Source organism: Ruegeria sp. SCP11, from assembly GCF_040329455.1.
In the GTDB taxonomy this organism is placed as follows: domain Bacteria; phylum Pseudomonadota; class Alphaproteobacteria; order Rhodobacterales; family Rhodobacteraceae; genus Ruegeria; species Ruegeria atlantica_E.
In genome coordinates this window covers 54,478-110,245 of the sequence record NZ_JBDZYG010000014.1, presented here as the reverse complement: position 1 = coordinate 110,245, position 55,768 = coordinate 54,478, and the positions used below count along the sequence as shown (strand labels likewise).

Here is a 55,768-nt window from a genome sequence, read left to right as displayed (position 1 = left end):
CAAGGTGATCGTCATGCGAAACGGCGATGTCATCGAGATGGGCGCGGCTGAGGAGCTGTTCGAGAACGCTCAGACCGATTATACCCGCGAACTGATTGCGGCCGCAGGATAGGGCGGGTCGAAACCCGCCCGGTTTGGGTCAAAGACCCAAACTCTTTGCAATTTTGTTAAACTTGCTTTTCGCAGCATCACCCTTCACCTGTTTCTCGGGCTTGTGCCGATACCATTCGGTTTTGTCAGGCATATATCGTTCCCAGATTGTCCCATCCGGGGCTGTAACGAACTCCCAGCATTCCTCGTAAGGTTCCGATTTGGTTTGCCTGTCTTCCGGCCAGTACCAAATCGTTTCATTGCACAGGCGACCTTTAGTCGTGACGAACCACTTTCCGATACCAACAGCGGTCCCCTTTTTGTTTATTCCTTTGTACTCACCGCCCGGTCCCCAATAGGCATGCCCACCACTGTTCCAGTTTGAGGTTTTGCCCGAATATAGCTGCGCAATTGTCTGAGGATCGGTTTTCTTCGCTCCCTTTGGTTTTTTATCTGCCAGCGCACTGCTTGTACTGGATATCAAGAGACCAAGAACTGCAACTGTGCACAGGAGTGTTTTTGAAAACGTCATAACAAAGGCTCCTTTCTAATCTTCATTAAAAAAGTGGGGCATGCCCCGGGATTACTTCTGGCCGACGGAACGGCCAGAAGATTTATTGAAGTGTCAGTGAGCGTTGGCTGTCTCGCGTGATGCGCTTTTCGGCACTGGCCCGCGGAGTTCTTCGTAGTGATCAAAGCTCAGCTTAACCCAGCCAGTGCCGCGTGTGGCGCTGGCCAGGGTTCGGTGCAACTCGTCTTCAGCAACTGCCGGCAGTTGGGCATTGAAAATCTCCCAGCCGGAAGCGTTGGGGTTGCCTTCAAAGCCCAGTACCTGCCCTTGCAGCGAACTGATGGTCGGAACCAGATCTCCCACGAAATCCGAGGGCAAGTGGATCTCGGCATTCAGGATCGGTTGCAGGACCACCGGCTTCGCCTGCGGCAGGGCTTCGCGCACGGCGTTCTTGCCCGCGGTGCGGAAGGCGTAGTCCGAGCTGTCCACATTGTGGTGTTTCCCATCACTCAACGTGACTTTGACGTCGACCACCGGGAACCCCTCGGGACCCTGCGCAAGCGCGTCTTTGGCGCCGTGCTCGACCGAAGGGATATAGTTCTTGGGCACCGCGCCGCCCTTGACGATCTCCTCGAACTGGAACCCCGCTCCGCGCGGCATTGGCGCGATCGAAATCACCACGTCGGCAAACTGACCTGCGCCGCCGGATTGCTTGCGGTGACGGTGGCGGTGTTCGACGGGTGTGCGGATGGTTTCGCGATAGGCGGTCTCGACCACGTCAGTGGCGATTTCAATCCCGAAATCCTCATCCAGCTTAGCGGTTACACGCCGCATATGCTGTGGACCTTGCGAGCCGAGAACGGCGTGACCACTCAGTTCGTCCTGCATCAGGTGCAGACCGGGGTCGATCTCGACCAGACGGTGCAACGCGTTGGACAGGCGTACGTCGTCGCGTTCGTGCGCGGGCGAAACGATCTGCCGATGCGCTGCCGGGTGCGAAGCCGCCCACTCGGGCAGCGGTGTCGCCGAGGCACTGTCATAGAGGTTGCCGGGGTTCAGATGGTCGGATTTCACCGCCAGCCCGATTTGCCCGGCGGGTAGATCTGAAATTTGCGTCTTGGCATCCAGCGTTGTCAGGTTGCCGACGGTTTCCCCACCTAGATTCTCATGCGCTTTTACGCCATCGCCCAGCCCTCGCAGCACGACGATCTTGCCAATGTGTTTCTTCACATCCGCAAATCCGGCGATGGCCCGGGCGTTCTCCGCCGCCTCATCGCGCCCGGCAGCGATATCGAATTCCGGAGCCTCATGTCGCAGGGCCTTCATCAGGCGGGTCAGGCCATTGCTATGGCTGGCAGCGCCCAGACAGGCGGGAATCAATTGATGGTTCTGCAACACCTGCGCGGCCAGGTCATAGACTTCGGCACTGGGGGGCTGCTTATCTTCAATCAACTGCTCCAACAGGTGGTCGTCGAAATCCGACAGGGTTTCCAACAGCTCGGTGCGGGCTTCTTGTTCGCGGTCCTCGACAGACTGAGGCAGTTCGATCAGGGCCGAGGGCTGCCCTTCCTGGTATTTCCATGCTCGTTCCGAGATCAGATCGACCGCGCCGATGATCGTATCACCTTCACGGATCGGAACTTGCCGCAGGGCGATGTGGTGGGTGCAGTAAGTTTGCAGCGCTGCGATGATGTCGCGGATGCGGCCGTTTGGATTGTCCATGCGATTGATGAACAGGAAACAGGGGATGCCGGCCTCTTCGACCAATCGCAGGTAGGGCGCGCACAGAACGGCGGCGTTCGGGTCGGGTGGCACGACCACCACGGCAGCGTCCGAGATTGCCATGGCAGGACCGACATAAGCCAGATTGTCACCGCCGCCATCCACGTCGATGGCGCACCATGGCTCGTCCAAGTAAGAAAAACCGTGCAAATGCACGGTTCCGGATACGTCGAATGTTGTAGGCCGCCCGTCGAGGCGGCTGATGGCCTCGACCAGAGTGGTTTTGCCCGATTGGCTGGGGCCGAGGACGGTGAAAACGCGCATGAGTGCTGTCCCTCTTTCAAATTGCAGTTCACCTGCACGAAAAGGGTAGCCTTACGCGGACGCGTCGGCACAATTGTCTGGTAATTGGCCTGCCTCAAGAGCGGGCGAAGCGTCGCCCGCACTACAAGTTTGTGAAAAACCGACCCGTCGCGTCAAGTCCTGACCTCTCGAGGGGTCAGATTGCTGAGCTGTGGCCGGCTTTGCTTAGATCATAGGCATCGAAACTGCGGGCGATCATTCGGGTCAGCGGACGTGCCTCGGGCGGGATGAACAGGCCATCCTCGGTGATCCGCAGTAGGCCGTCGAAGGCCGCGTTTGCATCCTGATACATCCCTTGCAGCTCAGTCGCTTTAACCTCGTAATCGCGCAGGATTTCGGCTGAATTGATCTGGAAATCGCACATTAGCGCCTCGATCAGGCGTGCGCGCAAGATATCCTGGCCCTTGAACAAATGCCCGCGCGAGGTCGAGAAGCGCCCCTCGCGTATCGCCTTGGTGTGGGCCGACGTCGCAGGCGCGTTCTGGGCATAGCCCTGTGGAAAGCGCGAGATCGAGCTCGCACCGACGCCAATTAGAACTTCGGCCTGATCGTCAGTATAGCCTTGGAAGTTCCGCTTTAGCCGCCCGGCTTTCAGTGCGTGCGTCAGACCATCGTCTTGCGTGGCAAAGTGGTCGATTCCAATTTCCGCGTAATTGTCCCACATGAACAGGCGGCGGGCTGTGTCGAACAGGTCAAGCCGCTCTTCTGGGGTAGGCAGGGCGTCCGATGGGATCAGTTGTTGCCGCTTGGCCATCCAAGGTACGTGCGCATAGCCATATAGCGCCACCCGGTCCGGGCTGAGCGACAGCAGTTTCTGTACGCTTTCCGTCATCCGTGTCTTGTTCTGGTGTGGCAGACCATAGAGGATATCGGCGTTCAGGCTGGTGATCCCGCGAGCGCGGATCATGTCCACAGCTTTGCGGGTTGTGTCATAGCTTTGGATGCGCCCGATGGTCTGCTGAATTTCATCGTCAAAATCCTGCACCCCGATAGAGGCGCGGTTCATACCGGATTCGGCAAGCGCGTCCAGTCGGCCCTCGTCAATCTCGTTCGGGTCGATCTCAACCGAGAATTCGGCATTCGACCCCAGCGGCACCACGTCCAGAATTCGCGCCGACAGATCGCGCATAAGGTCCGGGTTCAGCAGCGTGGGCGTGCCGCCACCCCAATGCAGGCGCGAAAGGGTGATGCCCTCTGGAAGGCGTGCCGCCAGCAAGTCCAGTTCGGCCTTCAGCACATCTACATAGGCAATCACAGGGTTGTCCGTTTGCGTACCTTGAGTGCGGCAGGCGCAGAACCAACACAGTCTGCGGCAGAAGGGGACATGGATGTACAGCGACACTTCGCTGCCCGGCTTGAGTCCAGAAATCCAGTCGCCATAAAGACTTGACCCCACGTCATTGTTGAAGTGGGGAGCGGTGGGGTAGCTTGTATAACGCGGTACTTTCGCGTCAAAAAGTCCAAGCTTTGCCAATTGTGGTTTCACTATCATGGCGATACGTTTAAGGGACGGCCCGGCCATATACTTTGACCGAGATCAAGTGGAAACGCGCATGACACCGATATTCAAGATCGACCATACGAACTGTGGAGACTGCCCCATCCGGCATCGCGCAGTGTGTGCCCACTGTGACGCGAACGAACTGGAAGAGCTGGAAAATATTAAGTATTATCGCAGTTTCGAAGCCGGGCAGACGATCATCTGGTCAGGGGATCAGATGAATTTTGTCGGCTCCGTCGTGTCCGGGATCGCTTCCTTAACCCAGACGATGGAGGACGGGCGTACGCAAATGGTCGGCCTTTTGCTGCCCAGCGATTTTGTCGGCCGGCCGGGGCGTGATTCTGCGCCCTATGACGTGCAGGCAACCACCGATCTGGTCATGTGTTGTTTTCGCAAGAAGCCCTTCGAAGAGCTGATGAACACCACGCCGCATATCGCGCACCGCCTATTGCAGATGACGCTGGACGAGTTGGACGCGGCGCGCGAATGGATGCTGGTGCTGGGGCGCAAGACGGCGCGAGAGAAGATTGCCAGCCTTCTGTCCATCATCGCCCGACGCGATGCGTCGATCAATCAAAAGGGCAATACCGGCCCGATCGTGTTCGATCTGCCCCTGACCCGCGAGGCGATGGCTGATTACCTCGGTCTGACGCTGGAAACAGTCAGCCGTCAGATCTCGGCCTTGAAAAAGGACCAGGTCATCCTGCTGGAGGGCAAGCGTCACGTTACGATCCCCGATATGGGACGTCTGATGGAAGAGGCCGGTGACGACACGGATGGTGGGTTTCTGGTCTGACGAATCTGCTGCGTGACTGCAGCTCGCCCTCGTGCTTTACTGAGCCTGAGTAGAGATAACCTCAGGAGTAACTCATGGTATTCAGTAGCATTTTGGCGATGCTGTTCATTGGCGCCATCGCCGGATGGCTGTCGGGTAAAATCATGGAAGGCAGTGGCTTCGGCCTGATCGGAAACATCATTGTCGGCATTGTCGGCGCGTTTCTCGCCGGTTTGATTTTCCCCGCGCTGGGCTTTTCTGTTGGAGGAGGCCTCTTCTCATCCATCCTGTTCGCTACGATCGGCGCGGTGATCCTGTTGTTCCTGATCGGCCTCGTGAAAAAGTAAAACCGCCCCTCGGGGCGGTTTCTTTGACTGTATTCCTTAGTGGGCCAGAAACACCGGGACCGAGGCCTGTTCCAACATGTTTCGGGTTGCACCGCCCAGAATAGCTTCGCGGAAGCGCGAGTGGCCATAAGCCCCCATCACGATCATGTCGGCCTCGGTGTCTGCTGCGTGCCGGTTCAGGATATCAGATACGCGAGTCATGGTTTTGCTGAGTACGTCAATCTCGCATTTCACACCGTGGCGCGCCAGCATCTGTGACAGCATTCCACCAGGGTCCGACCGGTCGGGACCATGTCGCGGCGGGTCGATCACGACGATGCGCGCCAGATCGGCCTCGATCAGGAAGGGTAGGGCGCGGCGTATGGCCCGCATGGCCTCGACGCTTTCGTTCCATCCGATCAAGATCGTGCCGGGGCGCGCAAAGGGGGTTGCATCCTCCGGAGTGACCAGAACGGGCGCATGGCCTTCGAACATGGCGGCCTCAATGATGGGTTCGGCCTCGGCACCGCGATCTTTTCCATAAGGCTGTGGCAGGACGACCAGGTCAGAGAACCTGGCTCTGTGCGCTACGTGACGTCCGATGTCCGCGATTTGCGCGACACCGTTTTCTGCTGACCAACGGGTTCCTGTCTTGCCAAGGTAGTTCTTGGCGTAGCTGAGGATTTCGTCCGCTTCGGCATTTGCACGGGTCAGCGTTTCTTGCAGGATCAGTGCATTTGCCCCGGCATAATAATATCCGGTCTGGCTGCGGTCGACGCCGAGACAGAGAGCCTCGACATGTGCGTCCTGCGATGTTGCCAAGGCGGCGATCTGCGCCAGAGCCGAGTCAACCTGGTGTGTGTCCGTCATGACGGTGAGAAGAGATTTGTAAGCCATTTGGACCTCTTGCCTTGAGAGCTCATCCACCTGCGGCTCTATGGCCCAGCTGTCAATTTACGATTGTCACAGAATTCAGGCTATTGTCTTGACACAGATCAAAGCAATTCTGGCCTCTGTCCGACAAAACAGCGGCCAGTCAATAAGGTCCTGCGACACAAAAGAATCACGCGGGGCATGGCAAAGGGACGCAATATGTCAAATTACATCAAGCTGATCGTGCTTGGTCTGGTCGTGGTGTTTGCCGCGATCGGGTCCAACTATGCACGCGATTTGGCGTATCAGGTGCATGCAATTCTGGTGATGCTGATCGCCGGTGGTTTGTTCATCTGGACGCTGAGAAATACTGAAGAGCCAGATATTCTTGTCGATCGCTCGGCCGAGTACATGGATGACGTGATCCGCTATGGCGTTATCGCGACCGCCTTTTGGGGCGTGATCGGGTTCATCGCGGGCACATTCATCGCCTTTCAGTTGGCCTTTCCGGCGCTGAACTTTGAATGGGCGCAGGGATATTTGAATTTTGGCCGTTTGCGTCCGCTGCACACCTCGGCGGTGATTTTTGCCTTCGGCGGCAACGCCCTGATCGCAACCTCGTTCTACGTGGTGCAGCGCACCAGCGCGGCGCGCCTGTGGGGTGGCAATCTGGCGTGGTTTGTGTTCTGGGGCTATCAGCTGTTCATCGTGCTGGCCGCGACCGGCTATGTTCTGGGCGGTACGCAGTCCAAGGAATATGCCGAGCCTGAATGGTATGTTGACCTGTGGTTGACTGTCGTATGGGTTGCTTACCTGGCCGTTTTCCTCGGCACCGTGGTCAAGCGGAAAGAACCCCACATCTATGTGGCCAACTGGTTCTATCTGGCCTTCATCGTCACCGTTGCCATGCTGCACGTCGTCAACAACATGACCATCCCGGTCAGCATCTGGGGTTCGAAATCGGTCATCGTTTGGTCGGGCGTACAAGACGCCATGATCCAGTGGTGGTACGGCCACAACGCTGTGGGCTTCTTCCTGACCGCGGGCTTCCTGGGCATGATGTACTACTTCATCCCGAAACAGGCCGAGCGTCCGGTGTTCTCTTACAAGCTGTCGATCATCCACTTCTGGGCGCTGATCTTCCTGTATATCTGGGCCGGTCCGCACCACCTGCACTATACCGCGCTGCCTGACTGGGCTTCGACGCTGGGCATGGTGTTCTCGGTGATCCTGTGGATGCCGTCCTGGGGTGGTATGATCAACGGTCTGATGACCCTGTCGGGCGCCTGGGACAAGCTGCGCACCGACCCTGTGATCCGGATGATGGTGATCTCGGTCGGCTTCTACGGCATGTCCACCTTTGAAGGCCCGATGATGTCGATCCGCGCTGTGAACAGCCTCAGCCACTACACCGACTGGACCATTGGTCACGTGCATTCGGGCGCGCTGGGCTGGAACGGCATGATCACCTTTGGTGCGCTGTACTTCCTGGTGCCTGTCCTGTGGAAGCGTGAGCGTCTGTACTCGCTGCAGATGGTCAGCTGGCACTTCTGGCTCGCCACCATCGGCATCGTGCTCTACGCCGCGTCGATGTGGGTGACCGGTATCATGGAAGGCCTGATGTGGCGTGAAGTGGATGCCAACGGCTTCCTGGTGAACTCGTTCGCCGACACCGTGGCGGCCAAGTTCCCGATGTATGTGGTGCGTGCTCTGGGTGGCGTGATGTTCGTCGCCGGTGCTCTGATCATGTGCTACAACCTGTGGATGACTGTGCGGAAAGCGCCGGCCAAAGAGGCCAGCCTGACCGTCGCGGTCCCGGCTGAATAAGGAGGGCCGGAGCAATGGCAATTCTCGACAAACACAAGATCCTCGAGACCAACGCGACCCTCCTGCTGGTGTTCAGCTTTCTGGTCGTTACCATCGGTGGCATCGTTCAGATCACCCCGCTGTTCTATCTTGAGAACACCATCGAGAAGGTGGAGGGCATGCGCCCTTACACCCCCTTGGAAATGGCGGGCCGTGAAATCTATCTGCGCGAAGGCTGCTATGTCTGCCACAGCCAGATGATCCGCCCAATGCGGGATGAGGTCGAACGCTACGGCCATTATTCGCTGGCGGCTGAATCGATGTATGACCACCCGTTCCAGTGGGGTTCCAAGCGGACCGGGCCTGACTTGGCCCGTGTTGGCGGCCGCTATTCGGACCAGTGGCATATCGACCACCTGCGTGATCCGCAGTCGGTGGTGCCGGAATCGGTGATGCCGAAATACGGCTTCCTCGAACATCGCAAGATCGACGGCAAGTATATCGCCGACGTCATGAAGGCGAACGCGCTTCTGGGTACGCCTTATACCGAGGAGATGCTGGCGAACGCTCAGGCCGACTTCCGCGCGCAGGCCGACCCGGACAGCGACTATGACGGGCTGCTGGAACGCTATGGCGACAAAGTCAGCGTGCGCAACTTCGATGGTCAACCCGAACTGACCGAGGCCGATGCGATGGTCGCCTATCTGCAGATGCTGGGCACGCTGGTCGATTTCTCGACCTTCACCCCGGACGCAAGCCGATAAGGAGGGTGTGATGGAAGAATATACTCTCTTACGGCAGTTCGCGGATAGCTGGATGCTGCTTGTGCTGTTCGTCTTCTTTGTTGGCATCATCGTCTGGGTGTTCCGCCCCGGTGCCAGCAAGGAATACAAGGACACCGCCAACATCCCCTTCCGGCATCAAGACAAACCCGCCACATCCAAGGAGGCGCGGCAATGAGCAAGACACCTGAAAAACTGCCGGGCGATCCTAAGACAACTGGCCACAGCTGGGACGGTCTGGAAGAGTTCGACAACCCGATGCCCCGCTGGTGGCTGTGGACCTTTTACGTCACCATCATCTGGGGTGTGATCTATACCATCATGTACCCTGCATGGCCCTTGGTGCAGTCGGCCACGGCTGGTGTGACAGGCTGGTCCTCGCGCGGTGAAGTGCAGGAAGAGATGGTTTCGTTCGAAGAGGCCAACGCCCCGTGGAACGCACGTCTGGTGGACACACCGCTGGAAGACATCTCGAAAGATGCCGAACTGCAGCAATATGCAGTGAACTCGGGCGGCGCTGTGTTCCGTACCTGGTGCGCGCAGTGCCACGGTTCGGGTGCGCAGGGTGCAACCGGATTCCCGAACCTGCTGGACGACGCATGGCTGTGGGGCGGTACGCTTGAAGATATCGAGTTCACAATCGCCCACGGTATCCGGAATGAGGAAAGCGACGATGCGCGTTATTCCGAGATGCCGGCCTTTGGTGAGATCCTCGAAAAGGAAGAAATCACTCAAGTCGTTCAGTATGTGATGTCTCTGACCAATGCGCAGTCCGACGATGCGGCAGCGCAGGCGGGCAAGGTTGTCTTCGAAGACAACTGCGCCGCTTGCCACGGTGAGGACGGCACTGGCGATGTGTTCCAGGGCGCACCGAACCTGACCGATGCCATCTGGCTTTATGGCGGGAGCGAAGAGGCTCTGACCGAGACGGTCACTTACAGCCGCTTCGGTGTGATGCCTGCATGGGAAAACCGTCTGACCGACGCGCAGATCCGCGCTGTCACGGCTTACGTCCACCAGTTGGGTGGCGGTCAGTAACGGCAAAAGAATACCTTCGGACGGTTTGCCGCCCGAAGGTTGAGGCACCGGCTGTTCCATCTGTTCGCGCGTTTCCTGAACAGCCGGTGCTATTACCTTAGACTAGTAGCCTGTTTCGATCCGGTCCAAAAGACCTGTCATTTCGAATAGGAACGTGAAACGCGTTTGGTTTTCTTCCACCACTGATCCTCGTCCCGCGATTGACGGTCCTGATACTTGTCGCGACCATCCATATGGGTGGCGACCATGAAACTACGTGCGAATATCGACAGCATTTGATCCCTCCTCAGATTGTGTGGGTTTGATGTCAGGATTGATCTTTTAGATTGAACATGCGACTCAATTAGCATTCCTTAATGTAACTAAGGCTTACATATGGATTGGATGAAAATGCCGCCCCTAGCGTCGCTGAAGGCTTTTCACGCCTTTGCGGAAACGGGGAATGTGGTGCAGGCCGGGGCACTGCTCAATGTCAGTCACGCTGCCATTAGCCAGCAACTGCGCGCGCTTGAGAGGCATCTGGGCGCGGCCTTGCTGGACCGGAGTGGGAAGTCGATGGTCCTGACCGCCGAAGGTGAAAAGCTGGCCCGCGCCCTGCATCTTGGTTTTGGGGCAATTGGGGATGCCGTAGCCGATTTGATGCACTTCACCGAGGATCGACCGGTTCACGTGTCTCTGACCCCTTCGTTTGCAGCCTCGTGGCTGATGCCGCGCCTGCCTGCGTTTCAGGCCGACCATCCCGACATTCCTCTGATGTTGGACCCCTCACCCAAGCAGGTCGATCTGCGACCGGGCGGGGTGGAAGTGGCGATCCGCTATGGTAATGGCAACTGGCCCGGTTTGAACGCGGAATTGTTACTACAAAGCCCAATCGTGATCGTCGCGGCACCCTCATTGCTCAAGGGCAGGGGGGCGATGACGCCAGACGAGCTGAGCCAGTTGCCCTGGCTTGAGGAGCTTGGAACCACGGAAGCGTCCTCATGGCTGGCCCGGCAGGGCGTTAAGCATGGCCCGCGCGCTGGTCGGATCGCGTTGCCGGGCAATCTCGTGCTTGAAGGGCTGCGTTCCGGTCAGGGGGTGAGTGTCACGGTGCGCCATTTCGTCGAGCCCGACATACAAGCGGGTCGCATTGTCGAACTGTTTTGCGAACCGGGCGAAGGCGGCTATTATATTGTCACCGGCGATGTTCCTCTGCGGCCCGCGGTCAAGGTTTTTGTTGGGTGGCTAAGGCGGCAAACTGGTCGCATGTGACAAAAGGTGTCTGTGCGATGCGCTTTTGACCCATGTCAAAGTGGCTATCTTTATGATCTGGGACAAGGCGCCTAATTACCAGCCACATCTGGAGCCAGCTCGTGAGCGATTCCGACCCCGCCCCCAGCCTTTATGCTGCTAGGGAGCCGATTTTTCCCCGACGCGTGTCCGGGCCGTTTCGAAACCTGAAGTGGATCATCCTAGCTGTCACGCTGGGAATTTACTATGTGACGCCGTGGTTTAGATGGGATCGCGGCCCCAGTCTGCCGGATCAGGCGGTATTGCTGGATTTGGCAAACCGTCGTTTTTACTTCTTCTGGATCGAAATCTGGCCGCATGAATTTTACTTCGTGGCGGGCCTGCTGATCATGGCCGGTCTGGGGCTGTTCCTGTTCACCTCGGCGCTGGGGCGCGTATGGTGTGGTTATGCCTGTCCTCAAACTGTCTGGACCGACCTCTACATTTTGGTCGAACGCTGGATCGAGGGCGATCGCAACGCCCGACTGCGATTGCATCGTCAGGAAAAGCTGGATTTCCGAAAGGCCCGGCTGCGTGTCACGAAATGGACGGTGTGGCTGTTGATCGGTTTGGCAACCGGTGGGGCCTGGGTGTTCTATTTCGCCGATGCACCAACACTGGCCCGTGATCTGGTCACCGGCAATGCCCACCCGGTTGCCTATACAACCGTTCTGATCTTGACCGGTACGACCTTTCTGTTCGGCGGATTTGCTCGTGAACAGATTTGTATCTATGCCTGTCCGTGGCCGCGCATTCAGGCCGCGATGATGGACGAGGACACGCTGGTCGTCGGCTATCGCGAATGGCGGGGTGAGCCGCGCGGTAAGGGCAAGCGCACCGCCGATTCCGAGTTGGGAGACTGCATCGATTGTATGGCCTGCGTGAATGTCTGCCCCGTGGGCATCGACATTCGGGACGGTCAGCAGTTGGAATGCATCACCTGCGCGCTGTGTATCGACGCCTGTGACGACATGATGGCCAAGATCGGCAAGCCGCGTGGTTTGATCGACTATATGGCGCTGAGCGATGAGACTCGCGGACGATCGGGGCAGCCGCCCAAGAACGTCTGGAAGCATATCCTGCGGCCTCGGACGATCATGTATACGGCCATGTGGTCTCTGGTGGGTTTTGCTCTGTTGTTTGCCCTGTTTATCCGCGCGGATATTGACCTGACCGTGGCGCCGGTGCGTAACCCGACCTTCGTTACCTTGTCGGATGGCACGATCCGCAATACCTATGACGTCCGCTTGCGCAACAAGCATGGCGAGGATCGTCCTTTCAAACTGTCTCTGGCAGGAGACCCCGCGCTGCAGGTCCAGATCGAGGGTATCGAAGGTGCCACTGTCAATGTCACCGCAGATACGGCACAATTGACCCGTGTTTACATCGTGACTGCTGGTGATACCGGCCCGGCAGCACAGGATGTGACACCAGTGCGGATCTGGGTCGAAGACCTGGAAAGTGGCGAGCGCGCTTATAAAGACACCACGTTTAACGGACGGGGGAACTGAACATGGCTGAACGTCAATTCACCGGCAAGCACGCATTGGCAGTGTTCGTTGCCGCCTTTGGCGTGATCATCGCCGTGAACCTCGTCCTGGCCTACAGCGCGGTCAAGACCTTTCCGGGGCTTGAGGTCAAGAATTCATACGTCGCCAGTCAGGAGTTTAATGAGCGTCTGCAGGAACAGCAGTCGCTGGGTTGGGAGATTCGCGCTGAGGTGTCCGGTGGGCTGCTGATCCTGCATATCACCGACAAGACTGGAGCCCCGGTTGAAGTGGCCGAATTGCAGGCCGTTGTTGGCCGCGCAACCCATGTGAAAGAGGACTTCTCGCCCGATTTCACCTTTGACGGTCAGGCCTATGCGACGCCTGCCGCTCTGGGCAAGGGCAACTGGAACATCCGTCTGGTCGCCAAGGACCATGAGGGCGCAGAATTTGCGCAGCGGGTGCCGCTGTACGTGAAGGGGTAACTGAATGACGGCGCAGCTGACCTCTGGCACCGCAGCCTGTCCGGGATGCATTGCTAGCCCGGCGGAACCAGCGCGGCCGGTGCCCGAGGATGTGCAGATCGCACTGTCGCTGCCGGGCATTCATTGCTCGGCCTGTATCGCGACGGTCGAGCGCGAGTTGAATGCCCATCCCGGGGTCGAGGACGCGCGGGTCAACCTGACCCTCAAACGTGCGATGGTAAAAGCCGCGCCCGATCTGCGCGCCGTCGATTTGATCCCGGTGCTGGAACGCGCGGGGTTCGAAGCACATGAGTTGGACCCCGGTGCGTTGTCGGCCACGCAGGCGGACAAGGCCGGGCGTGATCTGCTGATGCGGCTAGCGGTGGCCGGGTTTGCCACAATGAATGTGATGTTGCTGTCGGTATCGGTCTGGTCAGGAGCCTCAGACGCGACGCGAGACATGTTCCACTGGATCTCGGCGGCGATTGCGCTGCCGGCGATTGCCTTTTCTGCGCAGCCCTTCTTTGCGAACGCCTGGTCGGCTTTGCGTGTTCGACGCCTGAACATGGACGTGCCGATTGTGCTGGCCATTCTGCTGGCGCTGATCACGTCGCTTTGGGAAACCGCGCTGAGCGGTGAGCATGCCTATTTCGATGCGGCTTTGACCCTGACATTCTTCCTTTTGGCTGGTCGCTATCTGGACTATCGCACCCGCGCCGCCGCGCGATCTGCGGCTGAGGAACTCACGGCGCTCGAAGTGCCCAGGGCTATCAAGGTGGTAGACGGGGTTGAGGAAGAGGTGGCTGTAGCCTCGCTGGCTGTTGGCGATTTGGTCCTCGTCCGGCCCGGCGGTCGAATGCCCGTGGACGGCGAAATTGTCTCCGGCCAGTCCGAACTCGACCGGTCCTTGCTGACCGGGGAAACCCTGCCTGTCTTCGCCGAAGCGGGCCTGACCGTCAGCGCGGGTGAGGTTAACCTAACTGGCCCCCTGACGATCCGTGCGACGGCGGTGGGTGAAGACACTTCGCTGCACCGTATGGCCGATCTGGTCGCCATCGCGGAATCCGGCCGGTCTCGGTACACTTCTTTGGCGGACAAGGCAGCCAAACTCTACGCGCCGGGTGTGCATATTCTGTCAGCACTCAGCTTCCTGGGCTGGTATATCTATTCCGGCGATATCCGCACCGCGCTGAACATCGCAGCCGCTGTGCTCATCATCACTTGTCCCTGCGCATTGGGGCTGGCGGTGCCAGCAGTAACAACCGCTGCTTCAGGGCGCTTGTTCCATAAAGGGATGCTGATCAAACACGCCACCGCTTTGGAGCGTTTGGCCGAGGTCGATACTGTGGTGTTCGACAAGACCGGCACGCTGACTTCAGGCGCGCCAGAACTGACCAATCTGGGCGATCACTCGCGCGCCGATCTCGAGGTGGCACTGGCGCTGGCCGAGGCATCGTCTCATCCATTGTCCGTTGCTCTGGCCAAATCCGCGCGGGACGCAGGGATAAAACCGGCCCGTCTGCAAGAGATTACGGAAGTGCCGGGATATGGCACCGAGGGCATTCATCACGGTCAACGTGTACGTCTGGGCCGCGCGGCTTGGACCGGCGCGGAAGAAGGCGACCAGACAGCGGCATGGTTGTCGGTCGCGGGGCAGGTGCCTGTGGCGTTCTTGTTCTCGGACAGCCTGCGCCCTGGTGCAGCCGAGGCGGTTCTGGCGTTCCGGGATGCGGGCAAAGAGGTTATCCTGATCTCTGGCGACACTCAGGGCGCGGTTCAGGCGCTGGCGGCGAAACTGGGTATTGAAAACTGGGTCGCGCAAGCCCTGCCGCAGGATAAGGCCGCTCGCGTGCAGAATCTCAGCAACGAGGGCCGCCACGTGCTGATGGTCGGTGACGGTCTGAACGACACTGCAGCACTTGCGGCGGCACATGTGTCGATCTCGCCAGCCTCGGCGCTGGATGCGGCGCGGGTGGCCTCGGATATCGTGCTGCTAGGCAATGATCTGGCCCCGATTGCCGATGCCTGCGAAACGGCCGTCAAAGCGACCAAGCGGATTCGCGAGAACTTTCGCATCGCCACCGTTTATAATATCATCGCGGTGCCGCTGGCCGTCGCTGGCCTGGCCACACCGTTGATCGCGGCTTTGGCGATGTCGACCTCGTCGATTACCGTGTCACTGAACGCCCTGCGTCTAAGGTAAACCGATGGAAGTTCTGGCCTATCTGATACCTATTTCCCTGTTTCTGGGCGGGGTTGGCCTTGTGGCCTTCGTGTACACGGTCCGCTCGAACCAGTATGACGATCCCGAAGGCGACGCGCGGCGTATCCTCAGCGATGAATGGGACGACAAGCCCAAGCCCTGACACGTTGCGCTGAGCGCCCTTGAAATTGCCTTAATGCCCGGTTATGTCCGGCCTATCCGCTAGCAGAGAGAACCAAGCCAAATGGCAACTATGAATCCGATCCAGTTCATTCAGCAAGTCCGTGCCGAAGTTGCAAAGGTCGTCTGGCCGACCCGGCGCGAGGTGCTGCTAACCACGGTCATGGTGTTCATTATGGCGGCGCTGGCAGCCGTATTCTTTGCGCTGGTCGATCTGGGCATTCGCGGTGGTCTGCAACTGATCCTCGGCATGTTTGGCTAAGTCGGTTAGGGCAGGGCGGAAACGCCACTGCCCCCTTGCACAGCGCGCAATGTCAGAGTAGTTGACGCGGTACTATTCGGAATGGGCGTGCGGCGATTCGGGCTGTGCGCCGCTTTTTATTCCGGGTGATGCGATAGGATTTCAATGACGGCATGTCCGGCACTCAGGGCTGCCTAAGGCAAACAAGGACGACAGGTTCATGGCGAAACGGTGGTACTCGGTCAGCGTTCTTTCGAATTTCGAAAAGAAGATCGCAGAGCAGATCCGCACGTCCGTGGCCGAGCAGGGCCTTGAGGACGACATCGACGAGGTTCTGGTGCCCACCGAAGAGGTGATCGAAGTGCGCCGGGGCAAGAAGGTTACGACCGAACGTCGTTTCATGCCCGGTTACGTGCTGGTGCATATGGAAATGTCCGATCAGGGCTATCACCTTGTGAACTCGATCAACCGCGTCACCGGCTTCTTGGGCCCGCAGGGTCGCCCGATGCCGATGCGCGACGCCGAGGTGAACCAGATCCTCAACCGCGTGCAGGAAGGTGAAGAAGCGCCCAAGCTGATGATCACCTTCGAGGTCGGTGAGAAGGTCAAGGTCAACGACGGCCCGTTCGAGGATTTCGACGGCATGGTCGAAGGCGTGGACGACGAGAACCAGAAGCTGAAAGTCTCGGTTTCGATCTTTGGCCGGGAGACCCCCGTCGAGCTGGACTTCACGCAGGTTACGAAGCAGAGCTAATAGCCACTTCAGCAAGCTTTTCAGCGCCGCGATGCCACGAGCACCGCGGCGTTTTTATTGGAGAGCTTCTATTGCGACCGGTCGCCGAGGGACGATCGCCACGACAGTTTACTTTGTTATGGCCGACCGGGGATCAGTTCCTGTTGCTGAAGAACAGTAAGAATGTCGAGGATTGTCGAAGGGCTAACATCTACAGAACCGTCTAGAAAAACACCAAGACCCCCCTCTCCGATCTCGCGCGGGCCGCCTTTCTCGTACTTCGGATCGAGTGACGCGAGTTCTGAAGGCAATTCAGGACACAATGGGGTTTCGTTGAGTACAAGATCCACAGCGGCCAACATCAACTCTTTTACGGACTCGAGTGTATCGTCTTCCAGAACCTGTTCACGCTGCGCTTCTGGTGCGGTAAGCGTGAGATCGATTAGTTTGAAGTAGGCACAATTGTCGCGCAATTCGACGGTGGCTTCGGTGGACATATTGGCCAGGATGGCATTCTTTTCCTGGCCTCGCTGAAAGTCGCGTTCGCTGGTTCGGCTGCATTCGAAGATCGTGACAGTTACTTCACCGTCTAGATCGATAGCATCATCCTTGGCCCTAAAGCTTATGTCATCAAGTCTGACTTGCAGACCGCAATTGTCGATTATCGCGTTGTCAGCCAGTTTTTCCGGAACAATTTTCTGCATTTCCCGCAGGTCGAGCAGGGCTCCAACTCCTATCCGTGTGGGGGCAACGGCAGTCAGGTTCAGATTTAGCTGATAGGGCAACTCCGTCTCGCGAACCGGCAATGTCGCGTCAATAACAAAGTTCACCTGTTGTGCGTATGGGGCTCGGGCGCCCAGAACGGCTGCCATTAAGACCGGGATGATTAACCAAAGCCTCATTGAGCAAACTCCAATACGCCAAGCTCCTTAAGCCCCCCGAGGACTTTGACTATCGTCTCCGCGCTGACGTCAGCCGATCCGACGACAGCAGCTCCCATCCCGCCGGGAGCGATCTCACGTGTGCCACCGGACTCATAAATCGGGTCGAGCACACTGAATTCTTCGGGCAGTGGTGGGCAAACCGGATGCTTGGCCAAAAACTCTCCACCCTTTTCCAGTACGGCCTCGTTAATACGATTGGTCAGGCCGAAGAGATTGCTGACGGCTCCGATGAAACCGCGCGGGCTAAGGTCAACGCTTTCGATGCTGAATGTCAGGCATTGGCCTTTAACTTCCGCTCTAGCGACAGCAACGGCATCCACTGTGGTCCCAAAATAGCGAATTCCAGGTTCTTCGCGCCGGTTACACCGCGTAAACTGTGCGCGGGCTGACCCCTCGACCTTTACGGTTTCGTCTATAGCGGTGACATCTCGGACCTCGAGATATATTTGACGTTTGCAGCTTTCTTCTAGGGGGCCTGTCAGTATCTGGGGCGCTTTTTCCTGTAATCCGCGCAAATCAATGAAGGCCCTCAATCGCAAACGGGTCGAGCTGGATTCTTCCAGACCACCGTAGACGGTGAAGGGAACGGGAATATCGCGCAGCGGGGCTTCCTTGGTCAGTTTGATCTGAAACCGACCGGCATAGGTGGCTGGATCAATTCCTGTTGCGGCAACTGAAGAGGACTTACCGGCGCTGTCGGTTTGTGTGGATGTTTCAGACTCCGAGCTCTGATCTTGCGCCTTGCTGCCGCAGCCTGGCAACATCGCGAGAAGAACGCAGATCAGTAGCCCTTTGTTTAGTCGAGATGATGCCATCCCAGACCGCCCCTCTTTGAGATACGTTGTCCCAAGATACCCGCCTCTGTTTCTTAAGCAACTTAACCCTTTAAAGATTTTTGTATCGTGTGCCGACGCCGGTTATCGGAGCTGATTTTGGTGCAAAGAGGTTTACGTGGAATATGGAGGCAGCCACTTGCCAACCACTCCGTTCCAATATAAACGCCGCCTCTATCGTCTTCGGGCGAGATTCTCTCGTGGGAGGTTGCTGGGATCGCGATCCCGGATCGGACCACGCAACAAAATCTGGGTGGGACGCGTCCTACCTAAGTTGAAAGGAAAACCAAATGGCCAAGAAGCTTGCTGGTACAATGAAACTGCAGGTTCCTGCAGGTCAGGCGAACCCGTCGCCGCCAGTTGGTCCGGCGCTGGGTCAGCGCGGCATCAACATCATGGAATTCTGCAAGGCGTTCAACGCCAAGACCGCAGACATGGAGCCCGGCGCTCCGTGCCCGACCGTGATCACCTATTATCAGGACAAGTCCTTTACCATGGACATCAAGACGCCGCCCGCGTCTTACTACCTGAAAAAAGCAGCTGGTCTGAAGCCGGTTGGCAAGCGTAACCGTCCTCGTGGCGCGGAGAACCCCGGTCGTGAGACCGTGGCAACCGTGACTTCGAAGCAGGTTCGCGAAATCGCCGAAGCCAAAATGAAAGATCTGAACGCCAACGACGTCGAAGGCGCAATGCAGATCATCCTGGGCTCGGCCCGCTCCATGGGCATCGAGGTGAAGTAAGATGGCAAAACTCGGTAAACGTACCCGCGCTGCGCGCGAAGCTGTCGCCGGCAAGGAAAACCTGTCGGTCGAAGAAGCAGTTGCCCTGGTCAAAGCCAACGCAACCTCGAAATTCGACGAGACCATCGAAATCGCACTGAACCTGGGCGTTGACACCCGCCACGCAGACCAGATGGTTCGCGGCGTTGTCGGCCTGCCGAACGGCACCGGTAAAGCGATGCGCGTTGCTGTTTTTGCTCGTGGCCCCAAGGCTGACGAAGCAAAAGAAGCAGGCGCAGATATCGTTGGCGCAGAAGACCTGATGGAAACCATCCAGGGCGGCACCATCGAATTCGATCGCTGCATTGCAACCCCGGACATGATGCCGATCGTCGGTCGTCTGGGTAAGGTTCTGGGACCCCGCAACCTGATGCCGAACCCCAAAGTTGGCACCGTGACCATGGACGTGAAAGCGGCCGTGGAAGCAGCCAAGGGCGGCGAAGTTCAGTTTAAGGCGGAAAAAGGCGGCGTCGTGCACGCCGGTGTTGGCAAAGCGTCGTTCGACGAAGCCAAGCTGGCTGAAAACGTCCGTGCATTCGTCTCGGCTGTGGCCAAGGCTAAGCCGTCGGGCGCCAAAGGCACCTACATGAAGAAAATCGCGCTGAGCTCGACTATGGGCCCGGGCGTGACTCTGGACGTGGCGGCTGCTGCGGGCGAATAAGCCTTAGGCACACGCTTACAATAGAAGCCCGGGTTGCTGACGCAGCCCGGGTTTTTCACTTTCAGGCCTGTCATTTGTCAGAGGTAGGCGCGCAACACGCTGGCTTCACGCGCACTGACTGTTGGGACTGCGGTGTGCCGGAAGGCATCCGTGATGTCCTCAATTGAAGGGAAAAGCGCCCTGATTTCGGCCCTCTGAGGGGAGGACAGCGCGTATTTGGCGCTGTTTCCGTAATAGAAGCTTTCCGAAAGCGCACCGTTCGACCGTACGATTTGGTGTCGATCAAACATGAAATGCACATAGGTGATACGGTCCGTTTCGCGGATCGAAATCCCGGAATGCCCGCAAAGATGCTTGGCGGCCACAAACACCTCGGGTGATCCGAACAGCATGTCAGTCGCGGGCGCCTTGATCAGCACCCGGTGTTCTTGCGACACCATAAGGTCACGCGTGTTCCCGAGCGTTCCGGCCTCGATTACCACCGGAGCAAAGGCGCCAAAGCCAGGAACCTCGGTCGTCCCGATCCAGCGCACCGGTTGCAATCCACCATCCCGGGTCCAGACGAGTTGCCCGCGTTCAAGGGTTTGCACATCAACCGCTCCGTCTGCGGTTTCTATCAACGTACCTGCAGCAAAACAGGTGATATAGTCCGAATAGCTGGAACTGCCGGCGTTTGAGCCGCCGATTTTGACGTAGGAAGTTCCGGTTTCCAGCGGGGCCGAGGTGCCATATCCCCAGACATCTTGAGTGTCTCCGTTTTGAGAGAACACATAGATATCGATCTCGGGGCCGGTCTGATTCCCATTCGCGTCCAGAGCGCGCACCGTGATGATGGACTCGGATTCGACCTGAGCGTTGTCGGCAACTATGCCGCCACCGTCTGTGATGACATGGCCGGATTCCTGATCATCGTTGAATACATCCGCGCTGCCACTTGTGTCATTCAGTGTGACGGTCGTCCCGGTGCCGCTGGAATAGGTGAATATCGTGCCGTTTGGCGTGTCCGAGTTGTTGATGATCGAACCGCCAACTTCGATGTCGTTAGAGTCGGCTGAACCGGGAACAAACGTGGCGACGAGGCTGGAGCTGTCCTGAGCAAAAAAACTGCGGAGAACCATCTTTGAGACTAACTTTCCTGATACCTGTTATGGCGGGCCCAAACACTGCAAACTCGGGCTTCCCTCTGCGATTAAGAGAATGGGTTAGGCTGCCTTAGTCAATGTTGTTGTTTACAGGGAATTTCACACAATTGCGTTAACTTGGCCCAGTTGCGCAAACTAAATCGTTTCGGAACGCGATCCGCAGTCGGTCGCCCAGGCGCTGCCGCCTGCTTTCCTCGTAGGTGCTGCAGACGTGCGTGGTCTGCCAAAGGGACAGCCAGTCTTTCAAAAGACGCCCACGAACGCAGAAATCCAAAATTTCCATATGAATCGGATGTCGGTAGAGCCGAAAGAACATGTCCTTGTTGTGTTTCACGATACCGCTGCGGTCGATGTCCGAGGGGTCCGCATCTCGGAAAATGTCCGACTTAAAGAAGTCGACGATGTCATAGACTGCCAGCTTTTCTCGGGCCTCGGTGAAATCCAGACCAATCATCTCACCTTGACCGACAAGCAGGTTTTGGCCGTGGAAATCCCCGTGCGAAAACACCTGTGTTTCTGGAATGCCTTTTAACAGCAGAACATCCCTTTCCAGCCGTTCGGCCATTGGCTGACCTTCCATCCGAATAAGGGGCGGCACTTCGGTTAGCAAAGCGTTGATGCCGTCGGTCATCCAGCGTGGACGAAAGCCATAATCCTTGGAGGGCTGGACGCTGTGAAGATCATGCAGCCACGCCCCGGCACGACGGTAAATCTGTGCGACCTGATCGTCGTCTTGGCTGTTGTGGATCACATCAACGCAGGTTGGGCGGTCAATGAGCTCTGTCACAAAGAACATGAAACCTGGAGACATATAGCAAGGGCGTATCACCCGCGATGCCTTGTGCTTTTCCAATGCTTGCGTCAGGCGTGTCAGGAGGTCGAACTCTTTCTGTAACCGCCCTGATGTCGGTGACGCAGTGTCGATTTTCAGGGCAAAATGCTGTCTTGGCCCCTTGATCCGCAGCACCATGCGCGTGTCGGGAAAGTCATGTGACCGATAGATGCATTCGAACGGCAATATCCCATCTACCGCAGAATGGCGTGAGAATTCCTCGACAAAGCCAGTGGCGCGTTTGTGTTCATCTTTGGTGAGGGTCAGCATGCTGGGGTAGGTGGGCAGAACAGGATCGCAAAGTGGTTTGTTTTTGACAGGACCCCAGCCCGCAGGACATGTCAATCGCTGACAAATGCGGTCTCTTGCCAAAGGTTCGATCAGGGCAATTTACCCCTTGGAAACTCCCGGCATCTGCCCTAAAGAGAACTGCGGAGTAAAGCGTGCGATTCGTCGTGCGCTTTATTTCGTTTCGTCCAAGACGGTGGGTGGGTCCATCCGGCCCCTTAATTCCCTGCCTGAGACGGGTAAGACCAAAGAATTCTGAGGGTCACGATCCTCGGGCGCATTTTGGCCAATCCCGTAATAACGGACCTGAACGCCGGGGTTTGCCCCTCGGCAAATATGAGCCGGGGTGAGGTATCGCCCCTAACTTGGAGAGAACTGTGGATAGAGCCCAGAAAGAGAAAGTGGTCGAGGAACTCGGCCAAATCTTCGAAAGCTCTGGCGTCGTAGTGGTTGCTCATTACGCCGGTCTGACAGTTGCCGAGATGCAGGACCTTCGCGCACGTGCTCGTGACGCGGGTGGCTCCGTGCGTGTTGCCAAGAACAGGCTCGCCAAAATCGCCCTTGAGGGTAAGCCGTGTGCAAGCATGGCCGACCTGCTGACAGGGATGACCGTTCTGACCTATTCCGAGGACCCCGTGGCAGCAGCCAAGGTGGCCGAGGACTTCGCCAAGGATAACAAGAATTTTGAAATTCTTGGTGGTGCAATGGGTGAGAACGCTCTGGACCGCAAAGGCGTCGAAACAGTTTCGAAAATGCCGTCTCGCGAGGAGCTTATTGCTTCGATCGTGGGCTGCATTGGCGCACCTGCTTCGAACATCGCCGGCGCGATTGGCGCACCTGCAAGCAACATCGCAAGCATCCTTTCCACCATCGAAGAGAAGGCGGAAGCTGCGTAAGCGGTTGGCACTGAATGATCTGCGTAGGGTGAATACCCTGACGTTGGAACACACACTGTAAACGGAAAGAGCTGATAAAATGGCTGATCTGAAAGCACTCGCAGAAAGCATCGTGGGTCTGACCCTGCTGGAAGCACAAGAACTGAAAACCATCCTCAAAGACGAGTACGGCATCGAGCCCGCAGCAGGCGGCGCAGTTGTCATGGCTGCTGGTGGCGACGCCGGCGGTGCAGCTGAGGAAGAAAAAACCGAATTCGACGTCGTTCTGAAGAACGCCGGCGCTTCGAAAATCAACGTCATCAAAGAAGTTCGCGGCATCACCGGCCTGGGCCTGAAAGAAGCCAAGGAACTGGTCGAAGCTGGCGGCAAGATCAAAGAAGGCGTGGACAAAGCAGAAGCAGAAGACGTCAAAGCGAAGCTGGAAGCAGCTGGCGCCGAAGTCGAGCTGGCCTAAGCTTAGTCTCTGGTGCATCGCTGATGCGCCGAAAAATTTGGCTGGGTCCGGAGAAATCCGGGTCCAGCCGAACCTGTCTTAGAAAGGGCCTCATGGGTTGGGGCGTTTTCTAAGACGCGGTTCGCGGATCGGGAGGCTGCCTTCGGGACGGTGGCCATGAATTGATCCGGACGTGTCGTCTCGAATGTGCAAGATGCCGGGGCCCGACGGTGTCTTTGCCCGCTGAGAACATCGAAAGGTGACATCTGACATGGCTCAAACGTTCCTTGGCCAGAAACGTCTTCGTAAATATTACGGCAAAATCCGCGAAGTGCTGGAGATGCCGAACCTCATTGAGGTCCAGAAATCTTCTTATGATCTTTTCCTGCGCTCCGGCGATGCTGACCAGCCCACTGACGGCGAAGGCATCAAAGGTGTGTTCCAGTCGGTTTTCCCGATCAAGGATTTCAACGAAACTTCCGTTTTGGAGTTCGTGAAATACGATCTGGAAAAACCCAAATATGACGTCGAAGAGTGCATGCAGCGCGACATGACCTACAGCGCGCCGCTGAAGGTGACCCTGCGTCTGATCGTGTTTGATGTCGATGAGGACACCGGTGCGAAATCGGTCAAAGACATCAAAGAACAGGACGTGTTCATGGGCGACATGCCCCTGATGACACCGAACGGTACGTTCATCGTGAACGGCACCGAGCGTGTGATCGTGTCCCAGATGCACCGTTCGCCCGGTGTGTTCTTTGACCATGACAAGGGCAAGACCCACTCCTCGGGCAAGCTGCTGTTCGCCTGCCGTATCATCCCGTATCGCGGCAGCTGGCTGGACTTTGAGTTCGACGCCAAAGACATCGTTTTCGCCCGTATCGACCGTCGCCGTAAGCTGCCTGTGACAACCCTGCTCTATGCGCTGGGTCTGGATCAGGAAGCAATCATGGACGCGTATTACGACACCGTGTCGTACTCGCTGGACAAGAAGAAGGGTTGGGTCACACCGTTCTTCCCCGAGCGTGTCCGCGGCACCCGTCCCACCTATGATCTGATCGACGCGAAATCCGGGGAAGTGATTGCTGAAGCCGGCAAGAAAGTCACGCCTCGCGCGGTCAAGAAGCTGATCGAAGAAGGCGTCGTCACCGACCTGCTGGTCCCGTTCGATAACATCGTCGGCAAATTTGTCGCCAAGGACATCATCAACGAAGAAACCGGTGCGATCTATGTCGAAGCCGGTGATGAACTGACCCTGGAATATGACAAGGATGGCGACCTGATCGGCGGCACTGTCAAGGAACTGATCGATGCCGGTATCACCGACATCCCGGTTCTGGACATCGACAACGTCAATGTCGGCCCCTACATGCGCAACACCATGGCTCAGGACAAGAACCTGAACCGTGAAAGCGCGCTGATGGACATCTACCGCGTTATGCGTCCGGGTGAGCCGCCCACCGTCGAGGCTGCGTCGGCTCTGTTCGACACCCTGTTCTTCGACAGCGAGCGTTATGACCTGTCCGCCGTTGGCCGCGTGAAGATGAACATGCGTCTGGCTCTGGATGCGCCGGACACCCTGCGCACCCTGCGCCGCGAAGACATCGTGGCCTGCATCAAGGCGCTGGTGGAACTGCGTGACGGTAAAGGCGACGTGGACGATATCGACCACCTCGGCAACCGTCGTGTGCGTTCGGTCGGCGAACTAATGGAGAACCAGTACCGCGTTGGCCTGCTGCGCATGGAGCGCGCGATCAAAGAGCGTATGTCGTCGGTCGAGATCGACACTGTCATGCCGCAAGACCTGATCAATGCGAAGCCTGCCGCGGCTGCTGTTCGCGAATTCTTCGGCTCGTCGCAGCTGTCGCAGTTCATGGACCAGACCAACCCGCTGTCGGAAGTGACCCACAAACGCCGTCTCTCGGCGCTTGGCCCCGGTGGTCTGACACGTGAGCGTGCGGGCTTTGAGGTGCGCGACGTTCACCCGACCCACTATGGCCGGATGTGCCCGATTGAAACGCCGGAAGGTCCGAACATCGGTCTGATCAACTCGCTGGCCACCTTTGCCCGTGTGAACAAGTATGGCTTCATCGAAACACCGTACCGCGTCGTTAAAGATGCCGAGGTGACCGATGAGGTTCACTACATGTCCGCGACCGAGGAAATGCGTCACACCGTGGCGCAGGCGAACGCGACTCTGGACGCCGATGGCAAGTTCATCAACGATCTGGTTTCGACCCGTCAGGCCGGTGACTACACCCTCGCCCCGCGTGAGAATGTGGACCTGATCGACGTGTCGCCGAAACAGCTGGTCTCGGTCGCTGCATCGCTGATCCCGTTCCTTGAAAATGACGACGCCAACCGTGCTCTGATGGGCTCGAACATGCAACGTCAGGCGGTTCCGCTGCTGCGCGCCGAAGCGCCTCTGGTCGGTACCGGGATCGAGGAAAAGGTCGCCATCGACTCGGGTGCTGCGATCCAGGCGAAACGCGCCGGTATCATCGACCAGGTCGATGCCCAGCGTATCGTTATCCGCGCCACCGAAGATCTGGAACTGGGCGACGCTGGCGTTGACATCTATCGTCTGCGCAAATTCCAGCGGTCTAACCAGAACACCTGCATCAACCAGCGTCCGCTGATCAAGGTGGGTGACACCGTCCAGAAGGGCGAAGTCATTGCCGACGGTCCGTCGACCGATATGGGTGAACTGGCTCTGGGTAAGAACGTGGTCGTCGCATTCATGCCGTGGAACGGTTACAACTACGAAGACTCGATCCTGATCTCGGAACGTATCGCGCGTGACGACGTCTTTACCTCGGTCCATATCGAGGAATTCGAAGTCGCCGCCCGTGACACGAAGCTGGGCCCGGAAGAGATCACCCGCGATATCCCGAACGTCGGTGAAGAAGCGCTGCGCAACCTCGACGAGGCGGGCATCGTTTACATCGGCGCGGATGTTGAGCCGGGCGATATTCTGGTCGGCAAGATCACTCCGAAGGGCGAAAGCCCGATGACCCCGGAAGAAAAGCTGCTGCGCGCCATCTTTGGCGAAAAAGCATCTGACGTGCGCGACACTTCGCTGCGTGTGAAGCCGGGTGATTACGGGACTGTCGTTGAGGTCCGCGTCTTCAACCGTCACGGCGTCGAAAAAGACGAGCGTGCGCTGCAGATCGAGCGTGAGGAAGTCGAACGTCTGGCCCGTGACCGGGACGACGAGCTGGCGATCCTGGACCGCAACATCTATGCGCGTCTGCAAGGCCTGATCCTGGGTAAAACCGCTGTCAAAGGCCCGAAAGGCGTCAAGGCAGGGTCGGTGATCACCGAGGACCTGCTGGAAACCCTGACCCGTGGTCAGTGGTGGCAGCTGGCGCTGGAAGACGAGCAGGACGCACAGATCGTCGAAGCTCTGAACGAGCAGTACGAAGTGCAAAAGCGTGCTCTGGACGCCCGTTTCGAGGACAAGGTCGAGAAAGTCCGTCGCGGCGATGACCTGCCGCCGGGTGTGATGAAAATGGTCAAAGTTTTCATCGCCGTGAAGCGCAAACTGCAGCCGGGCGACAAGATGGCCGGTCGTCACGGGAACAAAGGTGTGATCTCCAAGGTTGTTCCGATGGAAGACATGCCATTCCTGGCCGATGGTACGCCGGTTGATTTCTGTCTGAACCCGCTGGGTGTGCCGTCGCGTATGAACGTCGGTCAGATCCTTGAAACCCACATGGGTTGGGCCGCGCGTGGTCTGGGCCTGAACATCGACGACGCTCTGGGTGAATACCGCCGTTCCGGCGACCTGACCCCGGTTCGCGAAGCGATGAAGCTGGCCTATGGCGAAGATGTCTACGAAGAAGGCATCACCGGTCTGGACGAGGATGGCCTGATCGAGGCTGCGGGCAACGTGACCCGCGGTGTTCCGATCGCTACCCCGGTCTTTGACGGCGCCAAAGAGGCTGACGTCAACGACGCGCTGGTGCGCGCTGGCTTCTCGGAAAGCGGTCAGTCGGTTCTGTTCGACGGTCGTACTGGTGAGCAATTTGCACGTCCGGTGACCGTGGGCATCAAGTACCTGCTGAAACTGCACCACCTGGTGGATGACAAGATCCACGCGCGTTCGACCGGTCCGTACAGCCTGGTTACCCAGCAGCCGCTGGGTGGTAAGGCGCAGTTCGGTGGTCAGCGCTTTGGAGAGATGGAGGTCTGGGCTCTGGAAGCTTACGGCGCCGCCTACACCCTGCAGGAGATGCTCACCGTGAAATCGGATGACGTCGCCGGCCGGACCAAGGTCTATGAGTCGATCGTCAAGGGCGAGGATAACTTTGAAGCGGGCGTACCGGAATCGTTCAACGTTCTGGTTAAAGAAGTCCGTGGCCTCGGCCTGAATATGGAACTCCTGGATGCGGAGGTTGAGGAGTAAGGGCCTCGGCCCTTCCTCCCGTCCCCCCTTCCGCAAAATTTGAGGTATCAAAATGAACCAGGAAATCACCAACAACCCGTTCAACCCGCTGACACCGCCGAAAGTCTTTGACGAGATCAAGGTTTCGCTGGCCAGCCCTGAACGGATCCTGTCTTGGTCCTATGGTGAGATCAAGAAACCCGAAACCATCAACTACCGGACGTTCAAGCCCGAGCGTGACGGTCTGTTCTGCGCGCGCATCTTTGGCCCGATCAAAGACTACGAATGTCTGTGCGGCAAATATAAGCGGATGAAGTATCGCGGCGTTGTCTGCGAGAAATGCGGTGTGGAAGTCACCCTGCAGAAAGTCCGCCGCGAGCGTATGGGCCATATCGAACTGGCCGCGCCCGTTGCCCACATCTGGTTCCTGAAATCGCTGCCGTCCCGCATCGGTCTGATGCTGGACATGACGCTGCGCGATCTGGAACGCGTTCTGTACTTTGAAAACTATGTCGTTATCGAGCCCGGTCTGACCGACCTGACCTACGGCCAGATGCTGACCGAAGAAGAGTACATGGATGCGCAGGATGCCTATGGCATGGACGCGTTCACCGCCAATATCGGTGCCGAAGCCATCCGTGAGATGCTGGCCCAGATCGATCTGGAAGCCGAAGCCGAGCAGCTGCGCGCTGATCTGGCCGAAGCAACCGGCGAGCTGAAGCCCAAGAAGATCATCAAGCGTCTGAAGGTTGTTGAATCCTTCCTCGAGTCGGGCAACCGGCCTGAGTGGATGGTGATGACCGTGATCCCGGTCATTCCGCCGGAACTGCGTCCGCTGGTTCCGCTGGATGGTGGCCGTTTTGCGACGTCTGATCTGAACGATCTGTATCGCCGCGTTATCAACCGGAACAACCGTCTGAAGCGTCTGATCGAGCTGCGCGCGCCTGACATCATCGTCCGCAACGAAAAGCGGATGCTGCAGGAATCCGTGGATGCTCTGTTCGACAACGGCCGTCGTGGCCGCGTGATCACCGGTGCCAACAAGCGTCCGCTGAAATCGCTGTCCGACATGCTGAAAGGTAAACAGGGTCGCTTCCGTCAGAACCTTCTGGGTAAACGCGTCGACTTCTCGGGCCGTTCGGTCATTGTGACCGGTCCGGAACTCAAGCTGCACCAGTGTGGTCTGCCCAAGAAGATGGCGCTGGAACTGTTCAAGCCGTTCATCTACTCGCGCCTTGAAGCCAAGGGTCTGTCTTCGACCGTGAAACAGGCGAAGAAACTGGTCGAGAAAGAGCGCCCCGAAGTGTGGGATATCCTCGACGAGGTGATCCGCGAGCACCCTGTCATGCTGAACCGTGCGCCAACGCTGCACCGTCTTGGCATCCAGGCGTTCGAACCGGTTCTGATCGAAGGTAAAGCCATCCAGCTGCACCCGCTGGTCTGTTCGGCCTTTAACGCCGACTTCGACGGTGACCAGATGGCGGTTCACGTCCCGCTGAGCCTTGAGGCCCAGCTGGAAGCCCGTGTTCTGATGATGTCGACGAACAACGTTTTGTCGCCTGCAAACGGCGCACCGATCATCGTTCCGTCGCAGGATATGATCCTGGGTCTCTACTATGTGACCCTGGAACGCGAAGGCATGCCGGGCGAAGGCAAGGTCTTTGGGTCGATCGAAGAAGTTCAGCACGCGCTGGACGCGGGTGAGGTGCATCTGCACTCGAAAATCACCGCGCGGATCACGCAGATCGACGACGAAGGCAACGAAGTTCAGAAGCGGTATGAAACCACGCCGGGCCGTCTGCGTCTGGGTGCTCTGCTGCCGATGAACAACAAAGCGCCGTTCGAGCTGGTCAACCGCCTGCTGCGGAAGAAAGAAGTGCAGCAGGTGATCGACACCGTCTACCGTTACTGCGGTCAGAAAGAGTCGGTGATCTTCTGTGACCAGATCATGTCGATGGGCTTCAAAGAAGCGTTCAAGGCAGGCATCTCGTTCGGCAAGGACGATATGGTCATCCCCAATGACAAGTGGGGCATCGTCGATGACACCCGCGGTCAAGTGAAGGACTTTGAACAGCAGTATATGGACGGCCTGATCACTCAGGGCGAAAAGTACAACAAAGTTGTCGATGCCTGGTCGAAGTGTAACGACCGCGTCACCGAGGCCATGATGTCGACGATTTCGTCGTCGGATCGGGCAGAGGATGGTTCCGAGCAGGAACCGAACTCGGTCTACATGATGGCCCACTCCGGTGCGCGTGGCTCGGTCACTCAGATGAAACAGCTTGGCGGTATGCGCGGCCTGATGGCCAAGCCGAACGGTGACATCATCGAGACGCCGATCATCTCGAACTTTAAAGAAGGTCTGACCGTTCTCGAGTATTTCAACTCGACCCACGGTGCCCGTAAGGGTCTGTCGGATACCGCTCTGAAGACGGCGAACTCGGGTTACCTGACCCGTCGTCTGGTGGACGTGGCGCAAGACTGTATCGTTCGTGAGATCGATTGTGGGACCGAGCGTGCGATCACTGCCGAAGCCGCTGTAAACGATGGTGAGGTTGTTGCCTCGCTGGCCGAGCGCGTACTGGGCCGTGTGGCAGCTGACGATGTTCTGCGTCCGGGCACCGATGAGGTGATCGTCGCTGCTGGTCAGCTGATCGACGAACGTATGGCTGACACCATCGACGAAGCAGGTGTTCAGTCGATGCGCATTCGCTCGCCTCTGACCTGTGAGTCCGAGGAAGGCGTCTGTGCCACCTGCTACGGTCGTGACCTTGCACGCGGTACCATGGTGAACACGGGTGAGGCTGTCGGCATCATCGCCGCGCAGTCCATCGGTGAACCCGGTACACAGCTGACCATGCGTACATTCCACATCGGTGGTGTTGCGCAAGGTGGTCAGCAGTCGTTCCAGGAAGCCAGCCAGGAAGGTGTCGTTTCCTTCGAGAACCCGCAGATTCTGATCAATGCCGCAGGCGAAAGCCTGGTCATGGGCCGGAACATGAAGCTGGTGATCAAGGACGAGCATGGCGAAGAGCGTGCCAGCCACAAGCTGGGCTACGGCTCCAAGCTGTTCGTCAAGGACGGCACCAAAGTGGCCCGTGGCGACAAGCTGTTCGAGTGGGATCCGTACACCCTGCCGATCATCGCCGAGAAAGCCGGTACCGCGAAATACGTCGACCTTGTTTCGGGCCTTGCTGTCCGTGACGAGACCGACGAAGCAACCGGTATGACCCAGAAGATCGTGATCGACTGGCGCGCTGCCCCCAAAGGCAGCGACCTGAAGCCCGAGATCATTCTGGTTGGCGAAGATGGCGAGCCGGTCCGCAACGACGCGGGCAACCCGGTTCACTATCCAATGTCGGTGGATGCGATTCTGTCGGTCGAAGACGGTCAGCAAGTCGAAGCTGGTGACGTTGTTGCGCGTATCCCGCGTGAAGGCGCCAAAACCAAGGACATCACCGGTGGTCTGCCGCGTGTGGCCGAACTGTTCGAAGCGCGTCGTCCGAAAGATCACGCGATTATCGCAGAAGCCGATGGTTACGTGCGCTTTGGCCGCGACTATAAGAACAAGCGCCGCATCAGCATCGAACCGGCTGACGAGTCCATGGAGACCATCGAGTACATGGTGCCCAAGGGCAAGCACATCCCGGTCGCCGAAGGGGACTTCATCCAGAAGGGTGAATACCTGATGGACGGTAACCCGGCTCCGCATGACATCCTGTCCATCATGGGTGTCGAAGCGTTGGCGGATTACATGATCGACGAAGTGCAGGACGTCTATCGTCTGCAGGGCGTGAAGATCAACGACAAGCACATCGAGGTCATCGTGCGCCAGATGCTGCAGAAGTGGGAGGTCCTGGACTCAGGCGATACCACCCTGCTGAAGGGCGAGCATGTCGACAAGCAGGAGTTCGACGCAGCCAACGAGAAGACCATCGCCCGCGGTGGTCGTCCGGCACAGGGCGAGCCGATCCTCTTGGGGATCACCAAAGCCTCGCTGCAGACGCGTTCGTTCATCTCGGCGGCGTCGTTCCAGGAAACCACCCGCGTGCTGACCGAAGCTTCGGTTCAGGGCAAGAAGGACAAACTGGTTGGCCTGAAAGAGAACGTAATCGTCGGCCGCCTGATCCCTGCCGGTACCGGTGGTGCGACCCAGGCCGTGCGTCAGGTTGCCCAGTCGCGCGACAACGTCGTGATCGAAGCCCGCCGGGAAGAGGCCGAAGCCGCCGCTGCCCTGGCTGCTCCAATGGTCGAAGACGACATGGTTGGCGACGAGTTGGACGTTCTGGTGGACACACCGGAAAGCCGCGAGTAAGCGCTTCAAAATAATCAGAGAAAGGCCCTGCGAAAATGCAGGGCCTTTTTTGTGGTTGGAACGAAATTGGTGTCAGATCTGATGTCTGATTTAAGTTCCTTCATCAACACCTAGAACGGTGTGGGCTCCAAGCGGATCAGTCCATTGCCTTCCCGCACTTCTATGCACCCGGATGAGAAGCCCAGATTCTGATTTGTCTTGCAGGCGGCTGCCTGTGCGACCGCCGTTTGGAATGGCTTCCGTCCCTCGTTCATTAAACTCGCATAGAAATGCAGAGATATCCTTTGGCGCTGGGCCTTCATATTTGCGCTGCAAATAATCTCTCGCCTTTTCTCCAAATTTAAAGAACTTCTCCGTCCACTACCAAAGATGATTATTTCGCTGCCGACACCTGACAAAGGATGAAATCACTTCGAAGGCTGTGCGCCCGTCTCGGACTGCTTTCCTGGTCTGTCGGAATGAGTTGACAATGACAGTGTCAAAAGGGCCAATGCCCCGACTGATTTGTGACGGACCCGCTTGCCATGACCCCAAACCTCAAAGGCGCTTTGCTGATGATGGGCAGCATGGCCGCGTATACGGTGAACGATACTCTAGTCAAAATTGTTGGCCAGCAGATGCCGCTGTTTCAACTGATCGCGCTGCGCGGCGTGTTGGCCAGTTTTCTGATTTACCTGCTGGCCCGCCATCTAGGCGCGTTGCACCTGAAGTTTCCGCGTCACGATAAATGGCTGATCGCGCTGCGCAGCCTTTGTGAATTGGCCGTTACCTTCTTTTTCCTGACCGCACTGATGCATATGCCGCTGGCCAATGTGACGGCAGTTCTGCAGGCGTTGCCCCTGACGGTTACTTTGGGAGCGGCGGTGTTTTTCTCGGAAGCCATCGGATGGCGCAGGATGGTGGCGATTGCACTGGGTTTTGCGGGGATGCTGCTGATCGTCCGGCCCGGCCCTGACGGTTTTAGCATCTATTCGCTTTACGCTCTCGCATCTGTTGTGTCGATCACGGCACGCGATCTAATTACCCGGCGTATTTCGGTCAGAGCGCCTTCTATGGTGGTGACGCTGGCGACGTCATTGTCGATAACTGTGGTGGCTCTGATAGTGTCGGTATTCGAAGGCTGGTCCCCGGTGTCGACACAGGCCGGTATTCTGGTTGCCTGCTCGGCGTTTTTCATTTTGATAGGGTATATGCTCAGCGTTGTGGTCATGCGCGATGGCGAGATCGGGTTCATTGCTCCGTTCCGGTATTCTGGATTGATCTGGGCGCTTTTGCTGGGCTGGATCGTTTTCGGAGACTGGCCGGACAGCATCACAATGCTCGGGGCGGCTCTTGTAGTGGGGTCCGGGATGTTTACGCTATTCCGGGCAAGGTCGCGTCAACCTGCCGAGTGAACCCGCCGCACTGCATCTTGGTCGATGGCAAAACGCGCGATGAATTCGCCTTCTTGTTCGGGGGGCAGAGGCAGCAGTTCGACCTTGTTGTTTCGGGCATGAATAGAGTCGTTGAACTGGTTCAGGGTGCGCACCCACATCGGGGCATCGGGGTAGCTGATCACGGGCATGAAGTTCCCGATCCGGTGATGGCCGAAATTCATGATCGTCTGGTCGCATCCTTCGCGCACATACATACCCAGCGCTACGCCTAGCAGCGGCTGGAATTTCTGCTTGGCAAGAATTCCGTCAGGACCAAAGCGTGCCAGAAAGCCGCTGTTATAGTCGATGGCGACGGTTCTGCTTTTCTCAATCAGTCCCCGGCCATCTTCCAAAGCTCCGCGCAGGCGTTCGATGAAATCCACCGACACGGCGTCGTCGTCATCGTGTCGGAATTGCAGGCAGGGCGTATCGGGAGTGCCGCGCTCGGCGTTTATGACCTCTTTCATGACCCTGCGCTGGCGCATCGGCTCACGAGCGACGATCTTCACCTGCTTCATGCCAGCGGTCAGGTCATGCAGGCGGTCAAACGCGGGTTTGGGAAGGCACTCACCGATCACGATGAGGAGCCGAAAATCCTCATCGGTCTGTTCCTTGAAACAGGGCAGGGTGGTGGTCTCGAACAGGCGAAAGCGCTCTTCCAGACGGGCGGGATTGTAGAGATACTGCCTGCGTTCCTCGATCGTGTCATGCTCGATCTGGAAGCCGCCATAAGCAGGATAGGAAAAGCGGCACAGGCCGATAACTTGCATGATTCATCCATGGTGCAGCGTAGTGTGCCGACTATGCCCGGACGATTTCGGCCCTGCAACGGTTGTCCGACTGGAAATCACCGCCACCCCCTGATAACTCCGCACAAATCGGCCCGCCTGCCGCGCAATGGGGTGCACTGTTGACACCCGGGCCGACTCCCCCTATTACGCGCGTCATCTCGGTACCGGGGGCCGCCCCAAAACCGATTTCAGTAATGGACTGGTCAAGACCCGGACAATTTTGTCGTTCGCGTCCTCTGATAACCAACCGCGACGTTCACCTCGGAATGGGAACGTTCGCGGGTTTTGCGCTTGTGGACGCATAAGTGCAGCAAGTTTAACCGCACGCAACGCGCGTGCATGTCATGTGTGTTGCAAAACGGGGAAGAAACCGGAATGCCAACTATTCAACAGCTGATCCGCAAGCCGCGGCAGCCCAAAGTAAAACGCTCGAAGTCCATGCACCTGGAGCAGTGCCCGCAGAAACGCGGCGTCTGCACCCGCGTGTACACCACCACACCGAAGAAGCCGAACTCGGCTATGCGTAAGGTTGCCAAAGTGCGCCTGACCAACGGGTTCGAGGTCATCTCGTACATCCCCGGTGAAAGCCACAACCTGCAGGAACACTCGGTTGTTTTGATCCGTGGCGGCCGTGTAAAAGACCTTCCCGGTGTGCGTTACCACATCCTGCGTGGTGTTCTGGATACTCAGGGCGTCAAAGATCGTAAGCAACGTCGTTCGAAATACGGCGCGAAGCGTCCCAAGTAAGAAGGAGAGGCTGATATGTCACGTCGTCACGCCGCCGAAAAACGCGAAGTCCTGCCTGACGCCAAATTTGGCGACAAGGTTCTGACCAAATTCATGAACAACCTGATGATCGACGGCAAGAAGTCGGTCGCAGAGCGCATCGTTTACAACGCATTTGACCGCGTTGAGAACAAGATCAAGCGCGCTCCTGTCGAAGTGTTCCACGAAGCGCTTGACAACATCAAACCGTCGGTCGAGGTTCGCTCGCGCCGGGTTGGTGGTGCAACCTATCAGGTTCCGGTCGAAGTGCGCCCCGAGCGCCGCGAAGCACTGGCCATCCGCTGGCTGATCACTGCTGCGCGTGGCCGCAACGAAAACACCATGGAAGAGCGCCTTGCTGGTGAGCTGCTGGACGCTGTTCAGTCCCGCGGTACCGCCGTCAAGAAACGCGAAGACACCCACAAGATGGCCGAGGCGAACAAAGCCTTCAGCCATTACCGTTGGTAATCCCAGAGGTTTATCCAAATGGCACGCGAATATCCTCTCGAACTGTACCGTAACTTCGGTATCATGGCGCACATCGACGCAGGTAAGACCACCTGCTCGGAGCGTATCCTGTATTACACTGGTAAATCCCACAACATCGGTGAGGTGCACGATGGTGCAGCCACCATGGACTGGATGGAGCAGGAGCAGGAACGCGGCATCACCATCACCTCGGCTGCGACCACCACTTTCTGGGAGCGCACCGAAGATGGTCAGCATGCTGACACGCCCAAGCACCGCCTGAACATCATCGACACCCCCGGCCACGTTGACTTCACCATCGAAGTTGAGCGTTCGCTGGCGGTTCTCGACGGTGCCGTCTGCGTTCTGGACGCAAACGCCGGTGTTGAACCCCAGACCGAAACCGTGTGGCGTCAGGCTGACCGCTACAAGGTTCCGCGTATGGTTTTCGTCAACAAGATGGACAAGATCGGCGCAGACTTCTTCAACTGCGTCAACATGATCGAAGACCGCACCGGCGCACGCGCTGTTCCGGTTGGTATTCCGATCGGCGCCGAGTCCGAGCTGGAAGGTCTGATCGACCTGGTCACCATGGAAGAGTGGCTGTGGCAGGGCGAAGATCTGGGCGCAAGCTGGATCAAAGCTCCGATCCGCGACAGCCTGAAAGACATGGCTGACGAATGGCGCGGCAAGATGATCGAAGCGGCCGTCGAAATGGACGACGACGCGATGATGGAATACCTGGAAGGCAATGAGCCCGACGTTCCGACCCTGCGCAAACTGCTGCGCAAGGGGACGCTGGAAATCGCGTTCGTTCCTGTTCTGGGTGGTTCGGCGTTCAAGAACAAAGGCGTTCAGCCGCTGCTCAACGCTGTGATCGACTATCTGCCCAGCCCGCTGGACGTTGTTGATTACATGGGCTTCAAGCCCGGCGACGAGGAAGAAGTTCGTGACATCGCCCGTCGTGCAGATGACGACATGGCCTTCTCGGGCCTGGCGTTCAAAATCATGAACGACCCCTTCGTCGGCTCGCTGACCTTCACCCGGATCTACTCGGGCACCATGAACAAGGGTGACTCGATCCTGAACTCGACCAAAGGTAAGAAAGAGCGCATCGGTCGTATGATGATGATGCACTCGAACAACCGGGAAGAGATCGAAGAAGCGTTTGCAGGCGACATCATCGCGCTGGCGGGTCTGAAAGACACCACCACCGGTGACACCCTGTGCGACGCGAAGGATCCGGTGGTTCTGGAAACCATGACCTTCCCCGATCCGGTGATCGAGATCGCAGTTGAGCCCAAAACCAAAGGCGACCAAGAGAAGATGTCTCAGGGTCTGGCCCGTCTGGCCGCCGAAGACCCGTCCTTCCGCGTGGAAACCGACCTGGAATCGGGTCAGACCATCATGAAGGGCATGGGCGAACTTCACCTGGACATCCTGGTTGACCGTCTGAAGCGCGAGTTCAAGGTTGAGGCGAACATCGGTGCACCGCAGGTGGCCTATCGCGAAACCATCTCGATGCCTGTCGAGCACACCTACACCCACAAGAAACAGTCGGGTGGTTCGGGTCAGTTCGCGGAAGTCAAGCTGGAGATCCAGCCGACCGAAGCAGGCGAAGGCTATTCGTTCGAAAGCCGCATCGTTGGTGGTGCCGTTCCGAAGGAATACATCCCGGGTGTTGAAAAAGGCATCAACTCGGTCATGGACAGCGGCCCGCTGGCTGGCTTCCCCGTGATCGACTTCAAGGTTGCCCTGCTGGACGGTAAGTTCCACGACGTTGACTCGAGCGTTCTGGCGTTCGAAATCGCATCGCGGATGTGTATGCGTGAAGGCATGCGCAAAGCTGGCGCGAAGCTGCTGGAACCGATCATGAAGGTCGAAGTGATCACCCCGGAAGAATACACCGGCGGTATCATCGGCGACCTGACCTCGCGTCGTGGCCAGGTGTCTGGTCAGGAACCGCGCGGCAACGCGATCGCGATCGACGCGTTCGTTCCGCTGGCGAACATGTTCGGCTACATCAACACTCTGCGTTCGATGTCGTCGGGCCGTGCCCAGTTCACCATGCAGTTCGACCACTACGATCCGGTTCCGCAGAACATCTCGGACGAGATCCAGGCGAAATACGCATAAGCGAAGATTTGAGGGAGCTCGGGTAACGGGCTCCCTTCATTACCGAAAAAGGAGGCCATCATGGCAAAGGAAAAGTTTGAGCGTACAAAACCGCACGTCAACATCGGCACGATTGGCCACGTTGACCACGGCAAGACCACGCTGACCGCAGCAATCACCAAGTATTTCGGTGACTTCAAAGCGTATGACCAAATTGACGGCGCGCCTGAAGAAAAAGCACGTGGCATCACCATCTCGACCGCCCACGTGGAATACGAGACCGACAACCGCCACTATGCGCACGTCGACTGCCCCGGCCACGCTGACTACGTCAAGAACATGATCACCGGTGCCGCGCAGATGGACGGCGCGATCCTGGTTGTGAACGCTGCTGACGGCCCGATGCCGCAGACCCGCGAGCACATCCTGCTGGGCCGCCAGGTTGGCATCCCGAAGATGGTCGTGTTCCTGAACAAAGTTGACCAGGTTGACGACGAAGAGCTGCTGGAACTGGTTGAGATGGAAGTTCGCGAACTGCTGTCCAGCTACGAATACCCCGGCGACGATATTCCGATCATCGCAGGTTCGGCTCTGGCCGCGATGGAAGGCAACAACCCGGAAATCGGCGAAGAGAAGATCAAGGAACTGATGGCGGCTGTTGATGACTACATCGACACCCCCGAGCGTGCTGTTGACCAGCCGTTCCTGATGCCGATCGAAGACGTGTTCTCGATCTCGGGTCGTGGTACCGTTGTGACCGGCCGTGTCGAGCGTGGCGTGATCAACGTTGGCGACGAGATCGAAATCGTCGGCATCCGCGACACCGCGAAAACCACCTGCACCGGCGTTGAAATGTTCCGCAAACTGCTGGACCGCGGTGAAGCAGGCGACAACATCGGCGCGCTGCTGCGTGGTGTTGACCGTGACGGCGTTGAGCGTGGTCAAGTTCTGTGTAAGCCGGGTTCGGTTACGCCGCACACCAAGTTCGAAGCCGAAGCCTACATCCTGACCAAGGAAGAAGGCGGTCGTCACACTCCGTTCTTCGCGAACTACCGTCCGCAGTTCTACTTCCGTACGACTGACGTGACCGGCACCGTGACCCTGGCCGAAGGCACCGAGATGGTCATGCCCGGCGACAACGTGTCGTTCGGCGTTGAGCTGATCGCACCGATCGCGATGGAAAACGGTCTGCGCTTCGCGATCCGCGAAGGCGGCCGCACCGTCGGCGCCGGCGTTGTGTCGAAAATCATCGAGTAATCACGGTAGGCCGAGCTTCAGCCCGGTACATCGTTGAACAAAAGAAGGCCGCTCCCTCGGGGGCGGCCTTTTTGGTGAGTTTCCCCCAAATGACGAAAATATCCGGTTTTCAGATCGTTGTGGAGTGTCCAACACTCCACGCCGTTTTTATTAACTTGTAGGTTTCCGGACTTGATTGTCTTCTGGTTGTCTCGACGGCTGTCGGGGGTGACGGTATGCTTTACACTTAGTTACCCTGATCCGCTTATGAGGAGCTTGTTTGAGGCAGACCTTGAAACAAAACCAGTAGTTTATGGAAAACTATCTTCTTCTTTCATTTATTCTTCTTGGGTCAGGCATCGCCATTGTCCCGATTGCCGTGTGGCTTGGACTCGGGTCGGTTCTGGGTTTCCTGATTGCCGGGATGCTTCTTGGTCCTACCTTGGCTGCGCTGAATGTCGATGTCGATAACATGGAGCAGTTTGCAGAATTTGGCGTTGTCATGATGCTGTTTCTGATCGGTCTGGAATTGGCACCAAAGAAACTCTGGGACTTACGGCGCAGGCTGTTGGGACTGGGCGGGCTGCAACTGTTTTGTACGACCCTGGCGATTATGGGGCTGGCGATGGTGTTCGGCCAACAATGGCAGGCGGCGCTGGCTATCGGATTGATTTTTTCATTGTCGTCCACGGCCATCGTGCTTCAAACACTACACGAAAAAGGTTTGCTGATGGGCAGTGGCGGGCAATCGAGCTTTTCAGTTTTGTTGATGCAAGACATTGCTGTGATCCCAATTCTCGCGCTGCTGCCGCTTTTGGCGCTGCCCGATCTTGCTGCGATGGGGGGCGGTTCCGTTAGTCACGGGCCCACGACAAGCACTGGACTTTCGCTGAATCTTGTTCATGGCCTGCCCGGATGGCTTAGGGCGCTGGTCACGCTTGGCTCGATCATACTGGTGATTGTCGGGGGGGCTTATCTGACCGGGCCAGTGTTCCGGTATGTCGAGTCCGCCAAACTGCCCGAACTGTTCACAGCCATGGCCCTTACCATTGTGGTCGGGGTTGCCGTGTTGATGATGGCTGTCGGCCTGACCCCGGCCTTGGGGGCGTTCATCGCCGGGGTGGTGTTGGCCAACAGTGAGTATCGCACTGCGCTTGAAAAAGAGATCACTCCTTTCAAGGGGCTGTTTCTCGGGCTGTTTTTTGTCAGCGTCGGAGCCTTGGTGAACTTTAGATTGATGGTTGATCACATAGGGCTGGTTGTCTCGCTGACCTTTGGTGTGATGATCATCAAGGCAATGGTTCTTTTTGCTCTTGGCCGATTGTTTGGGGTTTCCGGTGCGAATAATTGGCTGTTTGCTTTGGGAATGGCGCAGGCCGGAGAGTTCGGGTTTGTGTTGCTGTCATTCTCGGCCGCCACGAATGTGCTGAGTGATAACCTGGCGAATACTCTGATTATTGTCGTTGCCTTGTCGATGGTGCTGACACCGCTGCTTTTCTTGCTTTACGACAAGGCTATTGCGCCGCGTTATGCGCCAGCCCAGCCATCAGAGAACTAAAGGCAACGAGATGGCCGAGCCCGGCGACAACGTGTCGTTCGGCGTTGAGCTGATCGCACCGATCGCGATGGAAGACGGCCTGCGTTTCGCCATCCGCTAAGGAGGCCGCACCGTCGGCGGTGGCGTTGTGCCGAAAATCAACCAGTAGTTCGCTCAGGCGAGCAACTACCGAAACGGCGTCCCTCGTAGCGCCATTTTTTGTGCCAGCTAAAACCCAGAAGAACCTCAGCTTAGAATGCTGCGTAGTTGCCGGTTTTTACAATGTGGAAAAATCGACGTTGAGGTAAAGTAGCTCTCGACCATCTTCGCTAAAGGTGGCTCTTACACCCATGCCATAAGGTACTGCCTTTCGAATGCGGGCCAGCACGCCGGATGTTGGAAAGCGCGGGCCATTTCGCTTGATTGACCATCCACCGTCAACTCGTAGTGTGCCATCTCGGTTTTCATAGGGTTTGTCGGAGCTGAATGTCTCGCTCACCCGAAAGCCTTGAGCTTCTAACCAAGATGCAGCATCGGCCGCTCCACCCCATTCGTGAAGCAACCTGAACATGCAAACCTTTGCGTCTCCGGTCGTAGAAATCTTATCCCAATCCATTCGCAGCAGATCTTCATGGTTTCCAGTATCTGCACCGGTCTCAAGGCAGGATTGTGTGTCTGGAAAACTGTATGATGCGCGTACCACATCCCTATTCAATCTGTGGGGGAATTGTAGCCGAAACTCTGGTTGGCCATTGTTCAGCGGCACAGTCGAATAATACGCCGCCGAGATAAGAGAATTCGTGAAATAGAGGAACACGCAGAGAATGGAGAAAGCAAAAACTTTCTTAAGGAAATTGGCTTTCCGAAATCTCTGTGGCGGCCAGATATACTCTTGCCTAGTCTTCGGGCTCTTCCTCCAAAGAAGCGTTGTCACAGCCACCAGCGCGAAAAACAGGAATGCAGCAAGCAGAACGTATGGCAAGCCCATTGGCGCCCCGAGGAACAGCGCCGTTGTCAGCAAGATAGCCCAAATTGGTGTTGACCCATCCGGTTGGATTATTCTTGGTTCACTGAAAAACATGAGTGCCGCCCCCAAAAGAAACATGGGTGACGCCAACGCGAACAACAAAAATAGCCAAAAGAGGCGTATCCCGATTGCGTAGGTATAGTGGATGTTGGGATCGTCGCTAAACAGGTGAGAAACGTCGAATGCACCTGCCTGCAGAAACGTGAGAACCAAGTTAGAATAGGAGAAGATTTCCGGCACCAGTGGCTTTGTTCCCTCGTATCAAAAAGTGCACACTTAAATAACAAATTCAGATTCTTGAAATCTATGACATATTTGTTTTGCGCGGTTTTCAAGTCTGGAATTCCCAACCGAAAAGCTAAACACTCGCTTCTCCGCTAAATTCGATTTGTGGTACATTTTTATTCTGCTATCAGATGGGGGGCTATTTCTCCCTTGCCAAACCCCACCAACCCCACTAATACGCGCGAGTTCTCATCAAGAACATCAAGGCGGGGTGATTCCCGCCTTTTGGGTTCGAAGAGGGTTGGCGATGCGCGTCTGTCCTCCTCTCAACCTCAACGCCTGATAAAAGGCTGTTAATATGCAAAGCCAAAACATCCGTATTCGGCTGAAGGCATTTGACTATCGCGTTCTGGATGCCAGCACGCAAGAGATCGTCAACACTGCCAAGCGGACCGGCGCGAACGTGCGCGGCCCGATCCCGCTGCCGAACAAGATTGAGAAGTTCACGGTTCTCCGTGGCCCTCACGTTGACAAGAAATCCCGCGACCAGTTCGAGATTCGTACGCACAAGCGTCTCTTGGACATCGTTGATCCGACCCCCCAGACCGTTGACGCGCTGATGAAGCTCGACCTCGCTGCTGGTGTGGACGTCGAGATCAAGCTGCAGTCGTAAGATCGGAGGGTATAGATTATGCGCTCTGGTATTATCGCAAAAAAAGTCGGCATGACCCGCCTGTTCATGGAAGATGGCAAGCAGATCCCTGTGACCGTTCTTCATCTGGACAACCTGCAGGTCGTTGCACAGCGTACCGCTGACAAAGATGGCTACACTGCCGTTCAGCTGGGCGCCGGTGCTGCCAAGGCAAAACGCACCTCGAAGGCCATGCGCGGTCACTATGCCGCTGCAAAGGTTGAGCCCAAGCGTAAGCTGGCCGAGTTCCGCGTCTCCGAAGATGGCCTGATCGATGTGGGTGCCGAAATTTCGGCAGAACACTTCCTGGAAGGTCAGAAAGTTGACGTTTCGGGTACCTCGATCGGTAAAGGCTTTGCCGGTGCGATGAAGCGCCACAACTTCGGTGGTCTGCGCGCCTCGCACGGTGTGTCGATCAGCCACCGTTCGCACGGTTCGACCGGTCAGTGTCAGGACCCGGGCAAGGTGTTCAAAGGCAAGAAGATGGCCGGTCACATGGGTGCTGCCCGTGTAACCACCCAGAACCTGGAAGTCGTCAAAACCGACGCCGACCGTGGTCTGGTCTTCATCAAAGGCGCCGTTCCCGGACCGAAATCGGGCTGGGTCACCGTCAAGGACGCCGTGAAGAAAAAAGCACCGGAAGGCCTGCCTTTCCCGGCTGCTGTGAAATCGGCTGCAACCGAAGCACCTGCGGAAGAAGCTCCCGCGGAAGGTGGTGAAGCATGAAACTTGATGTAATCAAACTGGACGGCGGCAAAGCCGGCGACATCGAGCTGAACGCCGATCTGTTCGGTCTCGAGCCTCGTGCGGACATCCTGCACCGTGTGGTCCGTTGGCAGCGCAACAACGCGCAGGCCGGCACCCACAAGGTGAAGACCCGCTCGGAAACCAGCTACTCGACCAAGAAGATCTACCGCCAGAAGGGCACCGGTGGCGCACGCCATGGTGACCGCAACGCGCCGATCTTCCGCAAGGGTGGTATCTACAAGGGCCCGACCCCTCGTTCGCACGGCCACGACCTGCCGAAAAAGTTCCGCAAGCTTGGCCTGCGCCACGCTCTGTCGGCCAAAGCCAAAGCAGGTGAACTGGTTGTGATCGAGAACGCCGAAGCCGAAGGCAAGACCGCCGCTCTGGCCAAACAGGTTGCAAACCTGGGCTGGAAACGCGCTCTGGTCATCGACGGTGCGACCGTGAACGAAGGTTTCCTGAAGGCGTCGCGCAACATCGAAGGTCTGGATATCCTGCCGTCGATGGGTGCAAACGTTTATGACATCCTCAAGCGTGACACCCTGGTGCTCACCAAAGCGGCTGTCGAAGCACTGGAGGCTCGTCTGAAATGAGCGCGAAGGCAGAACACTACGACGTGATCCGCAAGCCGATCATCACCGAAAAGTCGACCATGGCGTCCGAAAACGGCGCGGTTGTCTTTGAAGTGGCGATCGACAGCAACAAGCCGCAGATCAAAGAGGCCGTTGAGGCACTGTTTGGTGTGAAGGTCAAAGCGGTGAACACAACCGTGACTAAAGGCAAGGTCAAGCGGTTCCGCGGCCAGCTGGGCCGTCGGAAAGACGTCAAAAAAGCATATGTGACCCTGGAAGAGGGTAACACCATCGACGTGAGCACCGGTCTCTGATCGGACTAGTCTTTGGACGAAAACGAAACCCCCGCAAGAGCGGGGGTTTTTTTTTGACCTCGGCCAATCCTTGATCGTTTCAATTGCGCGCGAGACTCACGACAGGTCGGCCACCCATCACCTTATGCGATTTACGCAACTTTTCGCACGGAAATGGGCCATAAATTGTCCAAATGCGCTTTCTCAAAACTTCCCTCTTAGGCTGTGGTCAGAGTGGTCGACGGCATTACATTGGAATGTATGTCCGATTCAGAAACAAGGCAGAAAAGTCAACCTGAGCACCGTTCATTGATTTGGCGTTTACTGGGACTATTCAATACTTCGGATGCTCAACCCGCCGGCGCCGACTGCGTTGCAGACCCTGAAACAGTGCGTGCACAGGTGCTGGAGAAGATGCGGGCGTTCAGTGCTGAGCCCTATTTCCAGATCGCCGATGAAAAACTGGGGCTGCTGTCGGTTTTCGATGATCTGAAATATGACCGGGCGGATGTGGACATGATCTCTCCGGCGATGCTAAAGCACGTGGTCGGTAAGCTTGGTCCATTGGGGTTTCGCCAGACCTTCGGCACAGTGCTGGAGCATGCCGGGGCAGACATGCGCGTGCACATCCCCAAGTTCCACGCCCTCGGTGCGTCGCCTTTCGACATTGCGCGCTACACCGAGAAACGCCCGCAGGATTACTGCCTGCTGACCCCGACGCAGGTGGCCTGTCAGTTCGTGGATCACTACGAGCTGGACGATGCGGTGCAGCGGATCGAGGTGCTGATTGCGAAGCATCCGATCAACCTTCTCAAACTGGCAGACTACCTGGAAGGCAAACCCAAGCATCGCGCCTTTCGCGAGGTGCTGGGCCATATCAAACGCCAGCAACGGATTGCGGTAGAATCCGAACCGCTGTGCCGCAGGCGGTCTTTGGGGTAAAATTGAGCCGTTGGGATGACGTTAAATAGCATATGGCCCCCTTGAAGAGGGCAACACCATCGACGTTTGCATCGGTCTTTGAGGGGGGGGCTGCTTTGGAGAGAGAAAGGCCCAGTAAAAGCGGAGATTTTCGCGCGCTATCGTGAGGTGCTTACTCACGTGGGCTGTTTGGGTGCTATTTAGTTTTGGCCGGATTGGTCCTGTTCCGCGTCGATGAAAGCCTGCCAACCGTCGACCTTACCAAAGGCTCGCATTCTGTCATGCAACATAGGGCCATAAATGGACCACATGCGTTTCCGCAGATCTCGTCCCTTTGCTGTGATTTTCAGAACTTTGCCTCGCCTGTCACTGTCGAAATCGACAAATTCGATTAGAGATTCTGCGGCGAGCCGCTTGCATAGATGGGACAGGTTCGATTGTTCGAAAATGGTGTCTTGCGCAAGTTCAAATGGACGCAACTGGCCCCCGTGGCGTTCAAGGGACCAAAGCAGATCATACCATTTCAAGGGCGGAAGACCCGCTTCTTTCAGAGCTGCGCCGATGTCCGATTGGATGCGCCGAGTGGCGCGGTTCAATGCGACCCAGATCTCTGTTTCAAAAGCTGTTGGCAGATTGTCTTTCACGACTTCGTGTTCGCCTTCTTTTCGATTGCAGTGGTGGCTTCAATCAATTAGATGAAAATTCATCTATAATCCAGTATCTGCCTGAAGAAAGGAACACTACAATGACCTTCAAGTCTATGATTGTCGCGGCTGTCTTGAGCGTTACTGTGACTTCGGCCCTTGCGCAGACCTATAAAACCGACCAAGGGCATACCGAGGTTCGGTTCGGCTGGAGCCATGCGGGCGTGTCCAACCAGCATGCCGAGTTCACCAAGGCCGAAGGCGTTCTGGACCTGAACGCGGATGATGTCGAGGCCTCAACTCTGAACGTGACGATTGACACCAGCAGCCTGTCGTCGGGGTTTGGGCCTCTGGACGACCATTTGAAGTCGGCGGATTTTCTGGAGGTCGAAACCTATCCAGAAATCACCTTCGTCAGTACCGGGATTGAGCGGACCGGCGACACCACGGCGGATGTGACCGGTGACCTGACCATCCACGGCGTGACCAAGCCTGTGACCCTGCAGACCACATTGACCCATCAGGGTGAGCACCCGCTGGGCAGCGCGATCGAATACTATGCGGGTGATTGGGTGGCTTTCACGGCCGAAGGAGAGATTGACCACACGGAATTCGGCGTGGGTCCGTTCTCGACCGGGCCGATCACCATACTCATCACAACTGAGATGAAGGCAGACGGGTAACGTCGGGCCGTCGGCAAGATGTAAAAAAACTTTTGTGACCCTGGAAAAGAGCGACACTATTGATGCGTTCACTGGTCTCTGATCAGATACGTCTTTGCAGAGAAAAAAGGCGCTCGCCAAGACGGTACTTTTTGCTTTGAAGGTTCACTCAAACTCTGATTTACAACAAGCTTGGGCGGTCCTAATCGTGACCGTGCAAGAAAGCTTCGTCAAAAAAATTGTTTCCGTTTTGCGTGTCAAGAATCTGAGGCAGGACATACACTCGAGAGGTTGGAATGATCATTTATCCTGGTGAGGTAAGTCGTGAAAGAGGCCGTTGTCGTATAAGCGCACTGATAGAAATAGAAACGCCAAATAAGTTCTTTTCTAAGTCGCAAGACTCTAAGAGAGAACTTTGGTTCGACTGGCCTGAGGAATATTTCTCGCCTACATCGGTGCGTAGCGATGCGTTTCTCTTGGTTTGTTTGACTTTGGCCATGCGCTTGAAAGAGCGTTTAAAGATTCATGGCGAAGTTTCTCAGACTCTTTTGGTCAATGCCCTAGAGGCAATGGCAATTTATAATCACTACTTTCCAGAATATTGTAGCCCAGTTCCAATCGAAGCAAACGGGATTTGGATCAAGCGGCCTGAATCTCAGAGGGTGGGATCCTTCCACTCAGGTGGTGTAGATTCTCTCTACAATATTGCTGAGAGTCGAAGGCTGCACCAAGAGTTCGGCGCGCTTCCTGTTACGGATTTGTGGCTAGTTCAGGGAATGGATATTCCATTGGAGAACGAGACGCTCTGGAAACAAACAAAGTCGACCATTTTCGAACAGATCCGGCCTGATGATAATGTTCGTTGCGTGGATATTCGTACCAATGCGCGGGATATTCACGGCAACTACGTCGCTTGGACAAAAGCTGGATTTAGTGTTGTTCTCGGCGCGGTATCGAAATGCTTCGCCCCCGTCGTTACAAATGCACTGATCGGTTCATATGCCAACTATGATGATGTAGTCCCACACGCAAGTTCTCCGTTGATTGATCCAATGTGGTCCTGTGATCAGCAGACGGTACGCCACTTCTCATGTCGGGCTAGCCGCCAAGAAAAAATAAACGTGATTGCGCAAAAGACGCCTCATCTGCTCGCTGGCCTAAGAGTCTGCTACAAGAACCCGGGGAACGCTTTCAACTGCGGTGTTTGCGAGAAGTGCATGCGGACACAGGCGCAGTTGCTGGTTGCAGGGCATCTGGACAAAGTTGGGACTTTCGATGAGGGTCTAACGCCTAACAGCCTCAGCCATTTGAGCCTTCCTTTTGATAGGAACGCTCAGTATTCATGGGACTTTTGGCGCGACTTAGTACTCGATCTGCGGGAAGCCGGGCAACTCGAACTGGTGAAGGCTCTTGAAGCATCTATAAGGCGCAATAAAGTCAAGCGGATGATCGCGAGGACTTTGAGAAGGTTGTAATACTCCTAGTGCAGCGGATGATGTTGGGGTGGTGTTGCGCCTGCAATAGATGACAAACTCTAGTTTTTGCAATTCTGCCGAAGGTCAAAGAAGTAGAAGGGCACTGTCTATTGACGTTAGGGTGGAAGCGGGGTAAGTGCTCCCAATCTTGCGGCCTCGGATTCGTTCCGGGGCCTCTGATATTTGTAACCGGGGACCTTCGGGGCCCTATACCCTTGGCACCTACGGGGGCCTATCACATAGCGGGGAAGTCCCCTGCACTTGCTAAACGGAAGACAGAAAGCATGGCACTCAAGTCGTACAAGCCGACGACGCCGGGCCAGCGCGGGCTGGTGCTGATCGACCGTTCGGAGCTTTGGAAAGGACGTCCGGTCAAGTCTCTCACTGAGGGTTTGACCAAATCGGGCGGCCGGAACAACACCGGACGGATCACTTCACGCCGCCGCGGCGGTGGCGCAAAGCGTCTCTACCGGATCGTTGACTTCAAACGGAACAAATTTGATGTCGCGGCAACCGTCGAGCGGATCGAATATGACCCGAACCGGACCGCATTCATCGCACTGGTAAAATACGAAGACGGCGAGCAGGCATATATCCTGGCTCCGCAGCGTCTGGCTGTTGGTGACAAGGTCATCGCGTCGGCAAAGGCCGACATCAAGCCGGGCAACGCAATGCCGTTCTCGGGCATGCCCATTGGTACCATCGTCCACAACATCGAGATGAAGCCTGGTAAAGGCGGTCAGATCGCACGTGCGGCCGGTACTTACGCTCAGTTCGTTGGTCGCGATGGCGGCTACGCTCAGATCCGTCTGAGCTCGGGCGAGCTTCGCATGGTCCGGCAGGAATGCATGGCCACCGTTGGTGCCGTGTCCAACCCCGACAACAGCAACCAAAACCTAGGTAAAGCCGGTCGTATGCGCCACAAAGGCGTTCGTCCGTCGGTTCGTGGTGTTGCAATGAACCCGATCGATCACCCGCACGGTGGTGGTGAAGGTCGTACCTCGGGTGGCCGTACACCGGTTACGCCGTGGGGTAAGGACACCAAGGGTAAGCGTACCCGCAACAAGAACAAAGCGTCCCAGAAGCTGATCATCCGCTCGCGGCACGCCAAGAAGAAGGGACGTTAATCTATGTCTCGCTCTGTTTGGAAGGGTCCTTTCGTCGATGCTTACGTGCTGAAAAAAGCCGAAGCAGCGCGCGAGTCGGGCCGCAACGAAGTCATCAAAATCTGGTCGCGTCGTTCCACCATTCTGCCCCAGTTCGTGGGTCTGACCTTTGGTGTTTACAACGGCCAGAAGCACATTCCCGTCAACGTCTCGGAAGACATGATCGGTCAGAAGTTCGGTGAATACTCGCCGACCCGTACCTATTATGGCCACGCCGCAGACAAAAAAGCGAAGCGGAAGTAAGTCATGGGCAAGGAAAAGAACCCCCGCCGCGTGGCTGAAAACGAAGCAATGGCGAAAACTCGCATGCTTCGCACCAGCCCGCAGAAACTGAACCTGGTTGCGCAAATGATCCGCGGCAAGAAAGTCGAGAAGGCTCTGACCGACCTGACTTTCTCGAACAAGCGTGTCGCGCAGGACGTTAAGAAGTGCCTGCAGTCCGCAATCGCGAATGCCGAGAACAACCACAACCTGGACGTTGACGAGCTGATCGTCGCCGAAGCATGGGTTGGCAAGAACCTGGTCATGAAGCGCGGTCGTCCGCGTGCCCGTGGCCGTTTCGGCAAGATCATGAAGCCGTTCTCGGAGATCACCATCAAGGTGCGTCAAGTTGAGGAGCAAGCCTAATGGGTCATAAAGTAAATCCGATCGGCATGCGCCTGCAGGTCAACCGCACCTGGGACAGCCGCTGGTACGCCGACACCAAGGACTACGGTGATCTTCTGCTGGAAGACCTCAAGATCCGTGAGTTCATCAACAAAGAGTGCAAGCAGGCCGGTGTTGCCCGTGTGATCATCGAACGTCCGCACAAGAAGTGCCGCGTTACGATCCACACCGCACGTCCCGGTGTCATCATCGGCAAGAAAGGTGCAGACATCGAAGTTCTGCGCAAAAAGCTTGCTCGTATGACCGACAGCGAACTGCACCTGAACATCGTCGAAGTGCGCAAGCCCGAGCTTGACGCGCAGCTGGTTGCCGAGTCCATCGCTCAGCAGCTGGAGCGCCGCGTCTCGTTCCGCCGCGCGATGAAGCGGTCGGTTCAGAACGCCATGCGCATGGGCGCCCTGGGTATCCGGGTGAACGTCGCTGGTCGTCTGGGCGGCGCCGAAATCGCACGGACCGAGTGGTACCGCGAAGGCCGCGTGCCTCTGCACACCCTGCGTGCCGACATCGATTACGCACATGCCGAAGCGATGACTCCCTACGGGATCATCGGGATCAAGGTCTGGATCTTCAAAGGTGAGATCATGGAGCACGATCCGCAGGCACGTGACCGTAAAGCACAGGAACTCCAGGACGGCCCTGCACCTCGTGGTGCTGGTGGCGGTCGTCGCTAAGGAGGGAAAGATATGCTTCAACCAAAGCGTACTAAATTCCGCAAGATGCACAAAGGCCGGATCAAGGGTCTCGCCAAAGGCGGCTCTGATCTGAACTTTGGCACCTACGGCCTGAAAGCTCTTGAGCCTGAGCGTGTAACTGCACGCCAGATCGAAGCTGCACGTCGTGCCATGACGCGTCACATGAAGCGTCAGGGTCGTGTCTGGATCCGCATTTTCCCCGACACTCCGGTCACCGCAAAGCCGATCGAAGTTCGTATGGGTAAAGGTAAAGGTTCGGTCGACCGCTGGGCCTGCAAAGTCAAGCCTGGCCGCGTGATGTTCGAGATCGACGGCGTCAATGATGACATCGCCCGCGAGGCCCTGCGCCTGGCTGCGATGAAGCTGCCGATCAAGACTCGCGTCGTGGTTCGCGAAGACTGGTAAGCGATCCGGGGAGACCCTGTTCGTTTAGAATTTACCCCGCCGGGAGACTGGCGGGGTTTTTTTATCTGGCATAACGCTCTGACCACGGACACGTGACTGGCAATCAAGCAGCTTAGATGGCAATCATCAGGCAGTGCCTTGCTATTTGGGGAATGCTGGTCATGACACATCTCCTCCGCCTGTTTGTCTTGTCGTCTCTGATGGCTGGCGGTGTTTTGATGACTGTTCCGAAATCTTGGGCGGCGTCACCAGATGTGAACCTAGGATACTTCAACGGCCTCGCGATGAATGGCTATGACGTGATGACCTACTGGCAGGGCGGTGATCCGCAGAAAGGCAGCCCTGAAATTTCTGCCGAGTATAATGGGGCGACCTGGGTATTTTTGCACGAGGAGAACCGGCAGTTTTTTTTGTCGGATCCGGCGAAATACGCACCACAATTCGGCGGGTATTGCGCTTATGCCGCCAGTCAGAATGCCGTGGCCGATGTCGATCCGTTCGCTTGGCGAATTTGGGATGACAAGTTGTACCTGAACTACAGTCCGCAGGTGCGGCGCATCTGGGCCAGCGATATTGACACGAATATCGAAAAGGCCAACGGGTACTGGCCTGAGCTTTTGCAGCAATAAGTCCTGAACTCTGGCGATCCCCGAACAATGCGCCAGATGTGATATTCACGCGATATTCGTAAAAAAACACCTTTAGAGGCTGGCATATCTTACTAATTAGTGAAAACAGGCCGGTGTAATAGAAATTCTCTGCGGACTCGGTGTTTAGGCCGGTGCTCAACCGTTCTTTCGCAAAACAGCGAAAACACTGCAGTGCCGCGATTCAGTTCGAAAGCCGAGGAATACAATGGGCCTTACCTGCCGGGACGTGATGGTTCCGCCCGAAATGCAGAATACGATACACCCCGATGACACCGTCGCCAAAGCGTTCGACATCATTCGGGACAGCCGGGCAAGATTTCTCCCGGTCGTGGACGAGAACGGAATATTTGTGGGTGCTTTCACGGCCCCGACGTTGATCAAAATGATCCTTCCGAAAGCAGCGCTGATAGGCAGGAGTTCGGATGCACGTGTTCCAATCAGTAACCTCAGCTTTATGGACCTGACCAAAGAGGATTTTCGGAAGGAAATCGAGCGACTGAATGAAGAGCGGGTGGGGGACCATTTGTCCAACCCGGCCAACATTCCTGTCGCCGCCCCAGATACACCGGTGATGGAGGGCATCTTCCTGATCCACAAGTTCAAGCGCCACGTCTTCCTGGTCGAGCCGGAAACCAAACGTTTCGTCGGCACCGTCAGCCCGAACTCGCTGATTGATCACGCGCTGAGTTAACCCCTACATACCGGATCAGAAAATTGACCGAACATTCCGTTTCGCATGGAGAACACGCGTTCTCCGTTCCTCAACTATTGGGCATTGATCCCTTGTGGGTCGCCACTGGCATTCTTGTTGCCGTCTACGCTGTGCTGATCACCGAAAAGGTGAACCGCGCCATTCTTGCGATGCTGGGCGCATCCTTGATGGTGCTCTTTGGTATTCTCAACCAGGAACAGGCTGTGGCTGGCGTGGACGCCAACACTCTGGCGCTGTTGATAGGCATGATGGTGATCGTTGGGATCACCAGCAAATGTGGGTTGTTCCAATACGTCGCAATCAAAGCGTCCAAAGTCGTCAAGGCCAACCCGACCGGCATCCTTATCATGCTGACTCTGATCACGGCGGTCTTCTCGGCATTGCTGGACAACGTCACTACGGTGCTGCTGATCGCGCCGATCACGTTGTTGATCACCGACGCGCTGGAAACGCCGGTGTTTCCGTTCTTCTTTGCCGAAATTCTGGCGTCGAACGTGGGCGGTACCGCTACCCTGATCGGTGACCCGCCGAACATTATCATCGGATCGGCAGCGGGCCTCAGCTTCAACGAATTCGTGGTCAACCTGGCCCCGATCTCGGGCATCTGTCTGGTGGTGCTGACTGCTATCATCTACTTGATGAACCGCCGCACGTTGGCGGCCATCCCGAAATCGGCCAGCGAAAAGATCATGCGCTTCAACGAAAACGAAGCGATTACCGATGTACGCCTGATGATCAAGTCTCTGGCGGTTCTGGCGCTGGTTCTGATGGGCTTCACCCTGGGCCATAGCTATGGCATCCAGCCCGGCACCTCGGCGCTGGCCGGTGCGGCGCTGCTGATGCTGCTGGCTTACGGTCACCAACATGGCGAAGAGCAATCGGAATCCGTGCACCATATCTTTGGTGAAGTCGAGTGGATCACCATATTCTTCTTTGGCGGCTTGTTCGTCATCGTCGCCGGTGTCGAACATGTCGGCCTGTTGGAGTTCTTTGGCCAGAAGGTTCTGGAACTGACGGAAGGCGATATGATGTGGACCGCGTTCTTCATCTTCTGGGCCTCGGGCATCCTGTCGGCCATTCTGGACAACATTCCCTTCGTGGCGACAATGATCCCGCTGATCGAATCCACCGCCGACACGTTTGGTGGCCCCGAGGCGATTGAGCCCCTGTGGTGGTCGCTTGCTCTGGGCGCTTGTCTGGGCGGCAACGGGACCCTGCTGGGTGCCAGTGCCAACCTGACCGTGGCAGCCTTTGCCGAGAAGGCCAAGCAGCCCATCGGCTTCGTCAAGTTCGCGATCATGGCCTTCCCGATCATGATCCTGACCCTGATGATCGCCAACGTATACATCTGGCTGCGTTACTTCTATTAAGTCGCACCCGACCAGCCGCTTTTCTAAGGCGGCTGGTCTCGCACTTGTGTCTTCGCTGGGCTATAGCCGGGACATGGCACAGATTGAATCGCTCTTCGTTACCCGTCTCTACCGCGCAGCTTTGTCCGAGTTTGATCCCAAGATCGACCCGGAGGAGTTGGAAAGTTCTTGCCTTGTCATCGCCGAGGATGATGAGGCCGGGCAGGACTGGTGTGAAGAGAACGGCTATCCCGGTTACACCAGCTATGCCTCGCTGACCGATCTGCCATGGCGGTTCCCGATATTTGCCGATCTGGTCACGGCGCTGGATCAGCATGTGGCGGCTTTTGCCAAGGACCTGGAGTTCGATCTGGGCGAGGGCGAGCTGAAGCTCGAAGACCTGTGGATCAACATCCTGCCCGAGGGTGGGATGCACTCCAGTCATCTGCACCCGCACAGCGTGATCTCGGGCACGACCTATGTGTCGATGCCCGAAGGTACCAGCGCGTTGAAGCTGGAAGACCCCCGTTCAGGCCGAATGATGGCCGCGCCGACGCGCCTTAAAGGCGGGCGACGCGACCTACAGCCGTTCATCTATATGAAGCCGAAAGTTGGGGATGTCCTGCTTTGGGAAAGCTGGCTGCGCCACGAAGTGCCGATGAACATGGCCGAGGAAGAGCGGATTTCGGTCAGTTTCAATTACAAGTGGGAGTAGGGAAGGTCACGCTAAGGGCCCAAGCAGCATCTGCTATTAGTTCTCTCGGCGGGAGGCTGGGCGCTCAACCCAAATTCTCTGACCTTTTGGCGCATCAAGATTGACGCGAACGATTTTCTTTACGGTCTTATCGACCGGGTCGGCGCGCAAAAAGCTACATTCTCGGGTTGGCAGATTTCCTGGCTTTCTGATCCATCGGGACATCATAGTCCCAATGCCTTTGTACGGGGCAATCAGGTCCACGATCCAAAATCTGTCGCCTGCACACCAGTCGGCTGCTGACAGCCCCTCGCCACTGATAAAGCGACGATCTGCGTCCGTGGTGAGCCGAGCCCAAGTCAAAAGTCCACGCGGTACATCCTGAAAGCGAAAAATCTGAAACTGCTTGTTGTCTATGGCCGGCTCAAATGCCGCGCGAAACTTGGCAAGCGGCAGCCCCTGATACAAGTTGCTGCGCATTGCGAGAAATAGAAATTCCCCCATAATCCGCTGTTTTTCAGGGCTTGGAAATTCCGACGATGGCTCAGGCATGGATCTGGAGGTCATCAGTGTGCCGTTGGCGATTTCGCTTGTTGAATGCACACCAAGGCGCGGGTTTCGTTTCTGGTAAGAACAGGAGCCGCAGTAGCCCAAATACTGGCATTGTTTCGTAACTCAGGAAAAAGTTCGAACAACTCCTCGCGGGTGGCATCGCTCAAGCTGTCGGTCGCGGTTGCGCCGGGGTAGAAACTTTCACTCCATGCTCCGTTTGAGAACAGAATTTCATGCTTATCGAACATGATGTGGTAATAAGTGACGCTGTTGCAATTGCTTTCAACAACAGAGTGTCCGTCGAGCAAGCCTTTCGCCGGAACCAACGCTTCATCAAGGCCGAACAAGAGCTGAACGGACGCGTTGGATATGAAGACCCGGTGCTGTGGCGAAACGGTCAAATCGGACGAGGGTTGAGTCGGGCCAAGTGATCCTGCTCGAATGCAGATTGGTCTCAGATGCGTATGATCGGCAAGCTCTTCGCTGCTGAGAGTACGAGAACCAATCCACATAATCGGTTTGGGACCATTCTCCAGTGTATTAACTCGATCACCAACTCTGAGCGTTTCGACAGGTCGCAAACCTTCGGGCGTATCGATCAGTGTGTTCTCGGCAAAGCAAACAAAATTTATGAAAACGGTGTCGCTGGCGTCTCCTTCGCCCGAGACGGCAAATGTGACCTGAGCACCGAAAACAACGTCCGAATCTGCGGTGTCAAATGTGAAAGTGTAGACGCCGGTGGCTGAATTCACAGTAAGGGTGCCGCCGAAATCAGACGTATTCCCTGCGTCTACAATTGTGAAAGGAGAGCCATCGCCGTTAATTGTGGCGTCGAAATCCATAACAATGGACACGGTCCCATCGTAGTTTGTAAAGTCAATGTCGTCGAGCGTCCAGGTTTCCAATTCCGCGTTGCCGCCACCTGTAATGCCAACATTGTTGCCATCAACCGAAGCTGAAACCATGCTTATATTGTTGATATTGACCATACCGGAGTCCTGATCAGGTGGGGAGTTGACGATCTTCTTTCGCAGATAACACACGCGAAGTGGTCATGCACGAAGCCTAAAGCCATTTGAATGGTAGTAGATGCAGGCATGTAACGGGTGGTTGCTTTGAGTATGGGAACAGTCTTCGCCAATCTGGTCGCGGCGCAGGATCAGCATGTGGCTACCTTTGCCAAGGATTTAGAGTTCGATCTGGGTAGGGGCGAACTGAAGCTCGAAGACCTGTGTATCAATATCCTGCCCGAAGGCGGGAGGCAGTCCAGCCACCTGCCTCTGCACAGTGTGATCTCGGGTACGACCTATGTGGCGATGCCCGAAGAGGCAAGTGCTCTGAAACTTGAAAACCCCCGCTCAGGTCGCATGATGGCTGCGCCGGCGCGTTTGAAAGGCGCCCGGCGGGATTTGCAGTTGTTCATC

Annotated in this window: 56 protein-coding genes and 2 pseudogenes (2 of these 58 running past the window's edge); 44 read left to right on the top strand and 14 right to left on the bottom strand. The window is 56.9% G+C overall.

Going from position 1 to position 55,768, the window contains the following annotated elements:
• Nucleotides 1-112 carry the 3' end of an ABC transporter ATP-binding protein gene (locus ABLN94_RS19535; RefSeq protein ID WP_352995633.1) on the top strand. 1,466 nt of this gene lie to the left of the window's left edge, so 112 of the gene's 1,578 nt are visible here — the last part of the coding sequence; its start codon lies beyond the left edge, outside the window; it ends in the stop codon at nt 110-112.
• A 27-nt stretch (nt 113-139) separates the two neighbouring features.
• On the opposite strand, the gene ABLN94_RS19530 is transcribed toward ABLN94_RS19535, so the two are convergent.
• The 3 genes from ABLN94_RS19530 to hemN form a co-directional block, all read right to left on the bottom strand.
• Nucleotides 140-622, bottom strand: a complete 483-nt coding sequence (locus ABLN94_RS19530) for a DUF995 domain-containing protein (protein WP_352995630.1) — start codon at nt 620-622, stop codon at nt 140-142.
• A 93-nt stretch (nt 623-715) separates the two neighbouring features.
• Entirely contained in the window at nt 716-2,647 is a 1,932-nt protein-coding gene (locus ABLN94_RS19525; protein ID WP_352995628.1) for an elongation factor G, read from the bottom strand.
• A gap of 175 nt (nt 2,648-2,822) precedes the next feature.
• Nucleotides 2,823-4,178: an oxygen-independent coproporphyrinogen III oxidase gene (gene hemN, locus ABLN94_RS19520; protein WP_352995679.1), complete on the bottom strand. Its 1,356-nt coding sequence runs from the start codon at nt 4,176-4,178 to the stop codon at nt 2,823-2,825.
• Between the two features lie 61 nt (nt 4,179-4,239).
• On the opposite strand from hemN, the gene fnrL reads away from it, so the two are divergent.
• Together fnrL and ABLN94_RS19510 are read left to right on the top strand one after the other, a co-directional pair.
• Nucleotides 4,240-4,983 (top strand): transcriptional regulator FnrL, encoded by a 744-nt coding sequence (fnrL, locus tag ABLN94_RS19515; protein WP_170495523.1) that lies wholly within the window; start codon nt 4,240-4,242, stop codon nt 4,981-4,983.
• A 74-nt stretch (nt 4,984-5,057) separates the two neighbouring features.
• Nucleotides 5,058-5,309, top strand: coding sequence for a GlsB/YeaQ/YmgE family stress response membrane protein (locus ABLN94_RS19510; protein WP_352995625.1), 252 nt, complete (start codon nt 5,058-5,060; stop codon nt 5,307-5,309).
• 36 nt (nt 5,310-5,345) lie between these two features.
• Here ABLN94_RS19510 and ABLN94_RS19505 read toward each other — a convergent pair whose 3' ends face one another.
• Entirely contained in the window at nt 5,346-6,185 is an 840-nt protein-coding gene (locus ABLN94_RS19505; protein WP_352995622.1) for a universal stress protein, read from the bottom strand.
• A 195-nt stretch (nt 6,186-6,380) separates the two neighbouring features.
• Here ABLN94_RS19505 and ccoN point away from each other — a divergent pair, with 195 nt between their 5' ends.
• From ccoN to ccoP, 4 genes are read left to right on the top strand one after another with little or no spacing between them, the layout of a single operon-like run.
• On the top strand, nt 6,381-7,988 hold the full coding sequence (gene ccoN, locus ABLN94_RS19500) for a cytochrome-c oxidase, cbb3-type subunit I (RefSeq protein WP_170495529.1): 1,608 nt from the start codon (nt 6,381-6,383) through the stop codon (nt 7,986-7,988).
• Nucleotides 7,989-8,002: 14 nt separating this feature from the next.
• On the top strand, nt 8,003-8,731 hold the full coding sequence (gene ccoO / locus ABLN94_RS19495) for a cytochrome-c oxidase, cbb3-type subunit II (protein ID WP_170495531.1): 729 nt from the start codon (nt 8,003-8,005) through the stop codon (nt 8,729-8,731).
• Nucleotides 8,732-8,741: 10 nt separating this feature from the next.
• Nucleotides 8,742-8,927 carry a cbb3-type cytochrome c oxidase subunit 3 gene (locus ABLN94_RS19490; RefSeq protein ID WP_170495533.1) on the top strand — a complete coding sequence of 62 codons (186 nt, stop codon included), beginning with the start codon at nt 8,742-8,744 and terminating at the stop codon, nt 8,925-8,927.
• The gene (gene ccoP, locus ABLN94_RS19485) at nt 8,924-9,787 is read left to right on the top strand and encodes a cytochrome-c oxidase, cbb3-type subunit III (RefSeq protein WP_352995618.1); all 864 of its coding nucleotides are present in this window, start codon (nt 8,924-8,926) and stop codon (nt 9,785-9,787) included. The genes ABLN94_RS19490 and ccoP overlap by 4 nt, the downstream gene beginning before the upstream one ends.
• Before the next feature lie 137 nt (nt 9,788-9,924).
• Here the strand turns inward: ccoP and ABLN94_RS19480 are convergent, their stop codons facing one another.
• Complete coding sequence (locus ABLN94_RS19480) at nt 9,925-10,062, bottom strand: hypothetical protein (RefSeq protein WP_352995616.1); 138 nt, start codon at nt 10,060-10,062, stop codon at nt 9,925-9,927.
• Nucleotides 10,063-10,162: 100 nt separating this feature from the next.
• Between ABLN94_RS19480 and ABLN94_RS19475 the strand changes: the two genes are divergently transcribed.
• The 7 genes from ABLN94_RS19475 (at nt 10,163) to nusG (ending at nt 16,385) form a co-directional block, all read left to right on the top strand.
• Nucleotides 10,163-11,038 carry a LysR family transcriptional regulator gene (locus ABLN94_RS19475; RefSeq protein WP_352995614.1) on the top strand — a complete coding sequence of 292 codons (876 nt, stop codon included), beginning with the start codon at nt 10,163-10,165 and terminating at the stop codon, nt 11,036-11,038.
• A 101-nt stretch (nt 11,039-11,139) separates the two neighbouring features.
• A complete protein-coding gene (ccoG, locus tag ABLN94_RS19470) occupies nt 11,140-12,567 on the top strand; it encodes a cytochrome c oxidase accessory protein CcoG (RefSeq protein ID WP_352995612.1) in 1,428 nt (475 codons plus the stop codon).
• Nucleotides 12,568-12,569: 2 nt separating this feature from the next.
• On the top strand, nt 12,570-13,028 hold the full coding sequence (locus tag ABLN94_RS19465; protein ID WP_170495543.1) for a FixH family protein: 459 nt from the start codon (nt 12,570-12,572) through the stop codon (nt 13,026-13,028).
• 4 nt (nt 13,029-13,032) lie between these two features.
• Nucleotides 13,033-15,210: a heavy metal translocating P-type ATPase gene (locus tag ABLN94_RS19460; protein WP_352995609.1), complete on the top strand. Its 2,178-nt coding sequence runs from the start codon at nt 13,033-13,035 to the stop codon at nt 15,208-15,210.
• Between the two features lie 4 nt (nt 15,211-15,214).
• On the top strand, nt 15,215-15,373 hold the full coding sequence (ccoS, locus tag ABLN94_RS19455) for a cbb3-type cytochrome oxidase assembly protein CcoS (RefSeq protein ID WP_170355309.1): 159 nt from the start codon (nt 15,215-15,217) through the stop codon (nt 15,371-15,373).
• 81 nt (nt 15,374-15,454) lie between these two features.
• Entirely contained in the window at nt 15,455-15,652 is a 198-nt protein-coding gene (gene secE, locus ABLN94_RS19450; protein WP_170495547.1) for a preprotein translocase subunit SecE, read from the top strand.
• A gap of 199 nt (nt 15,653-15,851) precedes the next feature.
• Complete coding sequence (gene nusG, locus ABLN94_RS19445) at nt 15,852-16,385, top strand: transcription termination/antitermination protein NusG (protein WP_170328796.1); 534 nt, start codon at nt 15,852-15,854, stop codon at nt 16,383-16,385.
• A 116-nt stretch (nt 16,386-16,501) separates the two neighbouring features.
• Here the strand turns inward: nusG and ABLN94_RS19440 are convergent, their stop codons facing one another.
• Together ABLN94_RS19440 and ABLN94_RS19435 are read right to left on the bottom strand one after the other, a co-directional pair.
• Nucleotides 16,502-17,266, bottom strand: coding sequence for a hypothetical protein (locus ABLN94_RS19440; protein ID WP_352995604.1), 765 nt, complete (start codon nt 17,264-17,266; stop codon nt 16,502-16,504).
• On the bottom strand, nt 17,263-18,123 hold the full coding sequence (locus ABLN94_RS19435) for a hypothetical protein (RefSeq protein ID WP_352995602.1): 861 nt from the start codon (nt 18,121-18,123) through the stop codon (nt 17,263-17,265). Before ABLN94_RS19435 ends, ABLN94_RS19440 begins: the two co-directional genes overlap by 4 nt.
• Before the next feature lie 308 nt (nt 18,124-18,431).
• Here ABLN94_RS19435 and rplK point away from each other — a divergent pair, with 308 nt between their 5' ends.
• Both rplK and rplA read left to right on the top strand, forming a co-directional pair.
• Nucleotides 18,432-18,881 (top strand): 50S ribosomal protein L11, encoded by a 450-nt coding sequence (gene rplK / locus ABLN94_RS19430; RefSeq protein ID WP_010440985.1) that lies wholly within the window; start codon nt 18,432-18,434, stop codon nt 18,879-18,881.
• Between the two features lies 1 nt (nt 18,882).
• Entirely contained in the window at nt 18,883-19,581 is a 699-nt protein-coding gene (gene rplA / locus ABLN94_RS19425; RefSeq protein WP_170407486.1) for a 50S ribosomal protein L1, read from the top strand.
• A gap of 77 nt (nt 19,582-19,658) precedes the next feature.
• On the opposite strand, the gene ABLN94_RS19420 is transcribed toward rplA, so the two are convergent.
• Both ABLN94_RS19420 and ABLN94_RS19415 read right to left on the bottom strand, forming a co-directional pair.
• Nucleotides 19,659-20,699 (bottom strand): Hint domain-containing protein, encoded by a 1,041-nt coding sequence (locus tag ABLN94_RS19420; protein ID WP_352995598.1) that lies wholly within the window; start codon nt 20,697-20,699, stop codon nt 19,659-19,661.
• A gap of 136 nt (nt 20,700-20,835) precedes the next feature.
• Nucleotides 20,836-21,825 (bottom strand): aminoglycoside phosphotransferase family protein, encoded by a 990-nt coding sequence (locus tag ABLN94_RS19415; protein WP_352995595.1) that lies wholly within the window; start codon nt 21,823-21,825, stop codon nt 20,836-20,838.
• Nucleotides 21,826-22,220: 395 nt separating this feature from the next.
• Here ABLN94_RS19415 and rplJ point away from each other — a divergent pair, with 395 nt between their 5' ends.
• The 5 genes from rplJ (at nt 22,221) to ABLN94_RS19390 (ending at nt 33,268) form a co-directional block, all read left to right on the top strand.
• Nucleotides 22,221-22,739: a 50S ribosomal protein L10 gene (gene rplJ / locus ABLN94_RS19410; protein WP_170455059.1), complete on the top strand. Its 519-nt coding sequence runs from the start codon at nt 22,221-22,223 to the stop codon at nt 22,737-22,739.
• Nucleotides 22,740-22,818: 79 nt separating this feature from the next.
• Nucleotides 22,819-23,193 carry a 50S ribosomal protein L7/L12 gene (rplL, locus tag ABLN94_RS19405; protein WP_008204003.1) on the top strand — a complete coding sequence of 125 codons (375 nt, stop codon included), beginning with the start codon at nt 22,819-22,821 and terminating at the stop codon, nt 23,191-23,193.
• Between the two features lie 250 nt (nt 23,194-23,443).
• Nucleotides 23,444-27,580 (top strand): DNA-directed RNA polymerase subunit beta, encoded by a 4,137-nt coding sequence (rpoB, locus tag ABLN94_RS19400; RefSeq protein ID WP_352995592.1) that lies wholly within the window; start codon nt 23,444-23,446, stop codon nt 27,578-27,580.
• Between the two features lie 52 nt (nt 27,581-27,632).
• Nucleotides 27,633-31,874, top strand: coding sequence for a DNA-directed RNA polymerase subunit beta' (gene rpoC, locus ABLN94_RS19395; protein ID WP_170495557.1), 4,242 nt, complete (start codon nt 27,633-27,635; stop codon nt 31,872-31,874).
• Nucleotides 31,875-32,398: 524 nt separating this feature from the next.
• Entirely contained in the window at nt 32,399-33,268 is an 870-nt protein-coding gene (locus ABLN94_RS19390; protein WP_352995589.1) for a DMT family transporter, read from the top strand.
• Here ABLN94_RS19390 and ABLN94_RS19385 read toward each other — a convergent pair.
• Nucleotides 33,253-34,059, bottom strand: a complete 807-nt coding sequence (locus ABLN94_RS19385; RefSeq protein ID WP_352995587.1) for a putative rhamnosyl transferase — start codon at nt 34,057-34,059, stop codon at nt 33,253-33,255. The two genes, ABLN94_RS19390 and ABLN94_RS19385, sit on opposite strands and share 16 nt — an antisense overlap.
• Nucleotides 34,060-34,455: 396 nt before the next feature.
• On the opposite strand from ABLN94_RS19385, the gene rpsL reads away from it, so the two are divergent.
• The 6 genes and pseudogenes from rpsL to ABLN94_RS19355 all read left to right on the top strand — a co-directional run.
• Nucleotides 34,456-34,827: a 30S ribosomal protein S12 gene (rpsL, locus tag ABLN94_RS19380; protein ID WP_005621086.1), complete on the top strand. Its 372-nt coding sequence runs from the start codon at nt 34,456-34,458 to the stop codon at nt 34,825-34,827.
• Nucleotides 34,828-34,842: 15 nt separating this feature from the next.
• The gene (gene rpsG / locus ABLN94_RS19375) at nt 34,843-35,313 is read left to right on the top strand and encodes a 30S ribosomal protein S7 (protein WP_039529242.1); all 471 of its coding nucleotides are present in this window, start codon (nt 34,843-34,845) and stop codon (nt 35,311-35,313) included.
• A gap of 18 nt (nt 35,314-35,331) precedes the next feature.
• Nucleotides 35,332-37,449, top strand: coding sequence for an elongation factor G (gene fusA, locus ABLN94_RS19370; protein ID WP_352995582.1), 2,118 nt, complete (start codon nt 35,332-35,334; stop codon nt 37,447-37,449).
• A gap of 60 nt (nt 37,450-37,509) precedes the next feature.
• The gene (gene tuf / locus ABLN94_RS19365; protein WP_352995580.1) at nt 37,510-38,685 is read left to right on the top strand and encodes an elongation factor Tu; all 1,176 of its coding nucleotides are present in this window, start codon (nt 37,510-37,512) and stop codon (nt 38,683-38,685) included.
• A 292-nt stretch (nt 38,686-38,977) separates the two neighbouring features.
• Nucleotides 38,978-40,222 (top strand): cation:proton antiporter, encoded by a 1,245-nt coding sequence (locus ABLN94_RS19360; RefSeq protein WP_352995577.1) that lies wholly within the window; start codon nt 38,978-38,980, stop codon nt 40,220-40,222.
• Nucleotides 40,221-40,322, top strand: a pseudogene (locus ABLN94_RS19355) (hypothetical protein); the annotation flags it as partial. The gene ABLN94_RS19360 and the pseudogene ABLN94_RS19355, both read left to right, overlap by 2 nt.
• Before the next feature lie 156 nt (nt 40,323-40,478).
• On the opposite strand, the gene ABLN94_RS19350 reads toward ABLN94_RS19355, so the two are convergent.
• The gene (locus ABLN94_RS19350; protein ID WP_352995576.1) at nt 40,479-41,468 is read right to left on the bottom strand and encodes a hypothetical protein; all 990 of its coding nucleotides are present in this window, start codon (nt 41,466-41,468) and stop codon (nt 40,479-40,481) included.
• A gap of 343 nt (nt 41,469-41,811) precedes the next feature.
• Here ABLN94_RS19350 and rpsJ point away from each other — a divergent pair, with 343 nt between their 5' ends.
• The 5 genes from rpsJ (at nt 41,812) to ABLN94_RS19325 (ending at nt 44,698) form a co-directional block, all read left to right on the top strand.
• Nucleotides 41,812-42,126 carry a 30S ribosomal protein S10 gene (rpsJ, locus tag ABLN94_RS19345; protein WP_008756422.1) on the top strand — a complete coding sequence of 105 codons (315 nt, stop codon included), beginning with the start codon at nt 41,812-41,814 and terminating at the stop codon, nt 42,124-42,126.
• Nucleotides 42,127-42,144: 18 nt separating this feature from the next.
• The gene (rplC, locus tag ABLN94_RS19340) at nt 42,145-42,870 is read left to right on the top strand and encodes a 50S ribosomal protein L3 (protein WP_170334115.1); all 726 of its coding nucleotides are present in this window, start codon (nt 42,145-42,147) and stop codon (nt 42,868-42,870) included.
• Complete coding sequence (rplD, locus tag ABLN94_RS19335) at nt 42,867-43,484, top strand: 50S ribosomal protein L4 (protein WP_155148664.1); 618 nt, start codon at nt 42,867-42,869, stop codon at nt 43,482-43,484. The genes rplC and rplD overlap by 4 nt, the downstream gene beginning before the upstream one ends.
• On the top strand, nt 43,481-43,777 hold the full coding sequence (locus tag ABLN94_RS19330) for a 50S ribosomal protein L23 (RefSeq protein WP_008757532.1): 297 nt from the start codon (nt 43,481-43,483) through the stop codon (nt 43,775-43,777). The genes rplD and ABLN94_RS19330 overlap by 4 nt, the downstream gene beginning before the upstream one ends.
• A gap of 288 nt (nt 43,778-44,065) precedes the next feature.
• Nucleotides 44,066-44,698 (top strand): hypothetical protein, encoded by a 633-nt coding sequence (locus tag ABLN94_RS19325; RefSeq protein ID WP_352995573.1) that lies wholly within the window; start codon nt 44,066-44,068, stop codon nt 44,696-44,698.
• 179 nt (nt 44,699-44,877) lie between these two features.
• On the opposite strand, the gene ABLN94_RS19320 is transcribed toward ABLN94_RS19325, so the two are convergent.
• Nucleotides 44,878-45,321 carry a MarR family winged helix-turn-helix transcriptional regulator gene (locus ABLN94_RS19320; RefSeq protein ID WP_352995570.1) on the bottom strand — a complete coding sequence of 148 codons (444 nt, stop codon included), beginning with the start codon at nt 45,319-45,321 and terminating at the stop codon, nt 44,878-44,880.
• 101 nt (nt 45,322-45,422) lie between these two features.
• Between ABLN94_RS19320 and ABLN94_RS19315 the strand changes: the two genes are divergently transcribed.
• From ABLN94_RS19315 to ABLN94_RS19265, 11 genes are all read left to right on the top strand, one after another.
• A complete protein-coding gene (locus ABLN94_RS19315; RefSeq protein WP_352995568.1) occupies nt 45,423-46,004 on the top strand; it encodes a YceI family protein in 582 nt (193 codons plus the stop codon).
• Nucleotides 46,005-46,279: 275 nt separating this feature from the next.
• Nucleotides 46,280-47,458 carry a hypothetical protein gene (locus ABLN94_RS19310; RefSeq protein WP_352995565.1) on the top strand — a complete coding sequence of 393 codons (1,179 nt, stop codon included), beginning with the start codon at nt 46,280-46,282 and terminating at the stop codon, nt 47,456-47,458.
• Between the two features lie 284 nt (nt 47,459-47,742).
• On the top strand, nt 47,743-48,585 hold the full coding sequence (gene rplB / locus ABLN94_RS19305; RefSeq protein WP_170356688.1) for a 50S ribosomal protein L2: 843 nt from the start codon (nt 47,743-47,745) through the stop codon (nt 48,583-48,585).
• A gap of 3 nt (nt 48,586-48,588) precedes the next feature.
• Entirely contained in the window at nt 48,589-48,867 is a 279-nt protein-coding gene (rpsS, locus tag ABLN94_RS19300; RefSeq protein WP_005980699.1) for a 30S ribosomal protein S19, read from the top strand.
• A 3-nt stretch (nt 48,868-48,870) separates the two neighbouring features.
• Complete coding sequence (gene rplV / locus ABLN94_RS19295) at nt 48,871-49,251, top strand: 50S ribosomal protein L22 (RefSeq protein WP_039538267.1); 381 nt, start codon at nt 48,871-48,873, stop codon at nt 49,249-49,251.
• Entirely contained in the window at nt 49,251-49,961 is a 711-nt protein-coding gene (gene rpsC / locus ABLN94_RS19290; RefSeq protein WP_008758042.1) for a 30S ribosomal protein S3, read from the top strand. Before rplV ends, rpsC begins: the two co-directional genes overlap by 1 nt.
• Before the next feature lie 12 nt (nt 49,962-49,973).
• The gene (gene rplP / locus ABLN94_RS19285) at nt 49,974-50,387 is read left to right on the top strand and encodes a 50S ribosomal protein L16 (protein WP_058283513.1); all 414 of its coding nucleotides are present in this window, start codon (nt 49,974-49,976) and stop codon (nt 50,385-50,387) included.
• 161 nt (nt 50,388-50,548) lie between these two features.
• Complete coding sequence (locus ABLN94_RS19280; protein WP_352995559.1) at nt 50,549-51,016, top strand: YHS domain-containing (seleno)protein; 468 nt, start codon at nt 50,549-50,551, stop codon at nt 51,014-51,016.
• Nucleotides 51,017-51,242: 226 nt separating this feature from the next.
• The gene (locus tag ABLN94_RS19275; protein WP_352995556.1) at nt 51,243-51,728 is read left to right on the top strand and encodes a CBS domain-containing protein; all 486 of its coding nucleotides are present in this window, start codon (nt 51,243-51,245) and stop codon (nt 51,726-51,728) included.
• A 23-nt stretch (nt 51,729-51,751) separates the two neighbouring features.
• Nucleotides 51,752-53,119, top strand: coding sequence for an ArsB/NhaD family transporter (locus tag ABLN94_RS19270; protein WP_352995553.1), 1,368 nt, complete (start codon nt 51,752-51,754; stop codon nt 53,117-53,119).
• A gap of 73 nt (nt 53,120-53,192) precedes the next feature.
• Nucleotides 53,193-53,813: a 2OG-Fe(II) oxygenase family protein gene (locus ABLN94_RS19265; protein ID WP_352995550.1), complete on the top strand. Its 621-nt coding sequence runs from the start codon at nt 53,193-53,195 to the stop codon at nt 53,811-53,813.
• 36 nt (nt 53,814-53,849) lie between these two features.
• Here ABLN94_RS19265 and ABLN94_RS19260 read toward each other — a convergent pair whose 3' ends face one another.
• Nucleotides 53,850-54,344 carry a toxin-activating lysine-acyltransferase gene (locus ABLN94_RS19260; protein WP_352995547.1) on the bottom strand — a complete coding sequence of 165 codons (495 nt, stop codon included), beginning with the start codon at nt 54,342-54,344 and terminating at the stop codon, nt 53,850-53,852.
• Nucleotides 54,345-54,358: 14 nt separating this feature from the next.
• Nucleotides 54,359-55,333, bottom strand: a complete 975-nt coding sequence (locus tag ABLN94_RS19255) for a Hint domain-containing protein (RefSeq protein WP_352995544.1) — start codon at nt 55,331-55,333, stop codon at nt 54,359-54,361.
• Between the two features lie 141 nt (nt 55,334-55,474).
• On the opposite strand from ABLN94_RS19255, the pseudogene ABLN94_RS19250 reads away from it, so the two are divergent.
• Nucleotides 55,475-55,768, top strand: a pseudogene (locus ABLN94_RS19250) (TIGR02466 family protein); its annotated part runs 78 nt beyond the window's last position; the annotation flags it as partial.

What these genes read in the sequence shown, in the direction of transcription:
- ABLN94_RS19530 (WP_352995630.1), bottom strand. Translation starts at nt 622, where the DNA reads ATGACGTTTTCAAAAACACTCCTGTGCACAGTTGCAGTTCTTGGTCTC.
- ABLN94_RS19525 (WP_352995628.1), bottom strand. Translation starts at nt 2,647, where the DNA reads ATGCGCGTTTTCACCGTCCTCGGCCCCAGCCAATCGGGCAAAACCACT.
- hemN (WP_352995679.1), bottom strand. Translation starts at nt 4,178, where the DNA reads ATGATAGTGAAACCACAATTGGCAAAGCTTGGACTTTTTGACGCGAAA.
- fnrL (WP_170495523.1), top strand. Translation starts at nt 4,240, where the DNA reads ATGACACCGATATTCAAGATCGACCATACGAACTGTGGAGACTGCCCC.
- ABLN94_RS19510 (WP_352995625.1), top strand. Translation starts at nt 5,058, where the DNA reads ATGGTATTCAGTAGCATTTTGGCGATGCTGTTCATTGGCGCCATCGCC.
- ABLN94_RS19505 (WP_352995622.1), bottom strand. Translation starts at nt 6,185, where the DNA reads ATGGCTTACAAATCTCTTCTCACCGTCATGACGGACACACACCAGGTT.
- ccoN (WP_170495529.1), top strand. Translation starts at nt 6,381, where the DNA reads ATGTCAAATTACATCAAGCTGATCGTGCTTGGTCTGGTCGTGGTGTTT.
- ccoO (WP_170495531.1), top strand. Translation starts at nt 8,003, where the DNA reads ATGGCAATTCTCGACAAACACAAGATCCTCGAGACCAACGCGACCCTC.
- ABLN94_RS19490 (WP_170495533.1), top strand. Translation starts at nt 8,742, where the DNA reads ATGGAAGAATATACTCTCTTACGGCAGTTCGCGGATAGCTGGATGCTG.
- ccoP (WP_352995618.1), top strand. Translation starts at nt 8,924, where the DNA reads ATGAGCAAGACACCTGAAAAACTGCCGGGCGATCCTAAGACAACTGGC.
- ABLN94_RS19480 (WP_352995616.1), bottom strand. Translation starts at nt 10,062, where the DNA reads ATGCTGTCGATATTCGCACGTAGTTTCATGGTCGCCACCCATATGGAT.
- ABLN94_RS19475 (WP_352995614.1), top strand. Translation starts at nt 10,163, where the DNA reads ATGGATTGGATGAAAATGCCGCCCCTAGCGTCGCTGAAGGCTTTTCAC.
- ABLN94_RS19465 (WP_170495543.1), top strand. Translation starts at nt 12,570, where the DNA reads ATGGCTGAACGTCAATTCACCGGCAAGCACGCATTGGCAGTGTTCGTT.
- ABLN94_RS19460 (WP_352995609.1), top strand. Translation starts at nt 13,033, where the DNA reads ATGACGGCGCAGCTGACCTCTGGCACCGCAGCCTGTCCGGGATGCATT.
- ccoS (WP_170355309.1), top strand. Translation starts at nt 15,215, where the DNA reads ATGGAAGTTCTGGCCTATCTGATACCTATTTCCCTGTTTCTGGGCGGG.
- secE (WP_170495547.1), top strand. Translation starts at nt 15,455, where the DNA reads ATGGCAACTATGAATCCGATCCAGTTCATTCAGCAAGTCCGTGCCGAA.
- nusG (WP_170328796.1), top strand. Translation starts at nt 15,852, where the DNA reads ATGGCGAAACGGTGGTACTCGGTCAGCGTTCTTTCGAATTTCGAAAAG.
- ABLN94_RS19440 (WP_352995604.1), bottom strand. Translation starts at nt 17,266, where the DNA reads ATGAGGCTTTGGTTAATCATCCCGGTCTTAATGGCAGCCGTTCTGGGC.
- ABLN94_RS19435 (WP_352995602.1), bottom strand. Translation starts at nt 18,123, where the DNA reads ATGGCATCATCTCGACTAAACAAAGGGCTACTGATCTGCGTTCTTCTC.
- rplK (WP_010440985.1), top strand. Translation starts at nt 18,432, where the DNA reads ATGGCCAAGAAGCTTGCTGGTACAATGAAACTGCAGGTTCCTGCAGGT.
- rplA (WP_170407486.1), top strand. Translation starts at nt 18,883, where the DNA reads ATGGCAAAACTCGGTAAACGTACCCGCGCTGCGCGCGAAGCTGTCGCC.
- ABLN94_RS19420 (WP_352995598.1), bottom strand. Translation starts at nt 20,699, where the DNA reads ATGGTTCTCCGCAGTTTTTTTGCTCAGGACAGCTCCAGCCTCGTCGCC.
- ABLN94_RS19415 (WP_352995595.1), bottom strand. Translation starts at nt 21,825, where the DNA reads ATGCTGACCCTCACCAAAGATGAACACAAACGCGCCACTGGCTTTGTC.
- rplL (WP_008204003.1), top strand. Translation starts at nt 22,819, where the DNA reads ATGGCTGATCTGAAAGCACTCGCAGAAAGCATCGTGGGTCTGACCCTG.
- rpoB (WP_352995592.1), top strand. Translation starts at nt 23,444, where the DNA reads ATGGCTCAAACGTTCCTTGGCCAGAAACGTCTTCGTAAATATTACGGC.
- rpoC (WP_170495557.1), top strand. Translation starts at nt 27,633, where the DNA reads ATGAACCAGGAAATCACCAACAACCCGTTCAACCCGCTGACACCGCCG.
- ABLN94_RS19390 (WP_352995589.1), top strand. Translation starts at nt 32,399, where the DNA reads ATGACCCCAAACCTCAAAGGCGCTTTGCTGATGATGGGCAGCATGGCC.
- ABLN94_RS19385 (WP_352995587.1), bottom strand. Translation starts at nt 34,059, where the DNA reads ATGCAAGTTATCGGCCTGTGCCGCTTTTCCTATCCTGCTTATGGCGGC.
- rpsL (WP_005621086.1), top strand. Translation starts at nt 34,456, where the DNA reads ATGCCAACTATTCAACAGCTGATCCGCAAGCCGCGGCAGCCCAAAGTA.
- rpsG (WP_039529242.1), top strand. Translation starts at nt 34,843, where the DNA reads ATGTCACGTCGTCACGCCGCCGAAAAACGCGAAGTCCTGCCTGACGCC.
- fusA (WP_352995582.1), top strand. Translation starts at nt 35,332, where the DNA reads ATGGCACGCGAATATCCTCTCGAACTGTACCGTAACTTCGGTATCATG.
- tuf (WP_352995580.1), top strand. Translation starts at nt 37,510, where the DNA reads ATGGCAAAGGAAAAGTTTGAGCGTACAAAACCGCACGTCAACATCGGC.
- ABLN94_RS19360 (WP_352995577.1), top strand. Translation starts at nt 38,978, where the DNA reads ATGGAAAACTATCTTCTTCTTTCATTTATTCTTCTTGGGTCAGGCATC.
- rpsJ (WP_008756422.1), top strand. Translation starts at nt 41,812, where the DNA reads ATGCAAAGCCAAAACATCCGTATTCGGCTGAAGGCATTTGACTATCGC.
- rplC (WP_170334115.1), top strand. Translation starts at nt 42,145, where the DNA reads ATGCGCTCTGGTATTATCGCAAAAAAAGTCGGCATGACCCGCCTGTTC.
- rplD (WP_155148664.1), top strand. Translation starts at nt 42,867, where the DNA reads ATGAAACTTGATGTAATCAAACTGGACGGCGGCAAAGCCGGCGACATC.
- ABLN94_RS19330 (WP_008757532.1), top strand. Translation starts at nt 43,481, where the DNA reads ATGAGCGCGAAGGCAGAACACTACGACGTGATCCGCAAGCCGATCATC.
- ABLN94_RS19315 (WP_352995568.1), top strand. Translation starts at nt 45,423, where the DNA reads ATGACCTTCAAGTCTATGATTGTCGCGGCTGTCTTGAGCGTTACTGTG.
- ABLN94_RS19310 (WP_352995565.1), top strand. Translation starts at nt 46,280, where the DNA reads ATGATCATTTATCCTGGTGAGGTAAGTCGTGAAAGAGGCCGTTGTCGT.
- rplB (WP_170356688.1), top strand. Translation starts at nt 47,743, where the DNA reads ATGGCACTCAAGTCGTACAAGCCGACGACGCCGGGCCAGCGCGGGCTG.
- rpsS (WP_005980699.1), top strand. Translation starts at nt 48,589, where the DNA reads ATGTCTCGCTCTGTTTGGAAGGGTCCTTTCGTCGATGCTTACGTGCTG.
- rplV (WP_039538267.1), top strand. Translation starts at nt 48,871, where the DNA reads ATGGGCAAGGAAAAGAACCCCCGCCGCGTGGCTGAAAACGAAGCAATG.
- rpsC (WP_008758042.1), top strand. Translation starts at nt 49,251, where the DNA reads ATGGGTCATAAAGTAAATCCGATCGGCATGCGCCTGCAGGTCAACCGC.
- rplP (WP_058283513.1), top strand. Translation starts at nt 49,974, where the DNA reads ATGCTTCAACCAAAGCGTACTAAATTCCGCAAGATGCACAAAGGCCGG.
- ABLN94_RS19280 (WP_352995559.1), top strand. Translation starts at nt 50,549, where the DNA reads ATGACACATCTCCTCCGCCTGTTTGTCTTGTCGTCTCTGATGGCTGGC.
- ABLN94_RS19275 (WP_352995556.1), top strand. Translation starts at nt 51,243, where the DNA reads ATGGGCCTTACCTGCCGGGACGTGATGGTTCCGCCCGAAATGCAGAAT.
- ABLN94_RS19265 (WP_352995550.1), top strand. Translation starts at nt 53,193, where the DNA reads ATGGCACAGATTGAATCGCTCTTCGTTACCCGTCTCTACCGCGCAGCT.
- ABLN94_RS19260 (WP_352995547.1), bottom strand. Translation starts at nt 54,344, where the DNA reads ATGCCTGAGCCATCGTCGGAATTTCCAAGCCCTGAAAAACAGCGGATT.
- ABLN94_RS19255 (WP_352995544.1), bottom strand. Translation starts at nt 55,333, where the DNA reads ATGGTCAATATCAACAATATAAGCATGGTTTCAGCTTCGGTTGATGGC.